The sequence below is a fragment of the Rhizobium sp. P1_C7 genome (assembly GCF_056406295.1).
In genome coordinates this window covers 1-54,925 of record NZ_JBFUAL010000011.1, presented here as the reverse complement: position 1 = coordinate 54,925, position 54,925 = coordinate 1, and the positions used below count along the sequence as shown (strand labels likewise).

Sequence of the window (54,925 nt, the reverse complement as noted above, 5' to 3'; positions counted from 1 at the left end):
GCGCAAAATTTTCGGCCAACCAAAGCGCGCATATCCATGCGCCACTGATGAAAGTCCGTAGGACGGCACTTCACCAGATCTTTCGACGGATAAACCAATGATGCACGATGCAAGGAAATCCAATTACCTTGACGCTGCCGTTGGCCAGAGAATCGCAGCGCTGCGCCGGACCCACAAAATGACCCAGCGCCAGCTCGCCGAGGCGATCGCAGTGACCTATCAACAACTGCAGAAATATGAGCGTGGCCTCACGCGCGTCAGTGCAGGGCGGATGCAGTCGCTGGCGCTGGTGCTTGGCGTTCCTGTGCCATGGCTCTTCGGGGCACAGGAGACCTCGCCGTTCCGTGATGAAGATAACGCGATCCTGTCCTTCCTCGCGAGCGATGAGGGCCAAGAACTGAATATTGCCTTCTGCCGGATCGTAGACAGAAATCTTCGTCGCAAGATTACCGCTTTGGTGACGGCTATCGTCGAATGAGGCCTCACCTCAATCCCGGCTGCGACGTGCCCGGCGGACAATAAGTTCGCCGAAACGTCGCCAAAGCTTCGCCCAAAGACCCTGCCAACAGGTGCTAGCTTGTTTCCTTCCAAGCGTGGCTTGCCGATGGAGGAGAGAATGCTGAATGAAGCTGTATGCCAGGACCAGGACGTTCGTTTTCTGAGCCGGGAGGAGTTGCGTTTGACAGGCGCCGAACTGACGATCGAGGAAGTCCAAGCGGCTGTTGCCGCTGCATGGCACGACATTAGGGGCGGAACGTCTTACGGCGCGAAGGCTGTCCTTTCGCTTCCCGAGGAAGAGTTCTGGCAGGCGGCAAGCGTTGCGCCTTTCAGAGCCAAATTCGCCAACGAGCGTCTGGGATGGAAGCTTTCCTGCCTCTATAGCGTCAATGGGACATACGGGGGTGTCAAAGTCATCGGGGCAAATGCCTTCAACCGGTATCTTGGGCTGCCGCGCTCGACTTCGACCATGCTCTTGCTTGAAAAGCGGACCCTTCGCCCCTTGGTCATCTTGGACGGCACCGCAATTTCGGCCCATCGAACGGGAACATATGCCTCAAACGTCGTCGATCTGTTTGCACGCAGCCGCGCTGGTCTGTCTGTTTTTCTGTTCGGTACCGGGCCCGTCGCTCGCAGCGTCATCGAGTGCCTGAACTTCAGCCATGCGCAGCTGATTTTGGACGTATTCGTTCGAGGGCGGTCGACCGAGACACTGGACAAACTGATTTCGGACTTTGCCGGTCGGACCTCGTTCAGACTCCATCCGGTCCTTGACCACGCTGATTTAAGACGCTGCGGGGTCGTGATCACAGCGACCAATGCGCGCAGCCCGCTGTTTGACGACGACGAACTGGGCCCAAACGCCGTTACGCTCCATCTCGGTGGAAACGAGGTCCCGGAAGCGTACCTCCAGCGGGCCCTTCGGACCGGTCTGGTCGTCTGCGACGACATCAAGACCGTGTCGCGAAGAAATTCGCAGAGCATTGCCCTGCACTTTTCCAGGCGAACATTGTCTCTCGAGGAAATCGGCCCCCTGATCGGCATTCGGGAACTCTCGGCACCGGTTGGGTTTGAGGTCGATTCAACCGCTCCGGTTTGCGTGACATGTGTTGGACTTCCGATGCTGGATCTCTATGTCGCGCAGGCGACCTACGAGAAGTATCTCGCCCTGAAGGCAGGTGGTTGATCTTGTGAATTGCCAGCTCGCCCGCAGACCAACGAACGCCGGGAACGAATGCGATGCACATGACCCAGGTTCTTGCACAACACGTCCAGTCGATAACGCCGTCGCAGTGCCCCGCCGAGGTGCGCGAACTCGCTCTGCGATGTATTCTCGATCTTGTCGGGGCCGCGATTGCCGGCCATACGATCAAGAGCAGCGTTGCCGCACGAGGAGCCGGAAACGAACTGTTGGGCGACGGATGCGCGAGCATCTGGATGGTCGATCGAATGGCCACGCCGATCTCTGCGGTGATGAGCAATACGGCGGCTGCATCGGCCCTCGACATCGATGACGGAAACCGCGCGGCGCGGGGTCATCCCGGTGCTTGTGTTATTCCCGCAGTCCTGACGTTTGCGCCAGTCGTTCGCGCCACAGCCGACGAGGTCCTGTCGGCAATCATTGCCGGCTACGAGATTGGGGTTCGGGTGGCGGCAGCGCAAAATCCACTTGGTATCTCAACCCGGCAAACAGGGCGCTGGGCAGCTCTTGCCACCGTCGGAGCAATGTCGTCCCTGTTCAAGGTCGAACCCGACGCTGTTTCTCAGGCGCTTGCGATTGCAGGGGTATTGGCGCCAAACCAGCAGGCGAACGGCAGTTCGGGTTACTCCCGGCTGACCGGCAACGACGTCAAGGAAGGGATCCCCTGGAGCGTCGCAACCGGCCTGATGGCGCTCTCGCTGGCTCGCCACGGCTACACCGGTCCACTGGACCTGCTGGATTACGACAGCCACTATGATGCCAAACGGCTCCTGTCTGGAATGGGTCGACGGTGGGAGATTTCGGATACCTATTTCAAGCCATACGCCTGTTGCCGCTATATTCATCCCGCGCTCGACAGGGTGTTCGAGCTCGTCGGACGATACGACCTGGCACCGGGCGACGTCGTATCCGTGGAGGTTCAAACGTTCGGCTGGGCGGCAAGACTCGGTAATGCGGTTCGGCCAGCCACTCTGGTCGAGATTCAGTACAGTTTGCCCTATTGTGTGGCCGTGGCGCTTGTCGAGGGCCGCAATGCGCTCGTTCCGACAAGCGAATGTCTTTTGGGCCGCGAGGACATCACTCGACTGGCACGGAAAGTGAAGATAGAGCTCGATCCCGATATCGACCGGCTCTTCCCCGGCGAGACGCTTGCTCGTGTTGTCGTGGAGACCCGAACACACCGACACGTTTCCGAACTCGGCGGTCCTCTGGGTGATCCCCGCAGACCGATGGGATGGCCGGCGATGGAAGCCAAGTTTCTGATCCTGACACGGAAGGTTCTCTCGCGGTCGAAGCAGAAGGCGGTCCTCGATGGCGTCCTTTCCGCCGCGGCCGGTGATATCGGACCCCTTCTTCGCGAGCTGCGTTCCGCAAGCGATCATCCTGAACGGCACTCGGCCCTCAGTGCGCCATTGAAAACCACGACCTGACCGTTCACCAGCACATGGCGAACACGGCCAAGATTGTGGTTGTCGGTGATCGTGACGTCGGCGCGCCGGCCTATTTCGAGGAGACCCCGATCTGCCGCCATCTCTGGGAAGGTTTGCGAAACGTGGCCGGTTCCAAGTGCCACGGCCCCTGCGAGAGACAGTTGGCGCTTGCGGACCATGCGATGCATGGCTGCCAGGATGCTGTCCCAGTCGCCCCCTGCAAAATCCGTTGAAAGCGTGTCGACCAGTCCCGCCTCGACCAGAGCATCCATGTTTGCTGTGTTGTTTCGCCAGCGCGTTTCGATGCAGTCAAGCGTGGACACATCAATCACCACGCCGCGCGCCTTGAGCTCCAACGCAAATCGGACCCCCTCTTCCGGAAGAAACGACGGGTGGTTGGAGTGCCCAGCAACGAAGCGACCCCTCGGGTAGCGTTCAGCGAGCCTGATCAGAGTGCGAGCCGTGGGAGCTGCATGGTGAAAGATGGCGGGACGGTCGAGACGATGGGACGCTTCTGCGATCTCGCTCAAGCCTTCGAGGGATAAGCCGACAGCCGGCATGACAGTTTCCGTGATCAGACGGCAGACGTCGTAGCGGTTCATGTGCGTGCCCAGTCCGCTTTCAGCGAGCAAAACGTCCAAGACCTCCCCTTCAGGCTCCGCGGCGTCGAGATATCGACCGAGTACGGCCTCCTTGAGCCTGCGCGCCGTGTTCGGATGCACGGTTATGCCGGTGGCCGCGTTGATGGCGAGCGGTATGAATCGATAGTCCTGCGCGCCCCCGCCAAGGGTCTGCCCGCCACCGGCTTCGCCCAATGCCTTGGCACCCCGCTCGATCATATGGTCGATCCTGGCGCGCTTGTGCCGATCTGACAGGCCTTGCCCATCGATCGCCATCGCCGCCGCCACATTGCTTGGTGTGTGCGCCGTCGTTATGTGAATGTCCAATGGATGAGGCTGGCCAAAAGGCCCGTCGATCTCGTCGGGTGTGGCCAGGCCACATACATTCAGCAGGGTGGTGGTTCCGGAAAGCAGGTGCCGGTTTCTGTGATAGTCCAGATCGATCTGGCGAATTGGCAACGATCCGCTCGGCATGGAAGGACCGCAAATGCATCCATGCGCGTGCGCATTGATGATACCTGGGATCACGGTGCAGCCGCTGGCATCAATGACGATGGTACCCTCTGCGGGTTTCGCATCTCCTGGCGCAACATCCACGATCGTCTGTTGGCTGATCCGGATTGTTCCCTTTTCATAATCCGTCGTGCCGTCGCCAGTGACGATGCGTCCCCCGGTGATAACGATGTTGCGGCAAGACATCACGTTCCCCCCTTGTCAAGCTGAGGTAAGGCCGCTCGCGGCGAGCGCATAGCCCACACCACGCACTGTCCGGATCGGATCCGGCGACGAGGTTCGTGCCAAGGCCCTGCGCAACCGTCCGACGTGAACGCTCACCGTTTTCGGGTCGACGAAAACCCCAGGAGGCCAGGCCATCGCGATCAACTCTTGCCGCAGGAAGACGCGGTCTGGCTCCCTGAGGAAGCTCCGCAGGATTTCGAATTCGATGCGTGGAAGGTGTACCTCTATGGCAGTTCTCCAGACACGTCGGGCCGAAGCATCCATCTCGATGTCCCCGCAAGACAGCCGGGTGTGAGCCTTCTGCTCCTTGAGGGCACCTGAGGCTTCCTCGCACAGGCAGCACAGGACGCGGGCCGGGACGAACGCTGATCGCTGTTCGGGAGAATCGGTGTCGGCTGAGCATGTATGCGATCGCTTCCGAATGCAGGCGGCAGCGGTTGCATCAGGCTGGCCGGTCATCAGGACTGCTTCAAAACCCTCCTGCGCGAGTAGATCTCGCGCAAAAAGGCAGAAGTCGTCGTCCCTTGAACCGATGATGATGATCGGTCTCACGAGTCTCACCGTCGCGGATGTTGTTGGTGTGCTAAAACACAATCCCACGTAGGTGCAGCGGATGCAAATGCTGTCTCTTATGCAAGGATTAAGAAATGTTTCGGACATTCCTTCGGCACCGCCAGATCCGGCGACACAAGCGAGTTGGCCGTCAGCGTCGGAGGCTCCTGCGTTGTCATTGGCGGCACAAACGAAAACTAAGCTGGAAAAGTTCTGGAAACGCCATAGGTTGAGCGCATACTTCTCTTATCAGGTCACAAATGGACTGGCTCGGTCACTGGAATGCCCGCTCACTCGCTTCGCAGTTTTTCGTCGCGGGGGGCCTCGTTTCACTTGCTGCAATGTTTGCCGTGGGGCTCGTCGTAACGCATCTCATCGAGGATGCCGTCATCTACAATTCCGGAGCGGCCACAGCGCTCTACGTCGACAGCGTGGTCGCGCCTTTGCTTCCGGACATGCAGAAGGAAGCTCCCTTGGACGAAGCGAGCGCGCTGGCGCTGGATGAAACGCTCGGGCAGGGTGCCCTTGGGCGCCGGCTGGTCTCGTTCAAGCTTTGGCGCGGCGATGGCACGATCCTCTACTCCAACGAAAAAAAACTGGTGGGGCAGACGTTCCCGGTAAGCAACAAGCTACGGCGGGCATTCGCCGGCTCGCTGGTCGCAAACTATGAACTCGCCTCCGATCCGGAGAGTGCCGAAGAACGAATCCTCGGCAAGCCGCTCATGGAGATATATAACCCGGTCCTCCAGCCGTGGTCCGGACAGGCTGTGGCGGTGCTTGAGTTCTATGAGACCGCAGAAGGGCTCAAGGACAGTCTGGCGCGGGCGAGATTGCGGAGCTGGCTTGCGGTCGCCAGTGTGACGGCAATCTTTTTCCTGATCCTCTCCGCCCTCGTTTTTCGCGGCAGTCGAACGATTGAAGCGCAACGCAAGGATCTTAAAGGGCGGGTCGATGATCTGTCGCGGCTGCTTGCCGAGAACCAGGGCCTGCAGCAAAGGCTGCAGCGTGCGTCACAGCGTGCAGCGGAGTTGAATGAAACATACCTGCGCAGCATCGGCGCCGATCTACACGACGGTCCCGCCCAGCATATCGCATATGCTTCGCTTCGCCTGGACAGCGAACTGCTCGTCGACGCCGCTACAAAGCCGGCAGCGCGGGAGAAGGAGCTTGCCTGGATCCGCTCCAGCCTTGCCGAGGCGATGACCGAAATCCGTAACATCTGCAAAGGGCTGGTGCTGCCACAGATCGAAAAGGCGTCGATCACGGAGATCGTGGAGCGCGTTGTCGGGGCCCACCAGCAGAAGACCGAAACCCTGGTCGAATCGACGATCGACGAAGATGGCCCGGAAATCGCACCCGCGGTAAAGATCTGTATCTATCGTTTCATTCAGGAAGCGCTGAACAACGCCTACCGACACGGAGGTGGCGTTGAGCAGGCCGTCAGGGTCATCTCGCACAACGGTCATGTACAGATCGAGGTCAGCGATCGCGGAGAGGGCTTCGACCCGACGGAGGTCCGGCCTGCGAGCCTTGGCCTTGCGGGATTGCGAGAGCGCATCGACAGCCTCGGAGGAGACTTCGACGTGAGGACCGGCGAAGGAGGTACGACATTGACGATGACCTTCGAGCCAATGGAAGCCGGAGAATGAAATGACACCCATCACCATCGGCGTAGTCGACGACCACCCACTGTTTCGGGAGGGAGTGACACGTAGCCTCTCCGAAGTGAGCGACTTTATGGTCGTTGGAGAAGGCACGAACAGCGATGATGCCCTGCTGATTGCCTCGAATAACCATCCGGACATCATGCTCCTCGATGTCTCGATGCCGGGAGACGGGCTATCGGCGATCGGCAACGTTCTGTCGAAAAGTCCCAATACGCGGATCTTGATGCTCACTGCGTCGGAAGAAGTCGATACGCTGGTCGCCGCGCTTCAACGGGGAGCGATGGGCTATGTTCTCAAGGGGGTCGGTTCGCGAGGACTCGCGCAAGCGATACGAGCTGTGTTCGACGGATCGCGTTATATTTCCCCGGCCATGTCGGCCAAAGTGATGGAGCGCTCACTCAGCCCGGAAGCGTCAACCAAGAATGTCCTTACCCCTCGAGAGCGGGAGGTCATGGATTTGGTCGCCCAGGGCCTGTCGAACAAGCACATCGGTCTGCAACTTCGTCTCCAGGAAAAGACGGTCAAGCACCACATGACGCAGATCCTGACCAAGCTTGGTGTCACGAACAGGACCGAGGCTGCCCTGCTGTGGCGAGAGCGGCGCTAGCGCAGGAGGCGATTTAGCCGCCGGGCATCGGCGGTTGTGGCCGGTCGGCTGATGATCATGCGACCTTTTGAGTCTTTCATGACGTAACGCCCGTTGCGAAGCGTTTCCGTTATTCCATTCGAATGGCGAATATCGATGGAACCATCGGCACCTTGTCTTGCCTGCGCTCCGGCATCTGACGTGCTGCTGGCACCGCTGCCGCCACCGCTTTTGCTGCCACCGTTGCCGCTGCCGCTGCCATTGCCATTCCCGCTGCCGTTTCCTCCGCCTCCCCCATTGCCATTGCCGCCAGCGTTGCCGTTGCCACCGCCGTTTCCATTCCCGCCGCCGTTTCCATTCCCTCCCCCATTGCCATTGCCACCCGCGGCAAAGGAATGTCGGCTTGCCGAAAGGCCGGCCGCAGCGAAGACGGCGGCACTACCGATCAACCTTAGAAAGTCGCGCTTGCGGGTATCCATGCCCTTGCCTCTTTCGTTGTCATCGGCCGGTCCTACGCAGGGAACGACATATGAGATCGCCTGCTTGTTCCAAAAAAGCAAGGCAGTCGGACCTAGGTACTACGCTTCATCAGACTTTGGTCCCAGAACCCAAGCGACTGGTATTCCAACCAGTAGGACCAAAGTCAGGGCAAGGTAAGACTTTCGCCCGATGTATCGGCTTCAATCGTCCGCTAGCATGACTTCTCTTATTCGCAATCTGGAGGAAATCATGCGTATTGCAACGTTCGGGCCGGTTCTGGCGCTTTCAATGGTGTTTGCCGCCAGTTCTCTAGCGCCCCTGCCTACTGCAACGTACGCATACGCGAAAGGGGGCGACCATGGGGGAGGAAACGGCGGCGGGAACGGCGGCGGCGGGGGAAACGGTAGCGGCGGCGGCAATTCCGGTCACAGCGGCAACGGAAACGGAAACGGCGGCAATTCCGGCCGCGGCAGCGCCGGGTCGAGCAACATCAAGTCGTCTTCGGGAACCAAGGAAAAGTCTGAGACCGGCACGCACAAGCATGCGGACCCGTCGAAGAAGAACGTCAAAACCAACGCTGCGGAAACGAAGATCGCACCGCAAATGGCGGGACTGAACTCGCTCAACCGTAACTATCGGGCGCTGATGCACACGTCCGACCCTCGCATGGCAGAGATCGCAGCATACGCAACGGCGTACGCGCAGTACGAAATCGAATACGGGATGTCACCACCCCCGGGAGATCCCCTGCTCGGCGACGACGCACTCGAAGCCGCCCTGGCATCAGCCACCAAGACAGGTTCAGTCAGTCCCGCCGTTTTCGAACGGGCGAAGGCAATTCTGGGCGTGGGCGACGCGTACGGGAAGATTGACCAGATCCGCGGCTCCCTGGAGCAGCAGGAGCCGGATTATGTACAATCCCGTCGGTAGCGCGATCATCCTCCCAGCGTTGGAACACGACCACGATGGCGAGATATTCGCATCCTTCCTCAGCGGCCGCCAACTGGGAGCTGCTATCGGGCTCAAGTCCTGAAGCTCTCTTTTGTCGGACCCAAAGCCTCTCCTGGTCCTCACTCGCGAACGATCGGTAGATAGATCGAGCGGCTCGACGAGTAGGGGCCAGACAATGGCACGGAATTTCTTGCACATCATGAGCGAGAGCTGCTTCGACGACGATACCGTGTCTGCAGCCGCGAAGGAAAGGGTGGCCAAGCTGACCCGGTTCGAAGAGCCGCTCGATGGTCTATCGTGTGCGGCTACAGACCAAAGTGAAGTAGTCACGTCGGATCATCGAGCTTTGTGGCGTGTTGCGGATCTTTCAACGTCCTGCCGTTTCTCCAAGAGGCTGCAAGATGGATCGCTTCAATGATTTTTTCCTGCGTCTGGGGTTTGCTGACAACAGCCACACCATCAGCCTCACCATCGAGAACGACCTCTGGCCTTCCGGTGACATAGATGACGGCTATGTCAAACCCCTTGAGGAGTTTGCGCGCCAGCTGAGGGCCGCTCAATCCATCGGCCAAGCAGATATCAACCAGAGCAATCTCGGCCTCAGGCGCAAGTTCCAGCGCTTCTTTTTCGGTTCGCGCGATGCCGATGACCTCATGCCCGTCCGCGAGCACCATGGCTTCGATATCGAGTGCGATGGTCATCTCGTCTTCAACGATCAGGACACGCATCGTGGTCTCCTTTTCATTCAGTTCAGGTGAGCCCATGAGACCAACGCGACGACGGAAGAAATTCCATCATCGCGATCAGCATCCCTGCCTCGGGCGGCTAGTGAAGAACCCTCGCGCCGGAAGGCGTTGGGCTGACAAGATCGTTCATTTTGATGATGAGCTTGGCGAATTCCGCGAGCACTCGTCTGAAGCCCGCGTCGTCCATACTGGCGATCTCGGCGATGCGGTCGCATGTGCTGGCGATCAATCGCTCGAATGCCACAGCATCCTCGAATATGCCGTTGGATAGACCATACGATCGAGCTGCCACGATCTCGTCCATGATCCGCCGAAGCAAACGACGACGATCGAGCCGCGAAAGGTTGGCAAGATGTTGCTGAGCGTCGAAAATCTCCGTAATCACGCCTTCGGACATTGAACACCCTCGCATTTCTTTCTTCGGCGACACGGACTTGAACATTCGAAGGTAACACCACTTCAAGGTTTGGAAATCGGACCTTGGTCTGACTCTGAGAGGTTTCTCTGAGTTGCCCGATGGATCGGCTTGCTTGAGCCATGCGCTTCCTTGGCCGCGGCCTTAGTTCGGCACCGTGGGGAAAATCACGCAGGAGGCGTCCTCTGGACATGAAGCCAAATCGTTATAAAAATCAATCGCATACTTCATGTTAGCATCGGCGACAAAAATCGCCTTTGCGTGTTTTCAACCCATTGATCCGAAACGTGATCGGCTCGGCTATCCGTGTGAAAACGCCAGCGTAGCAAACGGAAGTGCGCAATTGGCTTCAGCGTGACGAGATTGGCTTAGAGCCTGCGAGCTTCCAGACGCCGCTTGTCGCGCTCAACATATTCGAAGCCCCGTTGTGTCAGACGGAATTGTCGTTTCTGAAATTCCCCGCGGATAAGGATGAAGCCTTGCTCTTCGGCTTCGCTCAACGTCTTCAGGCTCGTGCCTATAGGGGGAGACTGCCAATCCATGCCAACGGCGCTGTGCAGCAATACCATTATCTTGATAATTTTGTTTCTCCATTGCTGATGCATACAGCCGCAATACATAGCTTTGCGCTCAAGCCGCCGCAATGACCGCTCTTTGGCGCGAAGCTGCCGAGGGCGGTCATACGCAGTCGGTTCAAGCGCAGATCGATCTGCGCCGCCTCGGCCATCGACGCGAGCGGCAACGAGCGGCCATGGCTTAACCGTCCAGCCAGGCGGCGAGGCCGTCCAGCGTCTGCAGCCCGTATCCCACCGCGCCGAAGCCGATGACCACTTGACGGCGTTTGGCGCTGGGGTGGAGCTGGCGCATGGTCAGCACCGTCTTGCCGTCGGCCTGCTCATCGAAGGTCACCGTGACGCGAAAACGGTCGGGATCGTTAGGATCGGGCGTTCCATAGTCCATGACGATCCGCTCGTTCGGCACGATCTCCAGAAAGCGCATGAGGTTTGGGAAGCGCTGTTCCTTCCCCTCGAACACACCCACCATGTCGAACCGCCAGACCCCGCCCTCGCGGATGTCGGCCTCGTGGCTCTCGATATTGAGGCCGGCCGGACCATACCATTCGACCAATGCCTTGGGGTCCATCCAGGCGGCAAAGACCTTCTCGCGGCGATGGTTAAGCAGCTTCACTAGCACGATCTCGCGGTCGAGCGACCATGTCTCAAGCAGGGTTGCCATGTCCTTCATCATCCTCTTCCGTTTTATCCAAGTAGACTTCCAGCCGATTCAACCGCGCGGCCCAGCGCCGGCGCTCCGCTTCCATCCAGTCCGCCGCCTCGTCGAAGCGCGCCTGCACCAGCCGGCACCAGCGACTGCGCCCGCGCTTCTGGCTGACGATCAGCCCGCAATCTTCCAGTACCTTGAGATGCTGGGCGAAGGAGGGCAGCGCCATGTCGAAAGGCTCGGCCAGGGCACTGACCGGCAACTCGCCCTCGACTAGCCGCGACACCACGGCGCGGCGGGTCGGGTCGCTGAGAGCGTGAAAGGCGAGGTCGAGCGGATTTGAATGGTAAGGCATGTGCGTGCGTAAAGTGGGAGGGTGCGCCAGTCAAGGCTAAAAAAGGTACTTGCCTTAGTATAGGGCCTCTAATATAAAGGTACTTGCCTTAGTGTCAGATCCTGATCATTGGGGCGGTTTTGGTACAACAACGCGCAAGGAGGACCCCTATGGTAGTTCGTGTCGATCTTATTATCTCGCTTGATGGTTTCGCGACAACGACGGACCAGACGCCCGAAGCCCCGTTCGGCGAGGACTGGCCGCGTCTCGTCGGTGCATATGTTGCAACGCGAACGTTTCGTGAGCGCGTGTTCAAGGATACCACGGGAGCAGGGACGACAGGCGTGGATGACGAATACGCGAAGGCGTACTTCGCTAACGTGGGTGCCGAGATTATGGGCGCTGGAATGTTCGGGCTCCACAACTTTCCCGACGATCCGAACTGGTGTGGCTGGTGGGGCGACGAGCCACCATTCCGGGTTCCGGTCTTCGTCCTCACCCGCAACCCACGGCCCTCCATAGAGATGGCTGGAGGCACCACTTTCCATTTCCTCAAAAGCACCCCCGTTGATGCGCTCCAGCGGGCTGTGAGAACCGCAAACGGCAAGGATGTGAGGATAGGCGGTGGTCCTACCGTCGTCCGCGACTATCTCAAGGCCGGCCTTGTCGACCGCCTTCATGTTGCTATCACGCCGATTTTGCTCGGGCGCGGCATCCGTCTGTGGGACGATATGCGCGGCTTAGAGCGTGGCTATACAGTCAAGGCAGAAACGGCACCGAGTGGCACCGTCCACCTCACCTTCGAACGCTAGCCGTGCTGACAGTCTGCTTCCGGCCCCAGCCGCATATCATTGACAGGAATGCAGCTGGGCCGACGAGGAATGTCTTCCGTATTGGCGCAGCATGAAACCTCTTCCCCCTTAAGGCGGTTGCCTTCGGAAGGTCTCTCCAGATTGCGTTCCAATGAAGAACAACCGCACGTCGAGTATGCGCGGAAGAATTTTGCTGAACTGGCTAACGGGACACCGCTCCTCAAGGCGTTAAGGAACGCATCCATGGGGAGTGTATTGCACGTTGAAGAGTTATCGCCGCTACCCGTGCAAGCGGTGTGTGTACTCCAGCCCTATCAAGATCGCTTAGACGGAAGCGACGATCTCGCGATCAGAATAAACACGTTCCTTACCAAGGCTAAATATGAGTCCGACGAGGGGAATTTCGCCTTCGTATTCATAGGCAACGACGATATCACGGTTGAACGAATAAAGCGGTCTGCAAAACTCGATATGTTCAGCAAGATGGAAGTCATCCAAGCGAAAGCTGGCAGCCTGCCTAAGAATTTCACTCCTGAAGAGTGCGTGGTCGGACCTTCAGGTGTCGTCGCAAAAATCAGGTACAACGAACGAACGTACGCGGTATTTGGCGCGATGCGGTAATGTCCGGTCGAGGTCTACCCGAAGCAGTCAAAGCATCGCTCATTGGATTACTGAGATATCCAGACCTGAAGCGGGCCAAGTTTCGCCAACCCCGTTTCTTCACCGCTAAGATCGTCCGTGGACCAGCATACGATAGGTCGCCCTTGAGAAGCCGATCCTGCAACTTTCAAAACTCCCATCTGTGCGAATGAATGGCTTTTGAGGGAGAACCAATTGGATACCCCAAGCGAAAATCCGGTGTCAAAGCTTATAAAGCCAGACTCGATTGTGCCGAGCCCACCCTTGAACCAAAACTTTATTTTATGATCATCAAGTAAGGTGCTGGGAAAAATCGTGTCTTCAGGAGAACCCCAAGCTCTTTCCCATAAATGCAATCCGGCTGGAGTGCTTACGGTCTTCCATCCGATAGACCCGTCGCCCGAATCCGAGCCACCGTACCAATGCCCGGCGAGTATCCGCTCGAAACCCTGGTCAGTAAGATTTAGGTCTCCGAAGCTATCCTTGATCCCCCAATTTCGAGAACGATTGGCTTCACGAACTTTGCGAGCGAGTACAGCAACTTCGTTCTGAACGGCCTTTTCGCGAGTTATAATGTTCGGATAAAACGGCGGCGAAATAACCAAATTCGCCCAGGCTCCCGAAGACCTCGTTTCGTTCGATCCGTGTGCAGAGCAGACCCTACTACACCAAGCGATGTTGTCTTCCACGGCGATACGAAGCAGTCGGGAGGTATCAGTCATAAGCAGCAATCTCGATACGTGGGAAGGATAACTTATTCGGCAATCACTGTAGTTGGCGCGGGGCGAAGGCTGGGAGAGGTTTGACGCTTTCCCCAGATAAGTTGGTCTGTATTCGGGCCTATTGCTTTTCGCGGTCTCGCAAGTCCACTTGTGGCGCGCAAAGCGTTCGTCTGCCAATGACCACTGTCGCCCTTTGTTCTGCAAGAAGTGACGCCTATCGACGGAAGCGTAGAATGTGAACATGTCCGCCAAACAAGCAAGCAAAGACATCGACAGAAACGTTTCGTTTTGATCGCCAAACGAGGAGGATCGCGACGACGACGTAAATGAAAATTATCAGCTGACGCTCCCGATGTTGCCCCGCATCAATTTTTACGTGATCAAATTCACTGTTGGCAACGCAGAGGCTTCATTGACCGCAAATGGCGCTTTTGCGCCATGACGGCTGTTGGCCCGAAGCGGACGGCAGCCCCATCGCGACTTATCGAGTTGCACCTGGCAACCGAGCCGCTTGAATAATCCAGTTCTTCAGCGAGGCTTCATCGAATGGTTCATCCTCGTGAAGATGCAGGTAGCGAACATCCTCTTGCTTAGAGGCAATTGGCGGGGGCGGCGACAGGGACGTACCTTTGAAGAAGGTCACCTTGATGTACCTTTCGAAGCAGTGGAAGGCTACGAACCAGCCGTTTTCTGCAACGCCGTAGAAGGGGGTGTTCCACCTAACGGCTTTCTGCACATCGGGAACAACACGTACTATCAGATCATCGAGCTGCTTCCCGACAGGGCGTTTCCATCCTGGCATTGCATCGATATATGCCTGAACCGGGGGATCACCTTCACCTTTGGGTATCTGCGGATTGCCACCAGACAGCAGCTTTGACTTGCTCATCAGGTCCTCCAAATTTGCCCTGACGTCTGTACCACCACTGACACAGAATGTCTGCTTCTGGCGCGTTCCGGCCGAGGCGTTCGTCTGGAGGCGGTCCTAAGCGGCCCTCGGCAGCCACGTCGTTGAGAGGCGAGGCGACTGGTGAATACCACAGCGACCGCGTTTGCACCCTTGCGCATTTTTGGAGAGCTTGGGATCATCTGTCAGAGAGTCAGGCATTTCCAATTCGGTCGAGGACTTCATGCTAATCCATCTGAATGGCTTGCCCGGTGTCGGCAAGCTGACAATTGCGAGGAGCTTGCATTCGCTACTCGGCGGTCATCTGCTCGATAATCATGCAGTCTAGAATCCCGCCTTCAGTCTCTGTGAATTTCGTTCACCCGCATTCTACGAGATGGTCCGATCTATCCGAAATGTGGCGTATGAATATGCCGCTACGATCTTGTCTCGAAATCCCGCTTGGCACTCCCCATGGACCTGTCACCTCGCGCGGCTTCGCGCTCAATCAAAAGTTCGAGCCGGCAGTGCACAGCGGCGAAGAAGACATCGTGGTCTGCCAAGAGATTGGCAAGTGTTTCTAGCCATCCCTCAGTATCAAGAATGTGCTCAAGAATGAGATCGTTACCGGCATCCGCGTATGCCTTCAGCGACCCATGAAACCCATCGAAGAAGGCCATCCGGGCATCAGCCCAGCGAAAATCGCCATTCTTGAAGCGCTCGGTTGGAAGCACGCCAGCGTCACGCAGGTGATCAATCGATATATGCCAGAACGGTTTTCTCGATGCGTTTCGGTAGTGTTTTGGCAATCATTGTTTTGCCGCTGCTCGACGCTCCGTGCAGAAAAATAACTTGCGCCATTCAATGGCCTCCCGGCCTGAGACAGCGCCTAAGGCAATGATATGACACCGACCGCAATTGGCGCGTCCCCGTCGTGGTGACTGTCGCTCCGTTGTCGGTTATGTGCTCGATGGTGTTGTACCGAGGAGTGAGTCATGCCGCAGGTTCTCGCTCATATTGCGCTGGTCGTCCGAGACTACGATGAAGCGATTTCCTTCTTCGTCGGGAAGCTAGGCTTTGATCTGATCGAAGATACTTATCAGCCGGAGCAGGAAAAACGTTGGGTGGTTGTTGGCCCAAGTGGAAGTAAGGGCTGTTCAGTCCTACTTGCCCGCGCTTCCACCGACCATCAGACGCAATGGATCGGCAATCAGGCCGGAGGGCGCGTCTTCCTATTTCTGAGAACCGACGACTTTTGGCGGGATTATCGGCTCCTTGTTGATCGCGGGGTGGAGTTCGCGCGTGAACCGAAGGAAGCGGATTACGGTTTGGTCGCTGTCTTCAAAGACCTCTACGGAAATCTATGGGACTTGGTTGAGTTCACTGACGGCAGGCCTTGAAAGGGACTCCTCAAATATCTGCTGTTGGATGACCGCTCGTGGCGCTTCTGAGCCATTACCCCTTGCGGCCCGAAGCGACCACAGCGCGTCAATTTTGATTTCTTCGCTTCCCTGAAGCGTCAGTGTTTTCTAAGGTGTATCCGTCTTAGCCTGTTGCCATAAGTCGGTCAGCGATAGGCCCTTCCTACCCCAGTTGTCGGTGTCCACCTCATCGATCACGACAAAGACATACTCAGGATCGCGGCCAAGCTCCTCGACAAGAACCTCGGTCATCCTTCGAATGACAGCACGCTTCTGATCGACGCTGGCAATTCCTTTTGCAATTTCAACTTTGACGTATGGCAATGGCTGACCTCCATGCTGGATGACCTAGTCTATTGTCCTATGAGCCCCTCTTGCAATGACCGCAGTTGGCGGCCCTAAGCGGAAATCGAAATTTCTATTGATCTCCCTTACTCTTTGAAAAGAGCATAGTGATACCTTCGCAATAATGCACTTTCCGAAATAAGCTTGTCTTCGGTTCGCGCGAGGGGAGATGTACCGGTTTTTTGCTATAGGAACGAGGTGGCTGGTGACGATAGGGCTGGCAGCCGGCTCTCGCAGATGGTTGGCCAGCGAGCGACCCCAACTGTAGCTTTCTTGAAAGTGGCGGGGACATTCTAACCGGGACACTTCCAAGAAAAGGAAAGGACAGTCTCCAACTCCGTATTCCGAAACTGTATCTTCCCGGCCCGTTTTACCCTCCGGATGGCATGATCGGCTACGAGGGCGCGGTACTCCTCTATGCTCACAAGGATACGTTGCAGCCATATCCCTTGAAAGAGATGCATGGAAAGATCGCGGCGGGAAAGCAGAACTGGATAAGCATCCTTATCAACTATCGAGCGGAATTGTCCGAGGTAAAACAAATACATCTTTCAGTATACGCACGGTCTGCAGACACCACCAAGCTTCGTCCCATCGAAGACAATTTTGGTTTGCAATCATATAAGATTGCGCCCCGTCGCGGCGAGAAGGATATCTTCTTTCATCAGGAGATGCACCGAACAACAGACGTGATATGCTGCGGTCGCCCCCCCAGTACTCGTCCGATGGAAAATATCCCCAGTGCCAGCATTATACTTAGGTACCGTCAGATATTGATGTCGATGTTGGTTACTCTCGCACCTCTCTTCCCGATTGGCGTGAAATTAGGGGAAGCGTCGAGAAATTTGTTAGCTGTGTTGTACAACATTAGGTCAGGGGCCACTCGTCCGACGTTTTGCCGATCCATCATTAGGGCCGCTCTCGATGACCGCAATTGGCGCTTTTGCGCCATGAGGGCTGTCGACCCATTGCGGACATGGCACGTGTCGCGCTTGCCATGCCAAATGTCCTAGGCGGATCCACGCTATGTTGCGAAGTTATCATTTATATCGTTTTGTGACTTTGACGGGTTGTGGCGTCGCGTGACGCTGCTATTGATGCTGCGCTAACCCCGAGGGAGATTCACAATGAAAACCATCATGTCCAAAGCCGCACTTCATCTGCAACAGGACATGATCGTTCATGCATTCCAAATCTTCCAACGGGGCCAAAAGCGCGCCAGACAGCTCTAGCCGCTCCTTTCCCAGCCTTCTTTCTTTCCGCCGCGCCGGCGACAATGCTGCGCAGAAAAAAGCACGCGTCCGGTTCCGACGCTTTCTTTGTTATTACAAGCCGCATCTGCCACTGTTTGCGGCGGTGATGGGTGCTGCCGTGCTTGTCGCAGCGGCCGCAGTTGTCTTACCGGCAACTACCAATGTCATCATCTCCCGTCTTCCCGATCTGATGCAGGCGCCCGATGCCTTTGAACAAGTCTTCGGACTGGCCATCATCATGCTGGCAGCCTTTGTGGTGCAGGCCATCGCCATCTATTTCGTAGACTATAAAGGCCATGTGATGGGTGCGCGCATCGAGGCGCAAGTGCGCCGCGACTTGTTCGAACATTGCCAGAAGCTTTCCTTCAGCTTCTATGACCGGCAACGCACGGGCCAACTGATGAGCCGGATCAGCAATGACTCGCTCTGGCTTGGCGAGCTTTTCCACCATGGGCCAGAAGACGCCGCCATTGGCATCTTGAAGTTCGCGGGCGCCATGGCCCTACTGGTGTGGATCGACCCGCTGATTGCATCGGTAATCACTGCAATGATTCCGCTTGCAATTGCTTATGCGCTCTACTTCAACAGGCGCATGAAACTGGCGCTAAGCACCAGCAAGGAGCGGATTGCCGGAGTGAATGAGCGAGTGGAAGATGCACTGGGCGGTATTCGCGTAGTGCAATCTTTCGCCAATGAAGCAGACGAACTGCACCGCTTTGATACTGAAAACCAGCGCTTTCTGCAAAGCCGGAGGGACGGCTATCGCAGCGAGGCCATGCTGTGGTCGGGCATGGAGGGCTTTTACCAGCTCGCTACTATTGCAGTGATCATGATCGGCTCGCTTCGGATTGTTACCGGCGATCTATCGGCAGGAAATCTGCTGGCGCTGCTCATGACGATCGGCGTTCTGATGGATCCCCTGCGGCGGCTCGATAATTTCATCCGGCTCTGGCAGGAGGGCTATACCGGCTTCACCCGCGCCATAGAGTTGCTGGCAGAAGTGCCCAACATTGCCGACCGGCCCGGCGCCCTGCCCCTTGGGCCGGTCAGGGGCAAAATCTGCTTTGAGGGGGTTCGCTTCCGCTATGAAGCAGAGGGGCGGATGGTGTTCAGCGATCTCTCGCTGACGATCCAGGCCGGTGAATTCGTCGCCCTCGTCGGGCCGTCGGGAGGGGGCAAGAGCACCTTATGTAGTCTCCTGCCGCGCTTCTACGATGTCGAGGCAGGTCGTGTCACACTCGATGATCGGGATGTCCGCGACATCGAACTGGCCTCACTGCGACGCGCAGTAGGTATCGTGCAGCAGGACGTCTATCTGTTCAGCGGCACGGTATGGGAAAACCTGCGTTACGGCCGGCCCGATGCGTCCAGGGACGAGGTTGTGGCGGCGGCCCGCGCGGCCAATGCGCATGACTTCATCATGGCGCTGCCACAGGGCTATGATACCGATATTGGTCAGCGGGGCGTGAAGCTCTCGGGCGGGCAGAAGCAGCGACTGACCATCGCCCGCGCCTTCTTGAAAAACCCTCCGGTTCTGATCTTCGACGAAGCCACCAGTGCCCTCGACAACGAGAGCGAGCGAGCGGTTCAGCAGGCTCTGTTGGGGCTGGCGAAGGGACGGACAATGCTGGTCATTGCCCATCGCCTGTCCACTGTGCGCCATGCGAACCGGATATTGGTGTTGACCGAAAATGGTATTGCCGAGGACGGCACCCATAACGACCTGATGGCGTCGGGCGGAGTCTACGCCGGACTGCATGCCGTGCAGGGCAGCATTTAGATGGATCACAAAAGCCCGGTATTACTGCCGGACTTTTGTTTTTCTACACAAGGCCCAAGCAGCGGCAGTCGCAATGGCCGCAATTGGCGGCGCTCTCCGGGCGCAGCTTTCGTCGCGACGCGGCCTGAAGCGCTCAAGACTTGATCCTAAAGACATTCAACCCCGATACATCGCTTTCAATTTGCTCAAAACCGCGGGCAAGGTAATAAGGCGAGTTTTCGGGGGTCGCGCACAGATAACATTGACCGTATCCGCGCCTTCTAGCCTCGTAGCGAGCGGCTTCTATCAATTTTGCTGCAATTCCGTTTCGCCTTACTTCCGGTTCCACCCAAAGAGCGGCGATCCATGGGGAATATTGTGGCCGATCATCGAGATCATTTTCGATTAGTAGGACCGAGCCGAGATACCTCTCGTGCTCATTTGCAACAAGAGCAAGAGGGATGTCGTCCCCCTCAATCATAGGATCCAGATGGGCGCGATATTCAGACAGAGAAACGCCGCTATCGGTCCACCAGGCATTCCAAGCACGGGAAGCAATTGTATCGGCCCACTCTGGGCGCGCCTGTAGATCGGAAATCTCCACGGAATACACTTTTAATTGCGCAATATAAAAACTAGAACATATTGATGCATATCCCGCCGTCAAGGACGTATGTGTGCATAGGCGGGAGAGCGCTTTGCGGTTCTACCGTTCGAGTGGCAGTGATGGAAAGCAATCACGCAGATCGTCGCCGTTGTGCCAAGCTTACGGAGACAAAGGACAAAGCGGCTTTAAAGATTGGGGCGTTTTCCATCACGAGATCATGATGTCGCCTCGACAAGCCAAATCTTTGCAGACGAATTCATGTCTCTATTGCCTCAATCCGCAAGTCGGGGATCTTCAGATGCACTCCCCAAATCGGAACCGACTTGCGAAAAGCGCCAAGCGGCTGAAATGAACGTATCGAGCTCTCATGACGGGCACGACCTGGATCTGGTGTTACTATTTTACCGCGGAATTTCCACCGTCGGCGAACTATGCAGAGCCGGCTACAAAGCTTGACATGGGACTGGCAAGGAATAGGGCGACTCTGGGGATCTCGTCCGGTTGGGCAATCCGTTTCATGGCGTGCAAGCTCGCGGCCCCCTCTTTCTGGGCTTCGTCGCCAGCCATTGCGGTATCTACACCAGGCAGGATTGCGTTTGCCCTGATGCCTTGGCTAGCATCATCTGCGGTAATTCCCTTTACGAGACCCATTGGTCTCGCCTTGGCCGCCGCATAGACCCCCATCCTTGGAAGCCCGACGCTCGTACCTACAAGACTTGATGGGAAGATGATCCCGCCGCTCCCTCGTTCGAGCATGGCGGGGATTTGGCAACGGCTTGCGAGGAAGGCTGATGTGAGGTTCGCCGCAAGCGTCTTCTGCCATTCCGATACTGCAACATCCGCGAGCGGCTTTAGAGGGCCGACCGTTGCCGCATTGTTGAAGGCAACATCCAGACCGCCGAATGACTTCACGGCATCAGATACAAGTTCGTCGTGTGTTTCCGGCCGCCTGACGTCGCCGAATACGATACGCACTCTTCCCCCAAGCCCCGAATGGCGTCGGCCACATCTTCCAACGCCGGCCTGCCTCTGCCTTCGGCGCCGAATAGCATCGCCGCTGCGCGGCCGATCCTCGACGACGCGCCAGTGATAATAGCCACCTTGCCTTGCAACATGCCCATGCTTGATCTCCTTGAGCGGGAGCCAAGGCATACGGAATTGCTTGGATGGCGCGACCACCCGATTCTTGCAGCTCAATCCACTTTGCCTGTTCAACCGAACACTGAGATGGTGCCGAATGAACAGTTTCAACTGTGTAAAATGGCACTTCTCTAGTCGGGCATTTGGCGGGCGCAATTCCGGCCTGACGATTCGCGGAGATTGGTGGCATTTGCGTCTGAGTTCGTTTATATGCTCCGCATGGCAACCGAACGGTGCGGCTTAAGTAGGGCGTAACGGGGACCGACCTAATGGGACGAATTTCGATGCCAGAGGAAGGGAAGTCTTAGGGCTCTCTGGAGGCAACACCTTTGGCTTCCCTTCCGTTATCCACGCGGGAATTCGGCCTCTGTCAAGGAAACTACGGTGCTGGATGACATTTAGTCCAAGAGGCAGTTCACGACGCGAAACCGCTGGATCCGCCAGAACTGACCGGATCCTGGGAGATTGCGGATTTCAGTTCGGGTAACTGATCAACCTTCGGCTATTGGAGCTTGGGCGAGCCGGTCAGTTCGGCGGCGGGGTCGGTGAGTGGTGCTGTGCGACAATCGTCCGGGGTGGTCTCACCTGCAAGCGGACCGAAAAGTTCCTCCTCGGCAACCGGAAGAAACCGACCAAGTCGGTGGCGAGGAGCTTAGTGAATTGTCGTCAAAATCCGTTCGCGCAGGCTTCCAGATCTTGATCGTCGATGCTGATGGATCTATGAGGACGTCAGTGATCCAAGGAGCTTAAATTGCAGGTTCTGGTACGTGACAACAACGTTGAGCAAGCTCTGCGTGTTTTAAAGAAGAAGTTACAGCGCGAGGGCGTTTTCCGGGACATGCGTCTCAGGGAGCACTACGAAAAGCCCTGCGAAAAACGTGCTCGCGAGAAAGCCGAAGGCATCAGGCGGGTTCGCAAACTCGCCCGCAAAAAGCTTGAGCGGGAAAGCGGTGTTTCGGCTCCCAAAAAAGCAAGAGCTCCAAGCCGCCAATGACCCCGGAAATCATTTAACCGCGGTCTCGGGCCATATGCATATAAAGACGCAGGCGCTCTTGTGAAGCGGCAGGGCTTTCAGGCGTGAGCTTGATGGTGCCGTCTTGCTCTTCGATTTCCTTCGCTTGTGCCTGTGTCTTCAATTGGCGAAGCGACATCTCCCGCTGCCCAAAGGGCGTCGTTGGCCGCAACGAAGGTTCTGCGCCTGAGCGTCAGGATTGGCTCATGGCGCATCGCCCGCCGCCTGGACGGCGTATGCAGCAAAACTGCTACCGAAGTTGGTCTGCCGTCGGTCCGAGCGTATCTGCGACATACGCGCCACGCGATCCCATCGGCAAAGGCGACCCAGTCGTGGTGTCCTTGGCTGTTTGATGTTCGAGTTCCGCATTGAGCTCTCCGCCCACGATCAGGATGACGATCGAGAGCCATATCCACATCAGGAAGCCGATGAGTGCCCCGAGGGTGCCGTAAGTCGCGCTGTAGTTGGCAAAGTGGTTCAGGTAGAACGAGAAGCCGAGCGACATTGCAAACCATGAGGTCGTCACGAGAACGGCGCCCCACGTCATCCATCGAAACCTGGCCGGCTCTCGGCTTGGGCCGAAGCGGTAGACGGCCGTGACGGCTGCAGCAACCATCAGAAGCAGCACCGGCCACCGAAGGAGAAGAGCCATGTGTTCCTTGAATTGATCAAGCCATAGGTAGGAAAGGACCAGCGGCATGACAGCAACCATCCCCAACATCGCGGCAGCTGACACCATTGCGCAGATCGTGAAGCAAAGCGCGACGAGATTCAGCCTTATCAGCCCCCTCTTTTCCTTCTCCTCGTAAGCTACGTTCATCGCGTCGAAGATCGCCAATGTACCGCTGTGGGTACTCCACAGCGCCACGCCCAGTCCCACAAAGAAGGTTATTCCGAGCGTTGAAGTACGGCTTTCTGCCAGACTTTTGATTTGATCGGCGATGAGATCGAAAGCACCGGGGGGAAGCAATCCTGACAGTTCGCGGAGGTGATCCGCCATGGTGCCTGGATCCGCAACCAGACCATAGACGGCGACTAGTGCCGCGATCGAAGGGAACAGCCCCAGCAACAGATAGAAGGTGACGCCCGCAGCGATGAGTGTGACGCGATCATCGGCGACTTCATGGACCACACGCCAAAAGACATCTCGGAGGCCTTTGACGGGTATACTCTCGGGAACACTAGCGCTCCTACCCCGAGCATCGTCCAAGACGTCGCTGGGCAATCGATCGACCCCGACTGGGTCCCTCGTCCTCATCAACGAGAACGCGCCGGCGGTGACGATGAGGGTGACCGCTACCGTTGATAAGATCTTTTGCAGGAGCCCTGCCTTCATACCCCACACTCCGCTCTGCCGCAGAGTTAACGCGCGTCTCCGTCAAAGGATGCAGTTCTTTTTGTCAGCCCTGAACTCTTTGAACTCCGATGACCGGCTGACACTTGTGCGTGCTGAATAAATTCGCGGACTTTCTTCCCCAAGACGACAGCAAACCTGTTCCTGCTTCGTCACAGCCGGAATGCCGGTACCGTGAGTTTGGTGGCACTGCGGGTGTTGGCCGTTTGTACGAAAGACACGGATAAGGCGCGGACAAAAGCGCGAAGATCAATCTGCGAAAACAGCGCGTGGACTGCCACGCATTTGATGTAACAGCCGCGCCGGCGGCCATTTCGCTGGCATCCAGTTCTTCTACGACAGCATCGAAACCCCGAAGTGACCATCTCGCTTGCCAAGTCCGGCTGGCTCCAGCATGGCGGTTGAGATGGAGTACCTCGAATCCGCCTTGACCGGTCGAGCAATCTCAGAAAACCCGGCAAAGAACCTAGCGCGTCACAACCATCGATGGGGCAATTTCAGCCTTACCGCTTCGGCGGCCTCAACCCTTCTGAGATCTGTCGATTACACGTTGTATGACCGCTGCGGTCGACCCCTCCTTGATCGATCGACTGAAGCCCTGGCAGAATATGATCCCCGTCGATGGCCCCGAGCGTGGCCGTTTACCCTCAAATCTGCGACTTGGCACGCCGCGTGCGCTCTTCAATAATATCCCTCTCAGTCACCATGCGCCGCCCATTGGTCTTCCCGTGGTCGGCGCATAAGAAGTAGCGAGACAGGAAACTGGCACTGGGCAAGACGGATCGAGAGAAAGAAAAAATCCTAGTGGCAGATACCGGCGGCAATCTGTGGCGCCTACTGCACGATACTCTTGAAGCCGGGAGTTTTCAGGTGACTGAGGTTGCGCATAGCGCGAAGTTAATCAGGGTGCTTCGAAGCCAGTCGTTCGATCTGGTTATCCTGGATGCCATTGGCCTTCCTGACCACGCCATTCGACATTGCCGCCAGATCCGTTTGGACACCCCAACTCCGGTTATCGTTGTCGTTCCTTCCTTTCGCGAGGATCTCATGGTCGCCGTGCTTGATGCCGGTGCCGACGATTGCGTGACCGACCCATTTTCCATCCAGGAACTGCTTGCCCGAATTCGTAGTGTTATGCGACGCACATCTTCTTCTCGCATTCCTCACGGACAGTCGGGCGTCATCCGGTTCAATGGCTGGTCGCTTGATCCCGCGGGCCGGCTCCTGGTCGGGACCGATGGGAGGAGAGCTGACCTGACGGCAGCGGAATTCGATCTGCTGCTTATTCTTTGCCGAAATCCTGGTCGTATTTTAAGCCGTGAGGAACTGCTCTTCTCGACACATGCCGGCCAGGCGGGACCTATCGAGCGCAGCGTCGACGTTCATATCAGCAGGCTTCGGCGAAAGATCGAGCTTGATCCGAGCAACCCGATGATCGTGAAGACCGTGAGGCTAGCCGGCTATCTGTTCACAGGACGCCTCGAAGCAGAACCGTTGCGCGAGCTGGATTGGAACGTCGTGTAATCTACGATGGTCGCATTTGGTCAGAGGTGGCAAGCGCATGTTACGTTTTGTTGCGCACGCCGACATAAGGTTGCACTTGCAGAACAAGGCATCTAGAACGGGCAAGGGCCAAACGCGAGGCTCAAAAATCGTATTCATATAATCGATCCCACTTGCCGTCGGCCTCAAGCGAGGGCGGAGGTTGCTTATTCAATTGCAGGCTCGTTATCAGAAAACGTCATTTGAACTCTGTATGCGGCGGGTCTGCCAACTTTTCATGGAGGAGGTGATCACATGCAAGCCATTTCCATTTTTGACAGGTTAATCGATACAGCGGTGGCTGCCTCCAGCGATCAGTCCCTCAGGGAAGCCTTGGGCGACGTGGCGCAGGCGCACGGTTTCGAGTGCTTTGCCTACCTCAACCTTCATACAGCAAAGAGCTTTGCGGTCTCGACCTATCCACGCGAATGGCAAGCGAAATACTTCGAGCAATCCTACCAGATAATCGACCCCGTGGTGACGGCTGCGAAAAGGACGATGCGTGCGTTCAGGTGGTCATCTGATTTTGAACGTCGGCGGGGCGATGATGACTTGCGGCGCTTCTACAATTCCGCAGCAGAATTTGGAATTCGCTCCGGACTGTCTATCCCCATCCGGGGCGGATTTGGTCAGATCGTCATCCTGACTTTGGCCACGCACAAAATTGTGGACTGCGCAGCAACCGACGAGATCGATGCGGTTGGCGCTGCTGCCGCCGCTGCCCTTATTCACGCTCGCCTGCAAGGGACGACCGCACCCACCACAAAGCGCGATTTTTTTCTGTCGGATCGGGAGGCAGTCTGTCTTCGATGGGCAGCAGAAGGGATGCCCATGCACTTCATCGCGACCGTTACGGGGCTCACATATTACACCGTCCGATGGGACCTCGACAAAATCAGACAGAAGCTGGGCGTGCGCACAATGAAGCAGGCGGTCAATGTTGCAACACGGTTCCAGCTGATCTGACGGCTGCGTCGTCAGCCACCAGCTCAGTGGCGGTACACGCCAGGAAAGGCAATGTCTTGGTCGACCAGGACATTGAATTGATAGCCAGGTCGGATCTGAAGGGTTGGTTGCACGTCGAGCGCTTTGCTCACATTGCGCTCTACGACCCGCCCGTAAACCTCCGCAAAGTTCCGGCGCGCAGCGTCCGACGCGTTGTCTTGACCGGCAAGCGTCGAACCCTGCGGCAAAGACATGTCCATTCCGGTCCCGATCACGGCCAGCAGTGCCGCAGAGCCGAAGGTTTGCAGATAGTGGCGATTGATCTTGTCCCCGAACCCCCCGTATCCCTCGGCATCGGTGCCGGCCATCCCGCCGATCTGCAGCGTAGAGCCGTTGGGGAAGATAAGGTCTGTCCAAATGACCAGGACACGCGATTGCCCGAAGGAAACGCCTGAGTCATATCTGCCGAAGAGTTTCGCCCCTTGCGGAATGAGAAGACGACGTCCAGACGCGCTGTCGAACACGTTCTGGTTCACTTGGGCGATGATCCTTCCTGGCAGATCGGAGTTAATACCCGAGATGAGCGTGGCTGGTATAACCGAACCGCGTTTGAGCTCAAACGCAGACAAAGGCGCGATGATCCGGTTCGGTAGATAGCCGAGTTCCTTTATGTCCTGATTGAAAAACTCCTGTTTTGACGTCTGTCCGTTGGCATTGGTGGTGGCGAGGCTCGCCTGCATTGCCGCTGCGTAGAGTTCTCTGGTTTCCGGAGATCGCTCCCCTCGCTCTGGATCGTCAGCCTCGTGAACGGGAGCCTCTACGGTTTTCATGGCCACCGCGAGCGGCGATTCGAAGGCCGCGCTTCTCGCCTGCAAGCGTGCCATGTCCTGTCTGTTGCGCTCCCGAAGATACTGTTCCTTCTGCTCCCTTTCGATCCTCGCGAGCCATTCTCCTTCTGGTTCAACGCCCACCCCTCGACGCACCAGCACCGGCTCTTTGGCGTTATCGGGCTTGCGAGGATTGTCGACGGGCCTTTCTTCCGCAATCGGGGTTGGGGTGAATGCGTGCGGTTGCGCAGGCTCGGGAATAATGCCGTCGGCAATGCCGCGCTTGATCTGGTCGGCGTAGTTTGATGCAGATGAACCGGACGCTGACCCTATGTCCTCCTCTCCCCGGAAATAGAAACCGCGTGAAGAAAGGCCGTAGAGGATGACGGCTAAAAACAAAGCTCCCAGCACCAGTACAACGGCGACCGGAAGGCGGTTCACGCGTCTCATACTGTTGCGGCCGAGGTCGGGGGTACCCAATTGGAGAGACTGAACCATCAAGGCACACTCCTAACCTGACCGCGCCACGGACAACGCACTGATGGGCAGAGCGCTCGCTGCTGTCGCTGCATAAGCTCGGCCAATCGCCACCGACTGCGTTGACAGTCGGGCAAGGATTTGCCCTTCATAGGCCTCGAGTGCATAGGACAGCGTTACCGTCTTGCGCTCCTCTGCTCCAGCGTTGGCGTCGGCGGCGATCTTGTACCCCCACCCCTTGAGGGCAGCCTCAAGTGCGATGCCAAACGTCGAATTGGAATCCTGCAGTCTGATCGTTGCGCCCGCTGGCGCGACAAGTTCTGTCAGTCGACTAACCATATCGCCTGCAATCGCGTCGGCTGCCGCTGCTGATAGCGTAGTATCCTCGGAAACGTCAGTTAGGCCGGTGACGTCTGTTTGGCATCCACTGATGACCAAGGACGTGATGACGGCCATCATTGATCGCCACATGTCAGCCTCCCCTTGCAATGGTGATCGTCTGCCGGTGCCATCCGACGCCGGAAACCAGAACGGCCCGATCGATGTTGTAATCCACCACCATCACGGTGCCCTTCATGCGATAGTTGACAATCCGGTTTTGTCCACCTGAGACGATGAAGAGCACCGGCGCATCCTGGCCTGAAATCGATTTTGGAAACTGGATGTACGTCTTTTCTCCGTCGCCGTAGACGCGTGTCGGTCGCCAGCCTGCTCGACCGCTGATGGCGTATGAAAAATTCAGTCGCTCTGCGGGCATGCCGCCACCAGCCCCCGCGCCTATCCTCGCGTTGACGTCTGCGAAGCTCGTTGCGATGTCCTCGGGATATGCAAACCCGACACGCGCCATGTATTGGGTGGGATGCGATTTCAGCTGAATATGATAGGTCCGCCGCGATGTGGTGACGACCATTGATGTCAGCAGGCCAGGTTCGGATGGCTTGACGATCACGTGGATAGCCTGCCCGTTTGCCGCACCTGATGTTGCAGGCTCAACCTTCCATCGAACCGTATCGCCCACCAGTACGTCGCGAACGACCTCGCCGCCCTGGAGTTCTATATCGCAGACCTGCAGCGGCGCGCAAATGACCGACGGCTGGATCTCCCCGTAGAGAAAGATAGCTTTCCCGTCGGACCCTTTCGTCACGAGACCGGAGCTTTCACGCCACTTGGCGGAAATTCCGGCTCCCTTCGTTTCATTGGCCGTCATGACTTGCGAGTGCGCCGCCGCGGCAAAGCTGGCGGCTCCGAACGCGACCACGGCGATTTTAGCGTTCAACTTTCTTGCCTTCATGTCCACCCCCCTAGAGCTGTGCTGTCCAGTCGATATCGGCCAGATAGAGGCCAATGGGATTTAGCCTGATCACCTCCTCATCCTGCGGAGCCGTCAGCGTCACTGTGGCGACGGCTCGGAAGCGGCGAGTGCCGATCTCCTTGCCCTTTCTGTCCCGCTCGAATTCCGTCCAGTCGATTTGATAGGACCGGTTCGAAAGGGCGACAACATTGTTGACCTCAATCGAAACCGTGGCGGTTCTTGCCCGTTCGAACGGAGAGCTTGCGCGGAACCAGGCGTTGACTTTCTCGGTCGAAGGATCCGAAGCTCTCAGCAATGCGTAGGTCCGGTCGATATATTGCTTCTGGACGACGGCGTCGGGCGTGACTGACCGGAAGCTTGAGATGAAGCCGCCAAGGGTTGCTCGGACCACGCGAGGATCTGCATACTCGATCGCTTGTGGGACGCCGCCACTCACCGCCGCTCCAAGCTTGTCGACCTCCACGATATAGGGGACCAGTCTGACCTGCGTGCTGAGATAGAGGGCGTATGAAAATGAAATGAGCGACATCAGGATGCTGAGCATGCCGACCAACCGCCATGCGGCGGCAGCCTTCACGTAGGAACCGTAGCGCTCGTTCCACTCCTGGCGTGCTGCAAGATACGGGTTGTCAGGTATGCCTTTAGCTGCCATCGATCCCTCCCGGGGTTGTCATCAGTTGTCGTCCGTCGTCATCGCGCGGTGCGACGTGTTGCTTCTGCTTACCTTAAGTGCTCCCTGCTCGAGTTTGGCGTTGGCGAGACCAATGATCGAGCCCGCATGAGCGCCTGGCGTACCGATTGCCTTTTCCTTGGCTGCCGAACCGAGGGCACGTGCCGTCAAACCTGCGGCAGCCTTAATGCCATGGGCGACAGCTCCGACGGGAGATGAAACCTCAGCACCTTGTGTGCGAGCCGCCACGGCACCGGTTGTGGCGCCGCGCGCCGCCAGAAAAGAGGCTCCCATGGCAAATGAGGTGGCTTGGCCGCCGTGCCTGATCGCCTCCATACCGCCAGTCGTCGAGGCGCCCTGTACGACGCCTTGGAGGATGCTCGGTACATACATTGCTACAATGAAAACGACGACGGAAATGCCTGCGATTGCAAGGGTCGTAATGAACTGATCGGTCTCGACGGTTGGCGCCTGAGCAAGCGCGACCAACACCTCCGACCCGATGCGTGCGATCATCACGAGCGCCATGAGTTTCATGCCGACGCTAAATGCGTAGATGAGATAGCGGATCGAAAAATCCTTGGTAAAGGATGAGCCGCCCAGGCCGAGCATGATCATGCCGGCCAGCAGGCCGACGTACATTTCGACCATCACGGCGACGAAGACGGCAGCAACCAGGGAAAAGCTGACGACAACCACCACCATCGCAAAGACGGCGGCGATCGCGAGTGCATTGTCTTCGAACAGGCCGAACTGGGCCTGCTTCGACAGCGCCGCCGCGACACGGATGCCTGCGTCGAACACGGCCGCTGGTGAGGCCGATCCGCCGGATGCGCCAATCTGGAAGAGGCTATCGACAACGGCTTTCGCAAATGTGGGACCCTGTTCAAGTGCGAATGCAAAAAAGCCGATGAACAGGATGCGTCGTGCCAGCTCCGCGAACCACCCGTCGAGCGCGGGCGCTTGCAACGTCAGCCAGACAGCAGCAATCCCGATTTCGATTGTCGCGAGGATCCAGAACAAGGATCGTGCCGCCTGCATGACGGTTGTCTCCCAGCCATGCGCCGACGTGACCACCTGGTTCTGGAGCTCCGTGAGAACCTGACCTTCCTGAGAGAGCGCGGGCGCACTGACGAAACACAGGGCGCTTACAATGAGAGCGGTGCGCTCGATTGCCGTGCCGGTCACCACCGTGGCTCCATTTTTTGGCCGTCAGCGATCGGCTTCACCGGCGCGTTGAAGAATTTCTCCCGGCGGGCCTGAGCGAGATCCTTGTCGGTCTGTTCACTCTGGTACCAGGTTCCGATCATCGTTATTTGCTGGGAGACGAGCCCACGGAGTTTTTGCATCTGGGCGACCTGCTGAGCTGCAATCTGGTGTCCGACCTGGAGTGCCTTCAACTGTCCGTCTGCGGTCCCAGACATGGATCGGACGGACGCCATGGCGGCTTCCTCGGTCGCAAACTGATCCGAGGTAAGGCTGGCCGCCCGCAGTGTCGCTGCGATGGTATCCCGATTGGTGTCTGACCAGCCCTGATAGGTTGTCGAAAAGCTCTCGCCGGCAGCCAGGCTTGTCTTGAGTTCGCCATAGGCTTTGAAGCGTTGCCTCAGTATATCGTCGGCGTTGCCCATCGAAAATGCGATGCCCTGCCCCTGCCTGACGACCGCTTGAAGCTGTCTGAGATCGTTTTCCACCTGCCCCCAGGTCTGCTGAGGCAACCGAGCGGTATTCTGCAGCATGTTTTGATAGATGCTCAGCTGATTGCGGATCTGCTCGGCCAGTTGAGTGATCTGCCTCATCTGGTTTTCAACTTGTATCCCTGAGCTCTCAAGGAGGCCGACGAGTTCGCTGTTGTTGGCAAGCTGCGTCCATTCGGTTGCAGAGCCCGTCACACCGCCGGCATGCGCGGGCGCCTGAACCAGCGATGCGGCCAGGACCGTGGTGACAAGCCTAGGGACGCGAGAGCAGTGATTTTGCATTGGATATCCCCCTTGTCTGCAACCAGTGGACCGGCCACTCCCGCGAATGGCTGTGGTGAAGTGATTTGATGTGTTTAAGATCGTCCTTGCTTGAGGCGCCGACGAACGAAAGTGTCAGCGGGCCAAGTGCCATGTCAAACAGGCGACGGCCTTGGGGCGAGGTGACGTAGTACTCGCGTTTTGGGATCGCGTTCGCGATGAGCTCGATCTGGCGAATGCTCAGTCCCATATTCTCATAGAATTGGCGGGTGCCGGGCTCAAGCGCGACCCCGTTCGGTAGCCAGATCTTTGTCGGACAGCTCTCTTTGAGGACATCGATGATGCCGGACCGTTCGGCGTCAGAAAGCGACTGGGTGGCGAGCACAACGGCGCAATTCGCCTTTCGAAGCACCTTCAGCCACTCCCTGATTTTCTCGCGAAACGCCGGATGGCCAAGCATCAGCCAGGCCTCGTCAAGGATGATGAGGCTCGGCGCACCGGTCAGTCGTTTTTCGATGCGGCGAAACAGGTAGGTCAAGACGGGAACAAGGTTGCGTTCTCCCATATTCATCAGCTCTTCGATTTCGAACGTCTGAAACAGACCGAGCGACAGCGCGTCGCTCTCGGCGTCGAGCAATTGCCCCATCGGTCCGTCAACGCTGTAGTGATGCAGCGCCTCCTTGATATCTCGGAGTTGGACGCCGCTGATGAAATCAGAAATCGATTGTCCCGGTGCCTCCGCCATCAATCCGATCTGGCGCGCGATTGCATTCCGGTGATCGGGGGTGATGACCACGCCCTGTAGAGCAACAAGCGTCTCTATCCACTCCGAGGCCCAGGCTCGGTCACTGGCCGTCGACAGACCCGAGAGCGGACAGAATGAGAGCCCCCTCCCGTCACTGTCCTCGCCTCCGATCCGGTAGTGGTCACCATCGGCAGCCAGCGTCAACGGCAGCAGGGACTGGCCCTTGTCAAAGGCAAAAATCTGCGCGCCTTCGTATCTGCGAAACTGCGCAGCGATGAGCGCCAGAAGCGTCGACTTGCCCGAGCCCGTCGGGCCGAACACAAGCGTATGGCCGATGTCGTCGACGTGAAGGTTCAACCGGAAAGGCGTCGAGCCGGACGCGACCTGCATGAGGGGCGGTGACCCCAGAGGATAGAACGGACAGGGCGCATTCGAGCGTCCCGTCCAGACCGTATCAAGCGGCAGAAGATCGGCCAGGTTACGCGTGTTGATCAATGGCTCACGGATGTTGCAATACCAGTTGCCGGGCAGGCTGCCGAGATAGGCCTCCGTCGCATTGAGTGTTTCGATCCGCGCACCAAAACCCTCTGCCTGGATCAGGCGGCGAATAGACTCTGCGTTTTCCTTGAGCCGTTCGCAGTCGTCATCAAAAAGGACGACGACGGACGTGTAGTAACCGTACGAAACGAGTTGCGAGGCAGCCTCGGCGATCGCATCCTCGGTCTCGGCGACCATTGCAAGGGCGTCCTGATCGACGGATCGGCTATGTGTCTGAAAGAGCTGGTCGAAAAACGGACGCACTTTCTGTTGCCATTTCTTGCGGGTACGCTCGAGGCGGGCCCGCGCGTCCTCTGCGTCAAGGAAGACAAATCGCGACGACCAGCGATAGCTGAGCGGCATGAGATCCAGGCCGTTGAGAATCCCGGGCCAGCTTTCCATGGGAAGCCCGTCGATTGCGACGACGGCTAACAACCGGTTCTCCACCAGTGGCGTCATGCCGTGCTGGAATTCTGCCGTTGCCAGCCAGTCGAGATACATGGGAATGTCGGGGAGGCGAACCGGATGGCTCTCGCCAACGATGCAAAACCGAATGAACTGCAGGAGCTCGTCGTAAGTGGCGGAGCGCACTCCGTCTCGCTCGCCAATCTGCACCGTCGTCATCCGCTGAATGGAGACTATGCTTGCAAGGTATTGCTCGGTTTCACGTATGGCATTCCCAAAGAGAAGCAGCGCCGCGTCGGCAAAGCTCTGCGTCCGACTTTCCCTGTCCGAATACATATACCGGCCGAGCCGTGATCGGCGTTGGTCGGTGGGCCGATACGTCAGGATCATCGCATGGCGACTCTCGAAATGTCCGCGCTCGCTTTCGAAATGCGCCCGCCTTTCCTGATCGATTGCCGCAGTAACGGGATCGGGGAAATGCGACTGGCCGACGGCATAGTCCGCTGTCGGTACACGCACGGCCTCGACCTGGATCATCCAACCAGATCCGAGCCGAGCCAGTATTGCGTTGAGCTGGCGAGCGACCTCGTTTCGCTCAAGGTGGGTTGCGCTCTCCGAGTCCGGGCCGGCGAAATACCAACCGGCCATCAGCGAGCCGTCCTTGAGGAGCATGATACCGTTGTCGACCAGCCCGGCATATGGCACCAGATCCGCAAACGACGGGCCCGTGTGTCTGAAGGAGTGCAGCCTTACCATCAGTCTCCTCCTTCAATGATAACGCCATGGCGTCGAGGTTGCCCTGTATGCGGCCCGGTATCCGATGTGTCGGATGTAGACCCGGCGCATTAGCGGATCTGCCTTTGCCAACATCCGCAGGACCGCCAAAACAGCGACCCAGACCGCAAGGCCGAACAGCACCGAGTAGACGGTCAGAACCACGAAGATAAGAACGACGGCAGCCAGGCCGGCTACCAGAACAAGCTCGCGGTCGGCGCCCATCAGCAGATTCGGGCGCGACAGCGCGCGATGGATACGGGTCCGGTGCAGGGGTATCGAGGTATCAGGCAAGGAGCAGACCCTCCGTCGCAGGGTTCACCCCGGTCGCCGGTGCGAACTTGTCGAGGCCAATGGAAGCGCCTGTCGCGCCAAAGAGGCCCACGATTTGTGTGGCTCCGAGGAGGATGCCCGTGACCAGCACAAGATACATGAGCCGGCGTGCGAAATCGTTGAGCTCTCCGCCAAAGATCAGCATGCCGCCTGCCACCGCCACGGCGGCAAGTGCGATGAAACCGGCGACGGGTCCTGTAATGGATTGCTGAATCTGTTCGAGTGGCCCCTCCCAGGGAAGCCCCGCACCTGAACTCGCAGCAGCTGGACTGGCAAGGACGATTGCCGACCCAGCCACGAGGGCAAGGGCGAGTAACGAACGATCACGCTGCATGTCGGGCCTCCTTTGGGATTTCAGTTTGATACTCGCCATCCCTGAAGCCGTGCAGTCGCAGGATTTCCCGCAGGCGTCGGCCGTTCGGAGTGCGTTCGACTGAGACAATGAGATCGACGGCCTCGCCGATCGTTGCCTGCATCGGTTGCGGGCTGACCTCCGCTGTGAGCTGTTCCAGTCGGCGCAAAGCCGATTGCGCGGTATTGGAATGGATCGTTGTCAGCCCGCCAGGGTGGCCCGTATTCCAGGCCTTCAGCAGCGTCAAAGCCGCGCCGTCGCGGACTTCGCCGACGATGATCCTGTCCGGCCTCATCCTCATTGTGCTCTTCAAGAGCTTCGTCATGTCGACGCGGTCGCTTGTCCGCAGGGCGACGACGTTTCGTGTCGCGCACTGGATTTCAACCGTGTCCTCCAGGATGACCAGCCGGTCGCCCGGTGCAATATCTGCGATCTCGGCGACGACGGCGTTCGTCAGGGTCGTCTTGCCGGATCCCGTCCCTCCGCTGATGACGATGTTGAGCTTCGCCCTTATGGCGTCGCGAATGAGATGCGCCTGGTCCGGGGTCATAGCGTTGTCGGAAACGTAGTCGTCGAGCCGGAACAATTGCGATGCGCGCCGGCGGATCGTGAAGCACGGCGCCGCGACAACCGGAGGAAGCAAGCCCTCAAATCGGTGGCCGCCCAATGGGAGTTCACCCGACACGATTGGCCTGCTGGCATCGACCTCGGTGTTGAGGATGTGCGCGACGCAGCCGATAACCACTTCGGCCGCGCTGTTCTTCATCTTTCCAGCCTGGTTTATCCCTTGTCCAAGACGCTCGATGAAAAGCTGGCCGTCCGGGTTCAACATGATTTCCACAACGTCAGGCTCGTCGAGGACACGGCAAAGTCCCTCACCGAGCGCTTCCTGAAGCTTCCGCATGAGACGCAGCAGCGTTGGGGACTGTGGGAGCGGCGCGGGCGGCTCACGCTGCATAGTGCCGCTCACCACGAAAAGAGGATCGGTAGGCCTTCGGCCGAAGCGCACTGAAGTGAACCTCGTTGACGGGCAGAATGCCCGCCACACTCATCGTCTCGTTGATCATGACGGGTTCGCCGAGACGCTGAATCGGCCATCCGGCCCGCCTCAGAATGCGTTCAAAGCGGACGTCCGTCGCAGTCGCGATTTCCGTGTGTCCCTTCAGAAGGCACCATTCGAGGATGCCGGCGAACATGGCAAGGGTTACCATGTGGATGCCCCCCTCCCTCGCCTCTTGCCGGAACGCGGTGTCGACGCAGAAACGTGAACTTTCTGTCATCGAGTCATGGGAAGGGAGTGACCGCATCGAGAGCAGCTGCGGAAAGACACGCTCGAGCATCGTCGGGCCGGTCGTTGGCAGCAATCGCGTGCATCCAATCACGTCGTCTGACTGGGAAAGTGCCAGGATATAGGTAGGTTCAAGCCTGTCGAATTCATCGAGCTCGCGACCGTTTGTCCTGGTGACATTCCACGCCAGCCGGTCGCCGAAAATTCGAGAACGCAGGCAAAACATCTGGTCGAGATACCTCGCGTCCGTCGACGATCTCACACTTTGAACGGCCGTCAGCCTCATGATTCCAGCTCCGCATTGGATTGTTTACGCGAAAGCAGATTTGAAAGAAGATGAGGTTTGGTGCTACTCGCAAATCTGCGAGTGGCATGTCGTGATTGCCTGGCGTCGGTGTAGCGAACCCCGCTCCGGCCCCTCTGGTTCATGGAAACGACTGCGCAAATCAGCAAGTCCAACGGCTTTCGGCGTTTCACTCATAACATTGTGAAATTATTGAGAATATCGCTAGTGAACGGCAATGCCGGGCGTGCTGGCCCGGCTATGGAGTTGCGACCCAATGACCCTTTGCAAGAAGCGGTGGTTTGCGCAAACCTCACGGCGAAACCGCCAAGGAATCGAGTTTTCTCCGCGACGAACCCTTGACGCGTGAGCAAACCGCTTCGCTCTTGGCAATTGGAAACGCCGTCAACGAGACCATCGGTGATCGCCGAATGCCAAGAGGACGCTTTGTCGCTTCACATCAGGTGGATCTGCAACGCTGATGGGTGTGCCTTGCCCACGCCTGGTCAGGCATTCTCCAACAGGGCCATGGCGCTATCCGAATCTGTAAAAATGATCGTGGCCAGCTGAGCTTTGACGACGGCCCCCAGGATCGCGTGCTTGTGGGCGCCTCCCGAGGCGATGATGCGGCATGGAATTTGGCGGTAGCTATCGAGGTCAGGAGAAATGACCTGGCTATTGAGAGGGTGGTCCACGAGTGTGCCGTTGGCGTCAACGTAGCGACCCAGAAGATCGCCGACAGCGCAGGCGTCGATCAATTGATTGACATCCGTTCCAGCCGGCAAGCCATACCTGACCTGCAGTGAGTGCGGCGAAACATCCCCCACGCTCAGATAGGAAACATCGACGTCGCAGGTCGCGCGAAAGATATCCTGGAACACAGGCTGTGAGATTATGGCTTCACGCGAGCGCGGACTCCCTGCATAGATTGGCGCCGCGAAATAATGGCATTGCGCATTCAATACCTGCGCAAAGCTATGCACGATTTCAAACGTATTGATTTCGGAGCCGCGGGTCAGCCCTCCCATCATCGAGCGCACCTCGATGTGCGGTTCGTTTCGAGACGTCATCTGGCGCACTGTCTCCCGCAACGTCGCTCCCCAGCCGACGCCGATCGAGTTCGGCTTGCGGACTTCGATCAAGCGGTCCAGATAGGCGGCTGCCCCCCTGCCCAGAACGCGATGCAGCAGACGGGGATCGGCCGGAGTTGGCACGATGACTGCATCCTCAAGGCCAAGCCTCTCGCACAACTTTGCTTCCAGCTCGACATTGTCGGCTGACCTGGAATTGAAGCTGATACGAACGGCGCCCTCCTCCAAAGCCAGGGCGATCAGCTCATTCACCCGTCTCCGGGTAAGATTCATGCGATCGCCGATCTGCGCCTGCGTCAGGCCGACGTAATAGAGCCACGACGCTTTCACCATCAAGTCCTGCTGATTCAAAGCTCACCTCCCAAGGAAGTTACAGATGTCACATCGGCGTAGCATTTGTAACCTATTGATTTCCACACCGACATACAGCCGGATTGTGACGTGTATCAAACGACGCAAAGGCCGTCGGAAATCTGTCCATAGCACCGAATGAGGACGACCAAAAAACCGGGCAAAGAGGAGGCCTCGAAAGGCTTTCGCCCTTTGGAAACTCGCCGCGGCATGCGCAACAGGGCGGGGATTTCATAGAAAATTCACCCGATCATTAACGAACCGACATTCAGCGCGCGCAAAGACGAGCGCAAAGCCAAATACTGCTCAAAGGAGACTCGCATGATTTCACTCAATCGACGCAGCGCGCTTGGCCTACTCGGCGCGAGTGCGGGCAGCCTTATCCTGCCGCGTCTGGCGTTCAGCCAGGGCAAGCGCCCGTCCGTCACGATCGCCGTTCAGAAGATTACCAACAACAACACGTTGGATGTCTGGAACGAGCAGTCGAACGTCGGCGAACGCGTCTTCTTTCCCAATTTCTGGGAAGGCCTGATCGTGCGTGACTGGATGGGCAATCAGGGCCCTCTTCCCGGTCTGGCCACGCAATGGAAACGGATAGACGAGAAGACGGTTGAGCTCACGCTTCGCCCGGGCGTCAAGTTCCACAATGGCGACGAATTGACGGCTGAGGACGTCGTCTTCAGCTTCTCGTCGCAGCGCGTGTTCGGCAATACCCAGCCTGCCGGTGGAAGGACGATTTTTGAGGCCGATCACAAGCCGACAACGGCAAAGGAACTGCCCGCCACTCTGCCTGGCGTTGGTCGCCGCCTCTGGCCAGCGCTCGCCGGCGTCGAAGCAGTCGACAAGCACACTGTGCGCTTCCATAACGCCACGCCCGATGTCACGATCGAAGGCCGCCTCTACGCATTCGGTAGCCAGATCGCCAACCGTCGCGCCTGGGACGAAGCCGCAACCTACGTTGATTGGGCCCGCAAGCCCGTCACCACAGGCCCATACATGGTCGGCGAGTTCAAGCCGGACGTCTCTCTCACCCTCGTCGCTTTCGACGAATATTGGGGCGGCCGCCCGCCACTGGAGCAGATCCGCTTCGTTGAGGTGCCCGAGGTCTCCTCCCGCGTAAACGGTCTTCTGTCTGGCGAGTATGACTTTGCCTGCGACCTGCCACCCGACCAGATTGCCGCCGTTGAGGCAACTTCCGGCTTTGAGGTGCAGGGATCGACCATCATCAACCATCGCATCTCGGTTTTCAACACACAGAACGAGGTCCTTCAAAACCCACTGGTGCGTCGCGCCATGACTCATGCGATCGACCGACAGGCCATCGTCGAAGCGCTATGGGCTGGCAAGACCCAGATCCCGGCGGGGCTGCAGTTCCCCTTCTACGCCGATATGTTCGTCGAGGGCTGGAGCGTTCCGGACTATAACCCGCAGCTCGCTCAGGACCTTCTCAAGCAGGCTGGCTACAAGGGTGATGCCATCCCGTTCCGCCTTCTCAACAACTACTATACCAACCAGACCGCCAATGGTCAGATCATGGTGGAGATGTGGAAGCAGGTCGGCCTCAACGTCGAAATCCAGATGAAGGAAAACTGGGCACAGATCCACGATCCCGCAGGCGTGAAGGGTGTTCGCGATTGGTCTGCCGGTGCAGCGTTCAGCGACCCTGTCTCCTCGATCGTCAACCAATTTGGCCCGAACGGCGAAGTCCAGCAGAAGAAGGACTGGGCCAACGCCGAGGCGAACCAGATGGCCGCAATTCTTGAGACTTCGACCGACCGCGCAGCCCGTAAGAAGGCCTTCGCCCGGATGCTGGAAATCTGCGAGCGCGAAGATCCGGCCTATCAGGTTCTGCACCAGAACGCCGTATTCACCGGCATGAAATCTTCGCTCAACTGGAAGGCTGCCCCCGCCTTCGCCATGGACTTCCGCTCCAACAACTGGACCGGCTGACCGCATCGGCGATTGCCCCGGCAGCCAAGGGCCGTCGGGGCATCTTTTGTTTCAGAACCCAGCAATGTCCGCGCATTCATGCATGGACGTGAGATGATTGAAGGAGATGGACCGAATGGAATCCAATCTCGTGGAATTGCGCGACCTGACGGTCGCCTTCGATGGCGTGCGGGTGCTGCACGGTATCGACCTGCAGGTAAAGCGCGGTGAATCCGTCGGCCTGGTGGGTGAATCCGGTTGCGGAAAATCGGTGACCTGGCTTGCGGCCCTCGGGCTTTTGCCCGGCAAGGCAACCGTCACCGGTTCCGTAAAGCTGGAAGGACGCGAGTTGTGCGGCATGCCCCGCTCTGCGCTTGAACAGGTACGCGGCGGGCGGATCGCCATGATCTTCCAGGATCCTTCGAGCTCGCTCAATCCCGTGCAGCGCATTGGCCGCCAGATCGTCGAAGCGCTGAAGGTTCACCGTGGCCTGCGCGGCGAAACGGCAAAGGCCGAAGCCTTGCGGCTGCTTGATATGGTGGGAATTCCCGATGTGCGGCGCCGCATCGACCTTTACCCGCACGAATTCTCCGGCGGCCAGTGCCAGCGGCTCATGATCGCCATGGCCCTCGCCGGCGAACCGGACATTCTGATTGCCGACGAGCCGACAACCGCCCTCGATGCCACGATCCAGGCCCAGATCCTCGACCTTTTGATCCAACTGAGGCACGAAACCGGAATGGCGACGGTGTTCATCAGCCATGACCTCGGCGCCGTCGCGCAGGTCTGTGAACGTGTCTGCGTCATGTACGCCGGGCGCATCGTCGAGGAGGGCAGCGTCGGGCAGCTGTTTTCGCAACCGCGCCATCCCTACACCCGCGGCCTGTTCGACGCCATTCCCACCCTCGATGGGCCGCGCAAGCGGCTGATTCCCATTCCCGGCACGGTGCCGGATCCGAAGCATTTGCCCGCAGGATGCTCGTTCTCGCCCCGCTGTTGGCGCGTCATCGACAGCTGTTCTCAGGTGCCGCCCGCCCTTACGACGCTGGAGGATGGCCGCAAACTCGCGTGCATGAGGCCCGTTCCGACGCTCGATGTGCAGGCCTCGCCTATCCGGATTGCGGAAAGCGCATTGTCATGACGCCGCTCCTGGAGGCCAGAAATCTGGTTCGCACCTATCAGCTTCGCCGCGGGCTTTTTGGCAGGCCCACACCGGTGCGCGCGGTCGATGGAATCTCACTCACCGTCAATCCGGGAGAGACATTGGGGATCGTCGGAGAGTCCGGTTCGGGTAAATCGACGCTCGGCCGCATGCTGCTTGGCATCGACCGCGCTCAGTCCGGCGACATCCTGTTCGAAGGCAGGCCGATGCCAAGGCTCGCCACGCCGGCGTGGCGAGCCTTGCGTGCGAAGATGCAGTTGGTCTACCAGGACCCGCTTGCAGCACTCGATCGGCGGCTGACGATATCCACACAGATCGGTGAGCCGCTGGAGATCCACAGTCTCATTCCGAAAGAGCATCGCGCAAGCCGCGTCCGCGAGCTGATGTCGGCTGTAGGTTTGCGCCCCGATCAGGCCGACCGTTTTCCGCACGAGCTATCCGGTGGCCAGCGCCAGCGTGCCGTGATCGCCAGGGCGCTCGCCTCGCGCCCCAAGCTGATCGTCTGCGACGAGCCCGTCTCTGCGCTCGACGTCTCGATACAGGCCCAGGTCGTCAACATGTTGAGCGACCTGCAGGAACAGAACAAGCTTGCGATGGTGTTCATCAGCCATGACCTGAAGGTTGTGCGCAACATGGCCGATCGCGTGGCCGTGATGTATCTCGGGCGGATCGTGGAGGAAGCACCGGCGGACGTCATATTCCGAACGCCGAGACACCCCTACACCGAGGCGCTCGTCTCGAGCGTACCCGTGCCGGGCAGACCACTCGAAAGCCGGGTAATCCTGCAAGGCGAACCGCCGAACCCGGCTAACCGCCCATCGGGCTGCGCCTTTCATCCACGCTGCCCGGTCGCTCGCGACATCTGCCGGACGACAACACCTGAGTTGCGGACCATCGGTCACAGTCGGACGGCCGCGTGTCACGTCGTCACCGGCGATGACGCCTGGATCGCGGCGTAACGGGAGACAATCATGATCCGTTTCTTCCTGGTCCGGCTGCTTCGCGCCGTCATGACCATTCTGGCCGTCGTCACCTTCGCCTTCGTCGTCCTGCGCATGTCCGGCGATCCTGCACAGGTCATGCTTGGACCTGACGTTCCGCAGGAGGCCGTCGATGCCTTCCGCAAGGCATGGGGACTCGATCAACCCCTGTGGATCCAGTATCTCGCCTACATGAAATCGATCTTCACCGGCGATTTCGGTGTGTCGATGCGCGACAAGGCGCCTGCACTACAGCTGGTCTTCGAGCGCGTGCCCGCCACCTTACAGCTGACGATACCGGCGCTGCTCCTCAAACTTCTGATCGGCATTCCTTCAGGCGTCTACGCGGCGCTTCACCGCCAGAGCTTTGCGGATCGCGGCGTCATCATGCTGGCGATCTTCGGGTTCACCATTCCATCCTTCGTCATGGGCCTGCTTCTGGTGCTGGTTTTCTCGGTCACCCTCGGCGTCCTGCCATCCGGCGGACAGGATACCTGGCAGCACGGCATTTTGCCGACGCTCACCATGAGCATCGGCGGCATCGGCATCCTCGCCCGCTTTTCGCGCAGTGCCATGATCGAGGTGATGGGGCAGCACTACATCCGCACCGCATCCGCCAAGGGCCTGAAGTGGCGCGAGGTGGTCTGGAGCCATGCACTTCCCAATGCCGCCGTTCCGATCGTCACGATCGTCGGCTTCATGGTCGGGACGCTTATTGCTGGCGCTGTTGTCGTCGAGTCGATCTTCTCGTGGCCGGGCATCGGCCGCCTTCTGGTTGTCTCGGTCAGCAATCGCGATCTGGCGGTCGTCCAGTGCATCCTGCTCATCATCGCGGCAACCATGGTGATCTCCAATCTGATCGTGGACATGCTTTATGGCTGGCTCGATCCACGCCTTCGCGCACAACCCGCGCATTGAGGAATTCCGGCATGACGACGGCAGAACTGACCTCCACCCTTAAGAAGACGCGCAAAGTCCCAGGCATTGTCACGACGATCCGCCGCAATGTGCCGCTTAGCGTCGGGCTCGGCATTTTCTGGCTGATGGCCATGGTGTTCGTCGCCTGCTTCGCTGATCACCTGCGGCCCTTCGGTATTACCGCGATGGATCTTACCAGCCGCCTTGCCTCGCCCGGCAATCTCAAGCATTGGCTGGGCACAGACGAGCTCGGTCGCGACGTGCTCTCGCGCCTGCTGCAATCAATCAGGGTCTCGTTGATCATCGCCTTCGGCGCCACGATCTTGTCAGCCGTGTTCGGCACGGCGCTCGGTTTTGCAGCGGCCAAATTCCGGGGAACGGTGGAGCATCTTGTGCTGGTGCTCGCCGATTTTCAGGCAGCGCTGCCGTTCCTCATCATGTCGCTGGCGGTGCTCGCCTTCTTCGGCTCGTCCATGGTGCTTCTGGTCTGCCTGATGGGCTTTTACGGCTGGGAACGCTACGCACGCATCGCGCGCGGGCTTGCGATCTCAGCCAGTTCGCAGGGCTATGCCGCCTCCGTCGTGCAGCTGGGCGCCACGCCGGCGCGCGTCTACATCCGCCACATACTGCCGAACGTTGCATCGACGCTCATCGTGTCCATGACGTTGACCTTTCCCGAGATCATTCTCATGGAAAGCGGCCTGTCTTTCCTTGGCCTCGGGGTGCAACCGCCGGAGACCAGCCTCGGCAACATGGTCGGGTTCGGGCGCGAGTATCTGACGCGCGCACCGTGGATCATGCTGGCACCGGCACTCGTCATCATTCTGACCACCCTCTCCATTTCGCTCGTCGGTGACTGGCTGCGCGACAAGCTCGATCCCACCATCCGATAGCTCGACCCTTCCAACCCGAAAAGGTTATCCCACATGACGCTCATCACCGGCCATCGCGGCGCGCGCAACCTCTGGGCCGAGAACTCGCTGACAGGCTTCAGAAATGTCCTCGAACTCGGCGTCGATGCCGTTGAATTCGATGTGCATCTGACGGCTGCAGGCGAACTCGTGGTCATCCACGACGCGACATTGGAGCGTTCCACGGAGGGGGCTGGCCCGGTTCACGCACTTTCGCCAGAGAAGCGCAAGACGGTGAGACTGAAGGGCACGAACGAGACGATCCCGACCTTGTCGGACGTGCTGGACGTGCTCTGCCCGGCAAGAGACATCGCCTTGCACGTCGAAATCAAGCTCGACGAAACCGGAGCGCCCTATCGCGGGATCACCGAGAAGGTGGCTGCCGAAATTGCCCGTTTCGGCGTCGGCGAGCGCAGCTATCTCACGTCCTTCGATAGATCCGTGCTCTGCCGCCGGCACGCGCCAGACATCGCCCGCCTGGTATCGATCAATGCCGCATGGGCTGAAAAACAAGGCGGCGTTGCTCGTTTTGTCGAATCGATTGACGGTCTGGTGGAGATTGTCGCCGTCCATCACGAATTGCTGCAGGCCGAATTGGACGTCATCACCAAAGCAGTCCCGCTCGATCGGCTTTGCGTCTGGACGCTGAATGACGAGCCGCTCATTCGCCGATGGCTGAAGACCGGCATCGGCCACCTCACCTCGGATTCTCCCGATCTCGCCCTGACGCTGCGCGCGCAATTGAGGGCCGCCTGATCAGAACAGAACCAATCAACCGGAGACACACCATGAGCAACATTATCGCAACCGGCTTCAATTCCGGCTCCGCCGACGGCGAACTGGAAACACTGAAGGCCGACCTTGAACGTCTGGCCGGTTTAGGGGTCGATACGGTCGAGCTCGGCCTGACCAGCCTCGACCTCATCGCTGGTGGCCGTATCATTGAGGAGCGAGCCGACAGACTTGTCGCCATCACCAAAGCGTTTCCGTTCCGCTACACCGTACACGGCCTCGTCTCCTCCAACTTCATGGATCCACTGACCTGCGGCTATCAGCTGGATGCTGCCAAAGCCCTGGTGCAGGTCTGCGACCGTATCGACGCGCGCATCCTGGTCCAGCACGGCGGATGCCTCCGCGCTGATCAGATCTTCGACCGGGAAGCGGCCGATCGGCGCGAACGGGAAGCGCTGTTCGAGCTTGCGGAGTTCGCCAAGCCTTACGGCGTGCGCGCCGTGCTTGAAAACATCTTCACGACGGAGCCGGGGCAGTATCGCCAGACGCCTGCCGAGGTGGCGGAAACAGTCAAGGCTGTCAATCATCCAAACCTTGTCGCACTGATCGACTTCAGCCACGCCTATATCGAATCCACCTATCGCGGCCTCGATTTCCGCGAGCAGCTGCGCGCCATGGCCCCGATCACCGGTCACCTGCATGTTCACGATTCCTTCGGCCGCCCGCAAGGCTTCTACAAGCCGTTCCACCCGCAGGAATCGACGGCTCTCGGCATCGGTGACCTGCACATGCCGCTCGGCTGGGGCGATATCGACTGGGAGGATATCTTCAGCGAGCTGCAATTCCTGCCCGGAACCGTCCTGATGATGGAGATCGGACACCGCTACCGCAACGAACAGCCCGCGTGTCTGGAGCGCGCCAGAAGACTGTTGGCACTGAACAGCCATCAGATGACGGTCGCGGCTGAATAGTCGGCGGCATTGACCCGAAGCCGTGTCGCGCGGGGAAGGGAACGGACCCCGTGACGGGGTGGTCGACACTTCAAGCGCAATACCATCCACTGAGCGGACGCAACTCCGCCCGGTGGACTTACGTCCGCTGTTCCGCTGACTGCAACCTGTGCGAACGCTTCGAAATGTAACCACGACTCCCGTCAAGCAAGGTACGGGTATAGGGGTGCTTGACTGAGCCGCTCAGGATCTCTTCCCGGGTTGCAACTTCGACGAACACACCATCTTGCATGACAGCGACGCGGTCGCAGAGGTGGGCGATGACGGCCATGTCGTGGCTGACGAGAATGTAGGTGAGATTTTCGCGTTCCTTCAAGTCCTTGAGCAAGTTAAGGATTTCCGCCTGAATTGAGACATCCAGCGCCGACGTTGGCTCGTCAAGGAGCAGAATCCGCGGTTCGAGGACAAGCGCACGCGCGATTGCCACACGCTGACGCTGGCCGCCCGACAACTGATGCGGAAAGCGATAGCGAAAGTTCTGTGGCAGCCCGACGCTCTTCAACACCTCTTCGATGCGTTCCTGCCGTCGATCACGCCCCTGAATCTCCAAGGGCTCCAACAGAGTCCGTCCAATCGTATGCCGAGGGTGAAGCGAGCCGAAGGGATCCTGGAAAACCATCTGTTGTTTTGCAAGTTGTGACCTTGATCGCACAGCACTGACGGGCTCACCGTCAATAATAATGGATCCCGTCCAGCTCTTGTTTCTACCGGCGAGTGCTCCAAGGACGGTTGACTTGCCGCATCCGCTTTCGCCGACAAGGCCAAACGTTTCTCCGGTCGCAACTTCGAAAGACACGCTGCGAACAACCTGTCGGGCCGCGTCTGCGTTGCCATAAGAGACCTGAAGGTCGTTGACACTTATCATCGCCATATCAGGCCTCCAGCCAGCTTGGATCGCGTTTGAGGACCTCAAGCCGATCCTTGGGCCTGTCGAGACTTGGGAGCGCCTCCAGAAGTCCCCTCGTGTAAGGATGGCTTGCACGCTCAAGATCTTTTGCCTCCAAGCTTTCGACGATGCGTCCGGAATACATGATGAGCACACGATCGCAGAAGCTTCTGACGAGGTTGAGGTCATGAGAAATAAAGATCAGCCCCATGTTCCGCTCGACGATCAGATCGTCGAGTATATCCAGCACCTGCTGGCGCACAGTCACATCGAGGGCCGATGTCGGCTCATCCGCTATGATCAGTGACGGGGATGCGATCAACATCATCGAGATCATGATGCGTTGCCCCATACCCCCGGACACTTCGTGCGGATAGAGGTCGAAAACACGGTGCGGGTCGCGAATGTTGACACGTTCCAGCATCGCGAGTGTCCGTTCGCGCGCATCCCGCTTTGACACGCGTTCATGCAGGATGACCGTCTCGGCGATTTGTTCGCCGACTGTCATGACAGGGTTCAGAGAATATTTTGGATCCTGCAGGATCATTGAGATCCGGCTTCCGCGGATTGCGCGCATCTGAGCTTCACTGGCAGCGAGAAGATCGACGTCCTCGAACGTCAAGCGGTCCGCCGTCACGATCGCGTTTGCCGGTTGCAACCGCATGACCGCCCGACCGGCGCTGCTTTTTCCCGATCCGGATTCGCCGATGATGCCGATCTTCTCGCGGCCGACGGTAAACGAGATGTTCCTTACGGCCCGAACGGCGCCAGACAGTGTCGGAAACTCCACGGACATGTTTTCGACCGACAGAATCGGCTTTGATAGATCAGGCATTTCGGGGATCCATGATATCGCGAAGGCCATCGCCAAGCAGATTAAACGCCAGGCTGACCACAAGAATGGCGAGGCCGGGGACGGTGGTCAGCCACCAGGCATCGAGCAGGTATTGCCGTCCGGACGCGGCCATGGCGCCCCACTCGGGCATTGGGGGTTGTGCACCCAGCCCGAGAAAGCCGAGGCCGGCAGCCGTGAGGATAACGCTCGACATGTTGAGTGTCAGGCGGATGATGATTGATGGCGCACACAGGGGAACGATATGGCGAAACAGGATGCGTGCCATGCCAGCACCTTGAAGTTCGGCCGCGACCACGAAGTCAGCCTGGCGGAACGTCATGGTCTCGGCACGTGCCAATCGCGCGATCGGCGGCCAAACGGTCAAGGCAATCGCAATCACTGCATTCTCGATGCCAGGGCCCAGCGCTGCCGAAAACGCCAGCGCCAGCACAAGACTTGGGAAGGAAAGAAAGATGTCGGTAATGCGCATCAGAACAACATCCACCCAGCCACCGAGGTAGCCCGCAGTGGCGCCGATCGCAAAGCCGATTGGTGCAACAATGACTGTCACGAGAATACTGATGTAGAGGGTCGTGCGTGCGCCATAGACCAGGCGGGAGTAGACGTCGCGGCCGAACTCATCGGTTCCAAACCAGTTTGTCGTCGATGGTGGTCTCAGCGCCATGGCCAAATCTTGCGCGATCGGATCGTGGTTTGCCAGGAGCGGGGCAAAAGCTGCGATCAGCACCAGAGCCAGGACCACCAGGAAGCCCGCCAGGGCCAGCGGATTGGCAACGAGGTTCAGCCATAGCACGTAGGCCTTATGGAGCCGAGCCTGCCGCGTCGAGGTAAACTCCTCGCTGATCAGCCAGTTGTGCAGAGTGTCGATGGAGCGGGTTGTCATGATGTCACCGGGTCCGGGGATCGAGGAAACGATAGGTGATGTCTGACAGGAGATTGATCGCAATCGAGATGATGCCGATCAGAAGCACGCTGCCGAGGATGGCATTCATGTCCGCGAAGAACAATGCTGACGTCAGGTACTGCCCAAGGCCCGGCCACGCGAACACCGTTTCGATCAAGACTGTTCCGTCGAGAAGGCCGCAATATGCGAGAGCAACGATCGTCAACAGTTGCACGCGAATGTTGCGAAAGGCGTGCCGCCATACGATCGCACGCTGACTGAGACCCTTTGCCTTTGCAGTCAGCACGTATTCCTGGCGTAACTGTTCCAGCATGAAGCTGCGGCTCATACGGCTGAGATAGGCCATGGCGGCATAACCAAGGATCATCGCAGGCGCAGCAACATGAAGAAGTGCGTCGCCCAGAACATCCCATTCCCCGGCCAGAATCGAATCGATGATGATGGAGTTCGTCGGCCCCTCGACCAGACCCTCATTGTAGACATCCAGCCGCCCTCCGCCCGGTATGAGACCGAACTTTGCGTAAAAGACCAGGATGACGATCGTGCCAAGCCAGAAAATGGGCGTCGAGTGGCCAAGCAGGCCGACGATGCGTGCCAGATGGTCGACCCAGGTGCCTTTCCTGACGGCCGAGACGATCCCCAGCGGAATGCCAAACCCGGCGCCGATGATCGTCGCGAGCGTCGCAAGTTCAAGGGTGGCGGGAAACACGCGAGCCAGATCACTTGCCACCTGGTTCTTTGTTACGTGAGACGACCCGAAGTCCAGATGAGCGACGTTGCCAATATAGGTTACAAACTGGACGTAGAGCGGGCGATCCAGTCCCATCTGCTTGTAGACGCGTTCATAGGTCGCCTGATCAGCCTGATCGCCGATCACGGCAATGACGGGATCGGCGGGAACCATCCTTCCAACGACGAAGGTGATCATCAGCAACCCCATCAATGTCGTCAGAATGACAGCGAATGAGGTTGCCACTTTCCTCAGGGCGGAAAGGGCTTGTTTGGAGCCGCCCTGCCCGACTGCGGATGTTTGCGCGATGCTCAATTCAATCTCCTTCAGAGGGGATCATTCGCCCTTGGAAACGGTGTCCCAACGTGTAAGCCACGTCGAATGACCGACATACCCTTTGACGTCCTTGCTGACGGCTTTCGCATCCGTTCGCAGGAAGGATGTGATCAGCGCTGGTGAGGAATCTAGATATGCCTTGTTGATCTTGGCGTAGAGTTCAGTTCGCTTGGCCAGGTCCGTCTCGTGAGCTGCCGCTGTCACCATCTCCTGGATTTCTTTCGGCACATCCCAGGCGGTTCTCCAAGCGTTCAGGCCAGTCAACTTTGCCTCATCAGAATTGTTCGCATTTGTCGCATAGGACTGCAGGACTGCGTGCGGGTCGGGGAGCCGCTCACCCGAGCGCGCCGAGAAAATCTCGAAGTCACGTGCACGGAACTTGCCGATGTGATCGCCACCCTGCAAATCGAGTTTGATGCCGGCCTTTGCCGCATTGGCCTGCAGAGATTGCGCAACCTCGTATTCCGGCGTCACCGGCGTTGCGTAGTACACCTTTGAGAAGCCATCTGGATATCCGGCCTCGGAAAGGAGCTGCTTTGCCTTGTCGATATCGAGCGTGTAGGGATTACTGTCGCTTGCGCCAGGCAGCCCTGCCGGGATGATGGTCTGCTGCTTGATGCCGTAATATTTCATGACGGTGCTGGCGAGGCCATCATAGTCGATCAGATAACGGAAGGCTTCGCGCACCTTCGGATTGGATAGAACCTCGTCCTTCTGGTTCAGCGCGAGATAGTAGAAACCGAAGCCTGGTGTCTTCTGAATGTCCACCTTACCGCCGCTGTCGAGCGCGGCCAGATCGCTGGACGACAGACGGGTGGCGACGTCGACGTCGCCTGCCTCCAACTGCAACCGCTGGCTCGCGGACTCCGGCAGATGGCGCAGGATCACGCGCCGCATCTTCGGCGCACCCTGCCAGTAGCTCTTGAACCCGTCGGCGATCAACAGGTCGTTGACGCGCCAGGTCCGCAGCGAATAGGGACCAGAACCTGCGTCGTTGGTCTGCAGGAACTCGCGCCCCATGTCTCCGTCTTTGTCGTGTTCGGCCAAAAGCTTTGCGTCGAAGATCGACGTGGAAAAGCTGGCGAGTGAATACAAAATGAGGTTGGGGTTCCAGACTTCCGGGGCCTGAAGGACGAGCGTCGTGTCGTCGGTCGCCTTGATCAGACTATCCACATTGTCTTCCTTGAAACCCCACTGGCGCAGGTCAGTGGAAGGCGCAAGCCCGAGCTTGACCAGCCGGCGAAGCGACCATTCGACATCCTTTGCCGTCAACGGGTTGCCAGAGTGGAAGGTCACGCCCGAGCGGATCTTGAAGGTGAATGTCTTACCGTCATCCGATACGGTCCAGCTCTCGGCCAGGCCTGGAATCGGCTTGGTGATATCATCAGCGGGCAGCACGATCAGGCGCTCGTAAAGATTGGCGACAATTTCTGCTGCCTCGAGCTGGTTCAACTCATTTGGATCAAGGCCGCGCATCGACGACATATTCGTCGCGATGACCAACTGGTCCTTCGGAGTGGCTGCTTCAGAAGCAACCGGCAAGGTAAAGGCTGCGACAATCAAGGCCGTCGTCACCAGGAAGTGGCGTCTCAACATGCTCATCTCTTTCTCCCTTGGGCTCCCCGCCCAATCACGTTCTGCGCGAATTTCCATATCGACATCGATCTGAAATCTGGTATATCAGATCTCACAAAACAAATTTGGCGTCAACGGGGATTTTGACCAATGGTGAAGAATGCAACGTCATCGGAGCGTGACGATCGCATCGAAAAACTTGATCCGCGGTTCCTGACGACCCTGCGCGATCACGTTCATCGCACGCTGCGCAGCGCGATCCTTTCCGGGCGGTTTGCTGCCGATGAACGGGTCAACGAGAGGCAACTCGCCGAGCAACTGGGCGTGAGCACTACGCCGATCAAGGAAGCGTTGCGGCAGTTGGAAACGGAAGGCCTGGTGGAAACGCTACCGCGCCGTGGCGTCATCATCCGCTTCAATGAAAGTTGGGCGGAGGAAATGATTCTGGCCCGGGCAGCACTGGAATCGATGATTGCTCATCTTGCGGCAAAGCGCCTTGGCAAGGAGGCAGCATCGGCTCTGGAGGCAATCGTCGAGAAGATGAGGATCGCCACCAGAAACGGTCAGGCCGACGAGTTGATCGCGCTCAACGAGACGTTCCATGAACAGATCCACGTTGCCTCGCAATGCCAGTATCTCTCCCGGATGATCGAACGCCAGCAGTTCTACGATGCAAGCATCCGCCGGGTCATTCATTTGGATCCGGGCGAGCGCGAGAAGGCTTTTGGCGAGCACGCTGCAATCGCAAAGGCAATCGTTTCGGGAAACAGCGACGAGGCCGAGCATGTCATGCGTGATCACGTGGTGCGCTCCGGCGACACCTATCTGGCCATCATATTCAAGAGGAAAGAGGAAATCTGAGGTGAGCGAGTCAATGGAAAAGGTCCGCAACGCGTTGAAGGGAATCTCCGGGGTGCCGGTGACGCCCTACGCATCTGATGGCAGCGTCGACGCGGTGAAGCTAGCCGCGCTGATCAAACGACTGGCGGCTGCAAAAGTCCACAATCTAATGGCTGCCGGGAATACGGGCGAGTTTTTCACACTTTCCCTTGACGAGGTTCGACTGGTTCACAGCACGACAATCAAGGCTGCCGACGGGAGTGCCTTGGTGAGCGCGGCCGTCGGTCGTTCGTTGGCGGAAGCCAAGTCGCTTGCCCGCGAGGCGATAGCCGATGGCGCAGATGCCATCATGGGTCACCATCCCATGGATCCTTTTGCCGGTCCAAGCTATCAGGCAAAGTACTTCCTTGAGCTGGCCGACGCGTCGACCATTCCTGTCATCGCCTATGTGCGCAGCGATACCTTCTCCGTGGCAGATTTCCGTAAACTTGCCCTGCATCCCAATATTGCAGGGATCAAATTTGCATCTGGCAACCTCATGCTGCTGGCTGACGTCATCCGGTCGACCAAGGACGCGCCGGCTATTTGGGTTTGCGGCCTTGCAGAAGGTTGGGCACCGGCCTTTTACGCGATGGGTGCCCGCGGGTTTACCTCCGGTCTGGTCAATGCTTTCCCCGAGCGTTCGCACGCGATTCATCGCGCTCTCGAAGCCGGCGACTACCAGACGGCGCGCGATCTCATCGACGGGATAGCCGGCTTTGAAGCCATGCGCACCAAATATCTGAACGGCGCGAATGTCACCGTGGTTAAGGAAGCTTTGGGTATGCTGGGGACCGATGTCGGCCCCGTGCGTGTGCCGGGTGTGGAAGCGCTGACGGACATCGAGCGATCAACCCTCAAGGAAATCGTCGAACGTGTTGCGCGCGAAAGCCGCGCGGCCTGACGGAGACAAGTAAAATGCACATCACTGCACTGAAAACCTACATGCAACGGGTTGACGACCGCCCTCGCCTGCTCGTGAAAATCGAGACCAGCGAAGGTATTTCTGGTTGGGGCGAAGCATACAACCATGGACCCGACTGGGCACTCCCGCCGCTTTTCGATTACCTCTTCCACCAGATCGAGGGAGAAGATCCGCGCCGCGTCGAGTTCCTTGTCCTCAAGCTGAACCAGCAATGCCGGTTTCCGCCTGGCGCGCTCGGCCTGGCAGCGATATCAGCCATCGATCACGCACTTTGGGACATCGCAGGCAAGGCAGCGGGGCTGCCCGTCTATATGCTTCTCGGCGGCAACGTCCGCGATCGGGTACGCATTTACTGTGGCGTCTACACCGCGCCGGACCCGGAAGCTGCACTCGACCAGACCCTTCAGTTGAATGAGCAATACGGCTATACGGCCTTCAAGCTCAGCCCCTACCGTCGTGATCTGCACAACAGCCGATGGGGCGAGCTCGTCAAGGAGACCGGCGACTATTTCGGCGCCATCCGAAAGATCACCCCATCGCACTTTGAGTTCGCCTTCGACGCGCATGCGAAAATCTACGAGCCTTACCAGGCCGTACAATTGGCTGCAGCTATCGCGCCCTACGACCCACTGTTTTACGAGGAGCCTATCCGGCCGGAACATATCCCGGCTTGGACGGAGCTGAAATCGAAGGTCACAGTGCCTCTGGCGACCGGCGAGTCTCTCTATAACCGGTTCGAGTTCCTGTCACTGCTGACCGCTCGCGGCGCAGACATCATCCAACCGGACATCTGTGTTGTCGGCGGCGTCACTGAAATGCGCCGCATCGCAGCTCTCGCCGAGGCGCATTATGTAACCGTTGCCCCCCATAACCCGATGGGACCTTTGGCCACGGCCGTGAACATTCACTTCTGCGCAGCGCAACCCAACTTCAAGATCCTTGAATACAAGCCGCACGTACACGCGCCTTGGGCCGCTGACCCGTACGTTCCTGTCGACGGCCATATGGAACTTCGTCCGGATCGCCCGGGCTGGGGCATCGAAATCGATGAGAAGGCGCTTGCTGTCGAAGATTACATCCACTGGGAGCGGAAGATTACACGCAAGCCCGACGGGTCGACCGCCTATCCCTAATTGGCCTTGAAGGGGCGCTCGGTCGAGGGCCCCACACTTCCACTCGTTGCCTTGGCGAGCATAGACCAGAACCCGGCTCGACTTGGAAGGACGGCGGCAGAGATGCTCCTCAGCCGTATCGACGGCCGGGAAGATGCCCAACACGTGTTGATCGAGCCACGTGTCGAAATGCGCGGTAGCGTTTGATCGACTTCCTGCTTGAGGGTTTCGTCCGCCTGCGTCCAGATCCCACACCGTCATCGCTGCTTGCAAACGTGGCGGTCGCCCTTACTCAATCTGTCACGAGCGCCAGCCCTTCAAGCTAACCTCAGACCTACCACGCCGGAAACGGATCAGCGAGGTCGCGCCAGTCCTGCGGATCCGAGCTGGCCAGGCAATCGTCCAATGCGGCACGGACGCCGGTCTCGTCCATGCTCACTCCGATGAAGACGAGTTCCTGCCGGCGGTCGCCCCATGCGCTGTCCCAGCGGCTCTCTAGAAACTCGTGAAACTCCGGGTGACTTGGCCAATCCTGCCGGGGCACGGCCGCCCACCAAAGCCCCATGGGCTCACAGCGACGCTGCACCCCGGCGGCCGACATAAGCCCCACATGACGCGGACGGCTCGCAAGCCAGAAATGTCCCTTGGCGCGGAGCACCCCCGGCCAGGGATTATCAAGGAACCCCCGAAACCGCGATGGATCGAAGGGTCGCCTTGCGCGATAGACGAAGCTCGAGACGCCATATTCCTCGGTCTCGGGAACATGGGTGCCGGGGCTATAAAGTTCCTTGTGCCACAGGGGATGAGCGGATGCCTTTGCTTCATCGAAGGAGCCGGTGTTGAGTATGGCTGCAAGAGGAACCTTGCCGAAGTCCGTCTCCATCTGGCGTGCATCCGGGTTGAGTGCAGCAACCACCTTGCGGACTTCGGCGCGCGTTTGTTCGGTCGCGTCGGCAATCTTGTTGATGACGACAACATCAGCAAATTCGATCTGGTCGACCAAGAGGTCGACAAGCGTCCGTCGGTCTTCGCCGTCACGCTCCAGGCCGCGATCGCGCAACAGATCGGCGCTGCTATAGTCAGCCAGCAGGCTTGCAGCGTCGACGACCGTAACCATCGTGTCAAGTTTCGCAAAGTCGGAAAGAGAAACGCCGTTTTCGTCACGAAAGGAGAAGGTCGCGGCAATGGGGAGCGGCTCTGCAATGCCCGTCCCTTCGATCAGAAGATAGTCATATCGCCCTTCTTCGGCCAGCCGCCGCACTTCGGTTAGGAGGTCGTCGCGAAGTGTGCAGCATATGCAGCCGTTGCTGAGTTCGACGAGTGTCTCCGTCGTATGCGACAGGTTGGCGCCACCGTCGCGAACCAAGCTTGCGTCTATGTTTACCTCGCTCATGTCGTTGACGATGACCGCGACCCGCAAGCCCTCGCGATTCGTCAGGACATGGGTGAGAAGCGTCGTTTTTCCGGCACCCAGAAATCCGGTGAGCACGGTCACCGGTAGCAGGTCGGTCATGTCCCCTCTTCCCCTCGCCAACATCAATCAGGACACAAGCGTTGGCCGGAAGACCACGTCGGCAAAGTAGTTGGCGGAAGCGAAAGTGCTGGTCGGAAACAGGCCGGTAGTGGCTGAGCCACCATAGGCATAGACACCGTTGCCGCCGGCGGTGGCGCTGGACGGCGCCGTCAGCGGGCTATTGGTGACGGCGGTGGTGAAGAAGTTGCCGGTCGCCACGTAGGCGCCGGTGGTGTGGTACGAGGCGATGTAGGTGGTGTTGGCGGCGATGGTTATGGGCGCTGCCAG

Annotated in this window: 59 protein-coding genes and 2 pseudogenes (1 of these 61 cut by a window edge); 26 read left to right on the top strand and 35 right to left on the bottom strand. The window is 58.4% G+C overall.

Annotation, left to right across the window (positions count from 1 at the left end; translation table 11 throughout):
• Positions 1 to 38 (bottom strand): annotated as a pseudogene (locus AC1D2R_RS18280) (helix-turn-helix domain-containing protein) (it extends 245 nt beyond the left edge of the window).
• A gap of 59 nt (positions 39 to 97) precedes the next feature.
• On the opposite strand from AC1D2R_RS18280, the gene AC1D2R_RS18275 reads away from it, so the two are divergent.
• From AC1D2R_RS18275 to AC1D2R_RS18265, 3 genes are all read left to right on the top strand, one after another.
• Positions 98 to 478: a helix-turn-helix domain-containing protein gene (locus AC1D2R_RS18275; protein WP_477969100.1), complete on the top strand. Its 381-nt coding sequence runs from the start codon at positions 98 to 100 to the stop codon at positions 476 to 478.
• 138 nt (positions 479 to 616) lie between these two features.
• Entirely contained in the window at positions 617 to 1,684 is a 1,068-nt protein-coding gene (locus AC1D2R_RS18270) for an ornithine cyclodeaminase (RefSeq protein ID WP_477969098.1), read from the top strand.
• A gap of 59 nt (positions 1,685 to 1,743) precedes the next feature.
• On the top strand, positions 1,744 to 3,129 hold the full coding sequence (locus AC1D2R_RS18265; RefSeq protein WP_477969096.1) for an MmgE/PrpD family protein: 1,386 nt from the start codon (positions 1,744 to 1,746) through the stop codon (positions 3,127 to 3,129).
• Here the strand turns inward: AC1D2R_RS18265 and AC1D2R_RS18260 are convergent.
• Together AC1D2R_RS18260 and AC1D2R_RS18255 are read right to left on the bottom strand one after the other, a co-directional pair.
• Positions 3,078 to 4,448 (bottom strand): amidohydrolase family protein, encoded by a 1,371-nt coding sequence (locus AC1D2R_RS18260; protein WP_477969094.1) that lies wholly within the window; start codon positions 4,446 to 4,448, stop codon positions 3,078 to 3,080. The two genes, AC1D2R_RS18265 and AC1D2R_RS18260, sit on opposite strands and share 52 nt — an antisense overlap.
• A 15-nt stretch (positions 4,449 to 4,463) precedes the next feature.
• A complete protein-coding gene (locus AC1D2R_RS18255) occupies positions 4,464 to 5,039 on the bottom strand; it encodes a winged helix-turn-helix domain-containing protein (RefSeq protein ID WP_477969092.1) in 576 nt (191 codons plus the stop codon).
• Between the two features lie 260 nt (positions 5,040 to 5,299).
• Here AC1D2R_RS18255 and AC1D2R_RS18250 point away from each other — a divergent pair, with 260 nt between their 5' ends.
• Both AC1D2R_RS18250 and AC1D2R_RS18245 read left to right on the top strand, forming a co-directional pair.
• Positions 5,300 to 6,688 (top strand): sensor histidine kinase, encoded by a 1,389-nt coding sequence (locus tag AC1D2R_RS18250; protein WP_477969090.1) that lies wholly within the window; start codon positions 5,300 to 5,302, stop codon positions 6,686 to 6,688.
• Between the two features lies 1 nt (position 6,689).
• The gene (locus tag AC1D2R_RS18245) at positions 6,690 to 7,313 is read left to right on the top strand and encodes a response regulator (RefSeq protein WP_477969088.1); all 624 of its coding nucleotides are present in this window, start codon (positions 6,690 to 6,692) and stop codon (positions 7,311 to 7,313) included.
• Here the strand turns inward: AC1D2R_RS18245 and AC1D2R_RS18240 are convergent.
• The gene (locus AC1D2R_RS18240) at positions 7,310 to 7,771 is read right to left on the bottom strand and encodes a hypothetical protein (protein WP_477969086.1); all 462 of its coding nucleotides are present in this window, start codon (positions 7,769 to 7,771) and stop codon (positions 7,310 to 7,312) included. The two genes, AC1D2R_RS18245 and AC1D2R_RS18240, sit on opposite strands and share 4 nt — an antisense overlap.
• A 250-nt stretch (positions 7,772 to 8,021) precedes the next feature.
• Between AC1D2R_RS18240 and AC1D2R_RS18235 the strand changes: the two genes are divergently transcribed.
• Together AC1D2R_RS18235 and AC1D2R_RS18230 are read left to right on the top strand one after the other, a co-directional pair.
• Positions 8,022 to 8,702, top strand: a complete 681-nt coding sequence (locus AC1D2R_RS18235; protein ID WP_477969084.1) for a hypothetical protein — start codon at positions 8,022 to 8,024, stop codon at positions 8,700 to 8,702.
• Positions 8,683 to 8,805 (top strand): hypothetical protein, encoded by a 123-nt coding sequence (locus tag AC1D2R_RS18230; protein WP_477969082.1) that lies wholly within the window; start codon positions 8,683 to 8,685, stop codon positions 8,803 to 8,805. The genes AC1D2R_RS18235 and AC1D2R_RS18230 overlap by 20 nt, the downstream gene beginning before the upstream one ends.
• Before the next feature lie 244 nt (positions 8,806 to 9,049).
• Here AC1D2R_RS18230 and AC1D2R_RS18225 read toward each other — a convergent pair whose 3' ends face one another.
• Both AC1D2R_RS18225 and AC1D2R_RS18220 read right to left on the bottom strand, forming a co-directional pair.
• Complete coding sequence (locus AC1D2R_RS18225) at positions 9,050 to 9,451, bottom strand: response regulator (protein ID WP_477969080.1); 402 nt, start codon at positions 9,449 to 9,451, stop codon at positions 9,050 to 9,052.
• 97 nt (positions 9,452 to 9,548) lie between these two features.
• The gene (locus tag AC1D2R_RS18220; RefSeq protein ID WP_477969078.1) at positions 9,549 to 9,866 is read right to left on the bottom strand and encodes a hypothetical protein; all 318 of its coding nucleotides are present in this window, start codon (positions 9,864 to 9,866) and stop codon (positions 9,549 to 9,551) included.
• A 353-nt stretch (positions 9,867 to 10,219) separates the two neighbouring features.
• Here AC1D2R_RS18220 and AC1D2R_RS18215 point away from each other — a divergent pair, with 353 nt between their 5' ends.
• The gene (locus tag AC1D2R_RS18215) at positions 10,220 to 10,531 is read left to right on the top strand and encodes a hypothetical protein (protein ID WP_477969076.1); all 312 of its coding nucleotides are present in this window, start codon (positions 10,220 to 10,222) and stop codon (positions 10,529 to 10,531) included.
• Between the two features lie 109 nt (positions 10,532 to 10,640).
• On the opposite strand, the gene AC1D2R_RS18210 is transcribed toward AC1D2R_RS18215, so the two are convergent.
• Positions 10,641 to 11,129: an SRPBCC family protein gene (locus AC1D2R_RS18210; protein WP_477969074.1), complete on the bottom strand. Its 489-nt coding sequence runs from the start codon at positions 11,127 to 11,129 to the stop codon at positions 10,641 to 10,643.
• Positions 11,104 to 11,460 carry an ArsR/SmtB family transcription factor gene (locus AC1D2R_RS18205; protein WP_477969072.1) on the bottom strand — a complete coding sequence of 119 codons (357 nt, stop codon included), beginning with the start codon at positions 11,458 to 11,460 and terminating at the stop codon, positions 11,104 to 11,106. Before AC1D2R_RS18205 ends, AC1D2R_RS18210 begins: the two co-directional genes overlap by 26 nt.
• Positions 11,461 to 11,609: 149 nt before the next feature.
• Between AC1D2R_RS18205 and AC1D2R_RS18200 the strand changes: the two genes are divergently transcribed.
• Both AC1D2R_RS18200 and AC1D2R_RS18195 read left to right on the top strand, forming a co-directional pair.
• Positions 11,610 to 12,251, top strand: coding sequence for a dihydrofolate reductase family protein (locus tag AC1D2R_RS18200; RefSeq protein WP_477969070.1), 642 nt, complete (start codon positions 11,610 to 11,612; stop codon positions 12,249 to 12,251).
• A gap of 69 nt (positions 12,252 to 12,320) precedes the next feature.
• The gene (locus AC1D2R_RS18195; RefSeq protein WP_477969068.1) at positions 12,321 to 12,872 is read left to right on the top strand and encodes a hypothetical protein; all 552 of its coding nucleotides are present in this window, start codon (positions 12,321 to 12,323) and stop codon (positions 12,870 to 12,872) included.
• A gap of 47 nt (positions 12,873 to 12,919) precedes the next feature.
• Here AC1D2R_RS18195 and AC1D2R_RS18190 read toward each other — a convergent pair whose 3' ends face one another.
• The 4 genes from AC1D2R_RS18190 to AC1D2R_RS18175 form a co-directional block, all read right to left on the bottom strand.
• Complete coding sequence (locus AC1D2R_RS18190) at positions 12,920 to 13,612, bottom strand: hypothetical protein (RefSeq protein WP_477969066.1); 693 nt, start codon at positions 13,610 to 13,612, stop codon at positions 12,920 to 12,922.
• Between the two features lie 481 nt (positions 13,613 to 14,093).
• Entirely contained in the window at positions 14,094 to 14,501 is a 408-nt protein-coding gene (locus tag AC1D2R_RS18185) for a DUF1801 domain-containing protein (protein WP_477969064.1), read from the bottom strand.
• Positions 14,502 to 14,935: 434 nt separating this feature from the next.
• Positions 14,936 to 15,232: a phosphotransferase-like protein gene (locus AC1D2R_RS18180; RefSeq protein ID WP_477969062.1), complete on the bottom strand. Its 297-nt coding sequence runs from the start codon at positions 15,230 to 15,232 to the stop codon at positions 14,936 to 14,938.
• A gap of 19 nt (positions 15,233 to 15,251) precedes the next feature.
• Positions 15,252 to 15,359: a phosphotransferase-like protein gene (locus AC1D2R_RS18175; RefSeq protein WP_477969060.1), complete on the bottom strand. Its 108-nt coding sequence runs from the start codon at positions 15,357 to 15,359 to the stop codon at positions 15,252 to 15,254.
• 134 nt (positions 15,360 to 15,493) lie between these two features.
• On the opposite strand from AC1D2R_RS18175, the gene AC1D2R_RS18170 reads away from it, so the two are divergent.
• Entirely contained in the window at positions 15,494 to 15,898 is a 405-nt protein-coding gene (locus AC1D2R_RS18170; RefSeq protein ID WP_477969058.1) for a VOC family protein, read from the top strand.
• Positions 15,899 to 16,027: 129 nt separating this feature from the next.
• On the opposite strand, the gene AC1D2R_RS18165 is transcribed toward AC1D2R_RS18170, so the two are convergent.
• A complete protein-coding gene (locus AC1D2R_RS18165) occupies positions 16,028 to 16,243 on the bottom strand; it encodes a tautomerase family protein (RefSeq protein ID WP_037067617.1) in 216 nt (71 codons plus the stop codon).
• Positions 16,244 to 17,446: 1,203 nt separating this feature from the next.
• Between AC1D2R_RS18165 and AC1D2R_RS18160 the strand changes: the two genes are divergently transcribed.
• The gene (locus AC1D2R_RS18160) at positions 17,447 to 19,297 is read left to right on the top strand and encodes an ABC transporter ATP-binding protein (RefSeq protein ID WP_477969056.1); all 1,851 of its coding nucleotides are present in this window, start codon (positions 17,447 to 17,449) and stop codon (positions 19,295 to 19,297) included.
• 133 nt (positions 19,298 to 19,430) lie between these two features.
• On the opposite strand, the gene AC1D2R_RS18155 is transcribed toward AC1D2R_RS18160, so the two are convergent.
• The gene (locus AC1D2R_RS18155) at positions 19,431 to 19,880 is read right to left on the bottom strand and encodes a GNAT family N-acetyltransferase (RefSeq protein ID WP_477969054.1); all 450 of its coding nucleotides are present in this window, start codon (positions 19,878 to 19,880) and stop codon (positions 19,431 to 19,433) included.
• A gap of 432 nt (positions 19,881 to 20,312) precedes the next feature.
• Positions 20,313 to 21,004: pseudogene (locus AC1D2R_RS18150) on the bottom strand (SDR family oxidoreductase).
• 770 nt (positions 21,005 to 21,774) lie between these two features.
• On the opposite strand from AC1D2R_RS18150, the gene rpsU reads away from it, so the two are divergent.
• On the top strand, positions 21,775 to 22,017 hold the full coding sequence (gene rpsU / locus AC1D2R_RS18145; protein ID WP_477969052.1) for a 30S ribosomal protein S21: 243 nt from the start codon (positions 21,775 to 21,777) through the stop codon (positions 22,015 to 22,017).
• A 268-nt stretch (positions 22,018 to 22,285) separates the two neighbouring features.
• Here rpsU and AC1D2R_RS18140 read toward each other — a convergent pair whose 3' ends face one another.
• Entirely contained in the window at positions 22,286 to 23,371 is a 1,086-nt protein-coding gene (locus AC1D2R_RS18140) for a YihY/virulence factor BrkB family protein (RefSeq protein ID WP_477969050.1), read from the bottom strand.
• 822 nt (positions 23,372 to 24,193) lie between these two features.
• Between AC1D2R_RS18140 and AC1D2R_RS18135 the strand changes: the two genes are divergently transcribed.
• Both AC1D2R_RS18135 and AC1D2R_RS18130 read left to right on the top strand, forming a co-directional pair.
• Positions 24,194 to 24,913 carry a response regulator transcription factor gene (locus tag AC1D2R_RS18135; RefSeq protein WP_477969048.1) on the top strand — a complete coding sequence of 240 codons (720 nt, stop codon included), beginning with the start codon at positions 24,194 to 24,196 and terminating at the stop codon, positions 24,911 to 24,913.
• 273 nt (positions 24,914 to 25,186) lie between these two features.
• The gene (locus AC1D2R_RS18130) at positions 25,187 to 25,897 is read left to right on the top strand and encodes an autoinducer binding domain-containing protein (protein ID WP_477969046.1); all 711 of its coding nucleotides are present in this window, start codon (positions 25,187 to 25,189) and stop codon (positions 25,895 to 25,897) included.
• 23 nt (positions 25,898 to 25,920) lie between these two features.
• Here the strand turns inward: AC1D2R_RS18130 and trbI are convergent, their stop codons facing one another.
• The 12 genes from trbI to AC1D2R_RS18070 form a co-directional block, all read right to left on the bottom strand.
• Positions 25,921 to 27,201, bottom strand: a complete 1,281-nt coding sequence (trbI, locus tag AC1D2R_RS18125; protein WP_477969406.1) for an IncP-type conjugal transfer protein TrbI — start codon at positions 27,199 to 27,201, stop codon at positions 25,921 to 25,923.
• A gap of 12 nt (positions 27,202 to 27,213) precedes the next feature.
• A complete protein-coding gene (locus tag AC1D2R_RS18120; protein WP_477969044.1) occupies positions 27,214 to 27,651 on the bottom strand; it encodes a conjugal transfer protein TrbH in 438 nt (145 codons plus the stop codon).
• A gap of 1 nt (position 27,652) precedes the next feature.
• A complete protein-coding gene (trbG, locus tag AC1D2R_RS18115) occupies positions 27,653 to 28,471 on the bottom strand; it encodes a P-type conjugative transfer protein TrbG (RefSeq protein ID WP_477969042.1) in 819 nt (272 codons plus the stop codon).
• A gap of 10 nt (positions 28,472 to 28,481) precedes the next feature.
• Entirely contained in the window at positions 28,482 to 29,144 is a 663-nt protein-coding gene (trbF, locus tag AC1D2R_RS18110; RefSeq protein ID WP_477969040.1) for a conjugal transfer protein TrbF, read from the bottom strand.
• Positions 29,145 to 29,165: 21 nt separating this feature from the next.
• Positions 29,166 to 30,350: a P-type conjugative transfer protein TrbL gene (gene trbL / locus AC1D2R_RS18105; RefSeq protein WP_477969036.1), complete on the bottom strand. Its 1,185-nt coding sequence runs from the start codon at positions 30,348 to 30,350 to the stop codon at positions 29,166 to 29,168.
• Positions 30,347 to 31,141: a P-type conjugative transfer protein TrbJ gene (gene trbJ / locus AC1D2R_RS18100; RefSeq protein ID WP_477969034.1), complete on the bottom strand. Its 795-nt coding sequence runs from the start codon at positions 31,139 to 31,141 to the stop codon at positions 30,347 to 30,349. Before trbJ ends, trbL begins: the two co-directional genes overlap by 4 nt.
• Positions 31,113 to 33,563 (bottom strand): conjugal transfer protein TrbE, encoded by a 2,451-nt coding sequence (locus AC1D2R_RS18095; RefSeq protein ID WP_477969032.1) that lies wholly within the window; start codon positions 33,561 to 33,563, stop codon positions 31,113 to 31,115. The genes trbJ and AC1D2R_RS18095 overlap by 29 nt, the downstream gene beginning before the upstream one ends.
• A 12-nt stretch (positions 33,564 to 33,575) precedes the next feature.
• Positions 33,576 to 33,875, bottom strand: a complete 300-nt coding sequence (locus AC1D2R_RS18090; protein WP_477969030.1) for a conjugal transfer protein TrbD — start codon at positions 33,873 to 33,875, stop codon at positions 33,576 to 33,578.
• The gene (locus AC1D2R_RS18085) at positions 33,868 to 34,248 is read right to left on the bottom strand and encodes a TrbC/VirB2 family protein (protein WP_477969028.1); all 381 of its coding nucleotides are present in this window, start codon (positions 34,246 to 34,248) and stop codon (positions 33,868 to 33,870) included. Before AC1D2R_RS18085 ends, AC1D2R_RS18090 begins: the two co-directional genes overlap by 8 nt.
• Positions 34,238 to 35,170, bottom strand: coding sequence for a P-type conjugative transfer ATPase TrbB (gene trbB, locus AC1D2R_RS18080; protein ID WP_477969026.1), 933 nt, complete (start codon positions 35,168 to 35,170; stop codon positions 34,238 to 34,240). Before trbB ends, AC1D2R_RS18085 begins: the two co-directional genes overlap by 11 nt.
• A 43-nt stretch (positions 35,171 to 35,213) precedes the next feature.
• Complete coding sequence (traI, locus tag AC1D2R_RS18075; RefSeq protein WP_477969025.1) at positions 35,214 to 35,840, bottom strand: acyl-homoserine-lactone synthase; 627 nt, start codon at positions 35,838 to 35,840, stop codon at positions 35,214 to 35,216.
• Between the two features lie 503 nt (positions 35,841 to 36,343).
• On the bottom strand, positions 36,344 to 37,279 hold the full coding sequence (locus AC1D2R_RS18070) for a sugar-binding transcriptional regulator (protein ID WP_477969023.1): 936 nt from the start codon (positions 37,277 to 37,279) through the stop codon (positions 36,344 to 36,346).
• A gap of 321 nt (positions 37,280 to 37,600) precedes the next feature.
• Between AC1D2R_RS18070 and AC1D2R_RS18065 the strand changes: the two genes are divergently transcribed.
• From AC1D2R_RS18065 to AC1D2R_RS18035, 7 genes are all read left to right on the top strand, one after another.
• A complete protein-coding gene (locus tag AC1D2R_RS18065) occupies positions 37,601 to 39,229 on the top strand; it encodes an ABC transporter substrate-binding protein (protein WP_477969021.1) in 1,629 nt (542 codons plus the stop codon).
• Between the two features lie 106 nt (positions 39,230 to 39,335).
• Positions 39,336 to 40,349, top strand: coding sequence for an ABC transporter ATP-binding protein (locus AC1D2R_RS18060; RefSeq protein WP_477969019.1), 1,014 nt, complete (start codon positions 39,336 to 39,338; stop codon positions 40,347 to 40,349).
• Entirely contained in the window at positions 40,346 to 41,329 is a 984-nt protein-coding gene (locus AC1D2R_RS18055) for an ABC transporter ATP-binding protein (protein WP_477969017.1), read from the top strand. The genes AC1D2R_RS18060 and AC1D2R_RS18055 overlap by 4 nt, the downstream gene beginning before the upstream one ends.
• A gap of 12 nt (positions 41,330 to 41,341) precedes the next feature.
• Positions 41,342 to 42,268, top strand: coding sequence for an ABC transporter permease (locus AC1D2R_RS18050; protein WP_477969015.1), 927 nt, complete (start codon positions 41,342 to 41,344; stop codon positions 42,266 to 42,268).
• An 11-nt stretch (positions 42,269 to 42,279) separates the two neighbouring features.
• Positions 42,280 to 43,161, top strand: coding sequence for an ABC transporter permease (locus tag AC1D2R_RS18045; RefSeq protein ID WP_477969013.1), 882 nt, complete (start codon positions 42,280 to 42,282; stop codon positions 43,159 to 43,161).
• 33 nt (positions 43,162 to 43,194) lie between these two features.
• A complete protein-coding gene (locus AC1D2R_RS18040; RefSeq protein WP_477969011.1) occupies positions 43,195 to 43,935 on the top strand; it encodes a glycerophosphodiester phosphodiesterase family protein in 741 nt (246 codons plus the stop codon).
• 32 nt (positions 43,936 to 43,967) lie between these two features.
• Positions 43,968 to 44,882: a TIM barrel protein gene (locus tag AC1D2R_RS18035; RefSeq protein ID WP_477969009.1), complete on the top strand. Its 915-nt coding sequence runs from the start codon at positions 43,968 to 43,970 to the stop codon at positions 44,880 to 44,882.
• A gap of 118 nt (positions 44,883 to 45,000) precedes the next feature.
• Here AC1D2R_RS18035 and AC1D2R_RS18030 read toward each other — a convergent pair whose 3' ends face one another.
• From AC1D2R_RS18030 to AC1D2R_RS18010, 5 genes are read right to left on the bottom strand one after another with little or no spacing between them, the layout of a single operon-like run.
• A complete protein-coding gene (locus tag AC1D2R_RS18030; protein ID WP_477969404.1) occupies positions 45,001 to 45,786 on the bottom strand; it encodes an ABC transporter ATP-binding protein in 786 nt (261 codons plus the stop codon).
• A 7-nt stretch (positions 45,787 to 45,793) separates the two neighbouring features.
• Complete coding sequence (locus tag AC1D2R_RS18025) at positions 45,794 to 46,642, bottom strand: ABC transporter ATP-binding protein (protein ID WP_477969007.1); 849 nt, start codon at positions 46,640 to 46,642, stop codon at positions 45,794 to 45,796.
• Entirely contained in the window at positions 46,635 to 47,546 is a 912-nt protein-coding gene (locus tag AC1D2R_RS18020) for an ABC transporter permease (RefSeq protein WP_477969005.1), read from the bottom strand. Before AC1D2R_RS18020 ends, AC1D2R_RS18025 begins: the two co-directional genes overlap by 8 nt.
• Before the next feature lie 4 nt (positions 47,547 to 47,550).
• Positions 47,551 to 48,612, bottom strand: a complete 1,062-nt coding sequence (locus AC1D2R_RS18015; protein WP_477969003.1) for an ABC transporter permease — start codon at positions 48,610 to 48,612, stop codon at positions 47,551 to 47,553.
• A 21-nt stretch (positions 48,613 to 48,633) separates the two neighbouring features.
• Complete coding sequence (locus AC1D2R_RS18010) at positions 48,634 to 50,235, bottom strand: ABC transporter substrate-binding protein (RefSeq protein ID WP_477969001.1); 1,602 nt, start codon at positions 50,233 to 50,235, stop codon at positions 48,634 to 48,636.
• 123 nt (positions 50,236 to 50,358) lie between these two features.
• Between AC1D2R_RS18010 and AC1D2R_RS18005 the strand changes: the two genes are divergently transcribed.
• The 4 genes from AC1D2R_RS18005 to AC1D2R_RS17990 are packed head-to-tail and all read left to right on the top strand — an operon-like array spanning position 50,359 to position 53,331.
• The gene (locus AC1D2R_RS18005; RefSeq protein WP_477968999.1) at positions 50,359 to 51,069 is read left to right on the top strand and encodes a GntR family transcriptional regulator; all 711 of its coding nucleotides are present in this window, start codon (positions 50,359 to 50,361) and stop codon (positions 51,067 to 51,069) included.
• A gap of 13 nt (positions 51,070 to 51,082) precedes the next feature.
• Positions 51,083 to 51,991, top strand: a complete 909-nt coding sequence (locus tag AC1D2R_RS18000) for a dihydrodipicolinate synthase family protein (protein WP_477969402.1) — start codon at positions 51,083 to 51,085, stop codon at positions 51,989 to 51,991.
• A 14-nt stretch (positions 51,992 to 52,005) separates the two neighbouring features.
• Positions 52,006 to 53,145, top strand: a complete 1,140-nt coding sequence (locus AC1D2R_RS17995) for a mandelate racemase/muconate lactonizing enzyme family protein (RefSeq protein ID WP_477968997.1) — start codon at positions 52,006 to 52,008, stop codon at positions 53,143 to 53,145.
• Complete coding sequence (locus AC1D2R_RS17990; RefSeq protein ID WP_477968994.1) at positions 53,146 to 53,331, top strand: substrate-binding domain-containing protein; 186 nt, start codon at positions 53,146 to 53,148, stop codon at positions 53,329 to 53,331.
• A 127-nt stretch (positions 53,332 to 53,458) separates the two neighbouring features.
• On the opposite strand, the gene AC1D2R_RS17985 is transcribed toward AC1D2R_RS17990, so the two are convergent.
• Positions 53,459 to 54,637, bottom strand: a complete 1,179-nt coding sequence (locus AC1D2R_RS17985; RefSeq protein ID WP_477968992.1) for a GTP-binding protein — start codon at positions 54,635 to 54,637, stop codon at positions 53,459 to 53,461.
• A 27-nt stretch (positions 54,638 to 54,664) separates the two neighbouring features.
• On the bottom strand, positions 54,665 to 54,925 hold a 261-nt coding region (locus tag AC1D2R_RS17980), incomplete at its 5' end, for a DUF4082 domain-containing protein (RefSeq protein WP_477968990.1).

Bases quoted from the DNA above. Each gene is read 5' to 3' on its own strand.
- AC1D2R_RS18220 (WP_477969078.1), bottom strand. From the start codon at position 9,866: ATGTCCGAAGGCGTGATTACGGAGATTTTCGACGCTCAGCAACATCTT.
- AC1D2R_RS18190 (WP_477969066.1), bottom strand. From the start codon at position 13,612: ATGACTGATACCTCCCGACTGCTTCGTATCGCCGTGGAAGACAACATC.
- AC1D2R_RS17995 (WP_477968997.1), top strand. From the start codon at position 52,006: ATGCACATCACTGCACTGAAAACCTACATGCAACGGGTTGACGACCGC.
- AC1D2R_RS18175 (WP_477969060.1), bottom strand. From the start codon at position 15,359: ATGGCGCAAGTTATTTTTCTGCACGGAGCGTCGAGCAGCGGCAAAACA.
- AC1D2R_RS18085 (WP_477969028.1), bottom strand. From the start codon at position 34,248: ATGCAGCGTGATCGTTCGTTACTCGCCCTTGCCCTCGTGGCTGGGTCG.
- AC1D2R_RS18260 (WP_477969094.1), bottom strand. From the start codon at position 4,448: ATGTCTTGCCGCAACATCGTTATCACCGGGGGACGCATCGTCACTGGC.
- AC1D2R_RS18275 (WP_477969100.1), top strand. From the start codon at position 98: ATGATGCACGATGCAAGGAAATCCAATTACCTTGACGCTGCCGTTGGC.
- AC1D2R_RS18170 (WP_477969058.1), top strand. From the start codon at position 15,494: ATGCCGCAGGTTCTCGCTCATATTGCGCTGGTCGTCCGAGACTACGAT.
- AC1D2R_RS18000 (WP_477969402.1), top strand. From the start codon at position 51,083: ATGGAAAAGGTCCGCAACGCGTTGAAGGGAATCTCCGGGGTGCCGGTG.
- AC1D2R_RS18240 (WP_477969086.1), bottom strand. From the start codon at position 7,771: ATGGATACCCGCAAGCGCGACTTTCTAAGGTTGATCGGTAGTGCCGCC.
- AC1D2R_RS18120 (WP_477969044.1), bottom strand. From the start codon at position 27,651: ATGTGGCGATCAATGATGGCCGTCATCACGTCCTTGGTCATCAGTGGA.
- AC1D2R_RS18095 (WP_477969032.1), bottom strand. From the start codon at position 33,563: ATGGTAAGGCTGCACTCCTTCAGACACACGGGCCCGTCGTTTGCGGAT.
- AC1D2R_RS18030 (WP_477969404.1), bottom strand. From the start codon at position 45,786: ATGATAAGTGTCAACGACCTTCAGGTCTCTTATGGCAACGCAGACGCG.
- AC1D2R_RS18205 (WP_477969072.1), bottom strand. From the start codon at position 11,460: ATGCCTTACCATTCAAATCCGCTCGACCTCGCCTTTCACGCTCTCAGC.
- AC1D2R_RS18230 (WP_477969082.1), top strand. From the start codon at position 8,683: ATGTACAATCCCGTCGGTAGCGCGATCATCCTCCCAGCGTTGGAACAC.
- AC1D2R_RS18025 (WP_477969007.1), bottom strand. From the start codon at position 46,642: ATGCCTGATCTATCAAAGCCGATTCTGTCGGTCGAAAACATGTCCGTG.
- AC1D2R_RS18130 (WP_477969046.1), top strand. From the start codon at position 25,187: ATGCAAGCCATTTCCATTTTTGACAGGTTAATCGATACAGCGGTGGCT.
- AC1D2R_RS18040 (WP_477969011.1), top strand. From the start codon at position 43,195: ATGACGCTCATCACCGGCCATCGCGGCGCGCGCAACCTCTGGGCCGAG.
- AC1D2R_RS18270 (WP_477969098.1), top strand. From the start codon at position 617: ATGCTGAATGAAGCTGTATGCCAGGACCAGGACGTTCGTTTTCTGAGC.
- trbB (WP_477969026.1), bottom strand. From the start codon at position 35,170: ATGCGGAAGCTTCAGGAAGCGCTCGGTGAGGGACTTTGCCGTGTCCTC.
- AC1D2R_RS18060 (WP_477969019.1), top strand. From the start codon at position 39,336: ATGGACCGAATGGAATCCAATCTCGTGGAATTGCGCGACCTGACGGTC.
- AC1D2R_RS18235 (WP_477969084.1), top strand. From the start codon at position 8,022: ATGCGTATTGCAACGTTCGGGCCGGTTCTGGCGCTTTCAATGGTGTTT.
- trbI (WP_477969406.1), bottom strand. From the start codon at position 27,201: ATGGTTCAGTCTCTCCAATTGGGTACCCCCGACCTCGGCCGCAACAGT.
- AC1D2R_RS18265 (WP_477969096.1), top strand. From the start codon at position 1,744: ATGACCCAGGTTCTTGCACAACACGTCCAGTCGATAACGCCGTCGCAG.
- AC1D2R_RS18035 (WP_477969009.1), top strand. From the start codon at position 43,968: ATGAGCAACATTATCGCAACCGGCTTCAATTCCGGCTCCGCCGACGGC.
- AC1D2R_RS18200 (WP_477969070.1), top strand. From the start codon at position 11,610: ATGGTAGTTCGTGTCGATCTTATTATCTCGCTTGATGGTTTCGCGACA.
- trbG (WP_477969042.1), bottom strand. From the start codon at position 28,471: ATGAAGGCAAGAAAGTTGAACGCTAAAATCGCCGTGGTCGCGTTCGGA.
- AC1D2R_RS18210 (WP_477969074.1), bottom strand. From the start codon at position 11,129: ATGAAGGACATGGCAACCCTGCTTGAGACATGGTCGCTCGACCGCGAG.
- AC1D2R_RS18055 (WP_477969017.1), top strand. From the start codon at position 40,346: ATGACGCCGCTCCTGGAGGCCAGAAATCTGGTTCGCACCTATCAGCTT.
- AC1D2R_RS18050 (WP_477969015.1), top strand. From the start codon at position 41,342: ATGATCCGTTTCTTCCTGGTCCGGCTGCTTCGCGCCGTCATGACCATT.
- AC1D2R_RS18245 (WP_477969088.1), top strand. From the start codon at position 6,690: ATGACACCCATCACCATCGGCGTAGTCGACGACCACCCACTGTTTCGG.
- AC1D2R_RS18225 (WP_477969080.1), bottom strand. From the start codon at position 9,451: ATGCGTGTCCTGATCGTTGAAGACGAGATGACCATCGCACTCGATATC.
- AC1D2R_RS18005 (WP_477968999.1), top strand. From the start codon at position 50,359: ATGGTGAAGAATGCAACGTCATCGGAGCGTGACGATCGCATCGAAAAA.
- trbJ (WP_477969034.1), bottom strand. From the start codon at position 31,141: ATGCAAAATCACTGCTCTCGCGTCCCTAGGCTTGTCACCACGGTCCTG.
- AC1D2R_RS18140 (WP_477969050.1), bottom strand. From the start codon at position 23,371: ATGAAGGCAGGGCTCCTGCAAAAGATCTTATCAACGGTAGCGGTCACC.
- AC1D2R_RS18045 (WP_477969013.1), top strand. From the start codon at position 42,280: ATGACGACGGCAGAACTGACCTCCACCCTTAAGAAGACGCGCAAAGTC.
- AC1D2R_RS18010 (WP_477969001.1), bottom strand. From the start codon at position 50,235: ATGAGCATGTTGAGACGCCACTTCCTGGTGACGACGGCCTTGATTGTC.
- AC1D2R_RS18020 (WP_477969005.1), bottom strand. From the start codon at position 47,546: ATGACAACCCGCTCCATCGACACTCTGCACAACTGGCTGATCAGCGAG.
- AC1D2R_RS18160 (WP_477969056.1), top strand. From the start codon at position 17,447: ATGCATTCCAAATCTTCCAACGGGGCCAAAAGCGCGCCAGACAGCTCT.
- AC1D2R_RS18065 (WP_477969021.1), top strand. From the start codon at position 37,601: ATGATTTCACTCAATCGACGCAGCGCGCTTGGCCTACTCGGCGCGAGT.
- AC1D2R_RS17985 (WP_477968992.1), bottom strand. From the start codon at position 54,637: ATGACCGACCTGCTACCGGTGACCGTGCTCACCGGATTTCTGGGTGCC.
- traI (WP_477969025.1), bottom strand. From the start codon at position 35,840: ATGAGGCTGACGGCCGTTCAAAGTGTGAGATCGTCGACGGACGCGAGG.
- trbF (WP_477969040.1), bottom strand. From the start codon at position 29,144: ATGGCAGCTAAAGGCATACCTGACAACCCGTATCTTGCAGCACGCCAG.
- AC1D2R_RS18250 (WP_477969090.1), top strand. From the start codon at position 5,300: ATGGACTGGCTCGGTCACTGGAATGCCCGCTCACTCGCTTCGCAGTTT.
- AC1D2R_RS18185 (WP_477969064.1), bottom strand. From the start codon at position 14,501: ATGAGCAAGTCAAAGCTGCTGTCTGGTGGCAATCCGCAGATACCCAAA.
- AC1D2R_RS18195 (WP_477969068.1), top strand. From the start codon at position 12,321: ATGTCTTCCGTATTGGCGCAGCATGAAACCTCTTCCCCCTTAAGGCGG.